Source organism: Bradyrhizobium sp. CCBAU 11386 (assembly GCF_028128955.1).
Taxonomy (GTDB): domain Bacteria; phylum Pseudomonadota; class Alphaproteobacteria; order Rhizobiales; family Xanthobacteraceae; genus Bradyrhizobium.
Genome location: NZ_LBKA01000216.1, coordinates 1 through 48,028 on the forward strand (window position 1 = coordinate 1; position 48,028 = coordinate 48,028).

Below are 48,028 nucleotides of genomic sequence, written 5' to 3' on the forward strand. Positions count from 1 at the left end.
TCCACGCTCCGACGGCATCTACGCGAGCCACCAAGACGAAAACGGCGCTATCAAGCAATGCAACTATTTTAGCGCCTGTGGGCTTTCGCCAGGACGACGATGTGGAGGTATCGAGCGAAGCAGCCGCTAGCCCGTAGCCCGGATTACGCTACGCTCCATCCGGGCTACAACTACACTCCGGCCTCCGTCATCCCCGCCGCCCACAGCGCGAACGCATAGACGATCGCGACTTCGTCGAGACGATCGAAGCGCCCCGAGGCGCCGCCGTGGCCGGCGCCCATGTTGGTGCGCAGCAGCACCGGGCCGCCGCCGCGCATGGTGGCACGCAGGCGCGCGATCCATTTGGCGGGCTCCCAATAGGTGACGCGCGGATCGGTCAATCCGCCCATGGCCAGGATCGCCGGATAGTCCTTCGCCGCAACGTTGTCGTAGGGCGAGTAGGACAGGATGGTGCGAAAATCCTTCTCGCTCTCGATCGGGTTGCCCCATTCCGGCCATTCCGGCGGCGTCAGCGGCAGCGTGTCGTCGAGCATGGTGTTGAGCACGTCCACGAACGGCACTTCGGCGACGATGCCGGCGAACAGCTCGCCGGCGCGGTTCGCCACTGCGCCCATCAGCATGCCGCCGGCCGAGCCGCCATGGCCGACGATGCGCTTTGCGCTGGTGTACTTCGCGTCGATCAGCGCGCGGGCGCTGGCCGAGAAGTCGTCGAAGCTGTTGGTCTTCTTCTCGCGCTTGCCGTCGAGATACCAGCCCCAGCCCTTGTCGGCGCCGCCGCGGATATGGGCGATGGCGTAGACGAAGCCGCGATCGACCAGCGACAGGCGGTTGGCGCTGAACGAAGCCGGCATCGCCATGCCATAGGAGCCGTAGCCGTAGAGCAAGAGCGGCGCCGAGCCGTCGAGCTCGAGCCCGCGGCGATAGAGGATCGAAACCGGCACTTCGGCGCCATCATGTGCCTTCGCCATGATGCGGGTGGTGACGTAGTCGGCCGCGTTGTGCCCGGACGGGATCTCCTGGCGCTTGCGCAGCGTGCGCGTCCGCTTCGCCATATCGTAGTCATAGACCTCCGACGGCGTCGTCATCGACGAATAAGAGAAGCGCAAATTCGTCGTCTCGAATTCGTAGGACCCCATCGTATCGAGCGAATAGGCGGCTTCGTCGAAGGCGATGGCGTGCTCCTCGTCCGAAGCGAGATCGCGGATCACGATCGCCGGCAGCGCATTGGCGCGCTCCAGCCGCACCAGATGGCCGGCATAGAGATCGAGGTCGATGATGTAGATGCCCGGACGATACGGAATCAGGTCGCGCCAGTTCTTGCGCTCGGGCGAGCTAAGCGGCGCGGTGACGATCTTGAAGTCGATGGCGTCATCGGCATTGGTGAGGATGAAGAGCTGATCGCCGCGATCGGCGAGCGAATATTGCACGCCTTCCTCGCGCGCCGCGACCAGCCGCGGCGGCGTATCGGGGCTTTCGAGATCGATCAGCCGTTGCTCGGAGGTCTCGTGATCGCCGCCGGCGATCACGCAGAAGCGGCCGCTGGTGCTCTCATGCAGATGGGTGAACCAGCCGGAATCCTGCTCCTCATAGACGAGGGTATCGTCGGCCTGCTTCGTCCCCAGCCGGTGCCGCCACACCTGCATCGGGCGGTGATTGTCGTCGAGCTTCACATAGAAGAAGCTTTTCGCGTCCTTGCTCCAGACGATACCGCCGTCGGTCTCCTCGACGACGTCGTCAAAATCCTTCCCCGTCGCCCAGTCGCGCACGCGGATCGAAAAATATTCCGAGCCCTTGGTGTCCGCGCTCCAGGCTTGCAGCTTGTGATCGTAAGAATGCCGGCTGCCGCCGAACTTGAAATATTTGTGGTCTTTTGCCAGCGCGTCGCCGTCGAGCACGATATGCTCGTTGCCGCCCTCGCGTGGCATGCGGCCGAACAGCTCGTGCTGCCCGCCCTCGCGAAACCTGCGGAAATAGGCGAACTGGCCATCCGGCGACGGCACGCTGGAATCGTCCTCCTTGATCCGCCCGCGCATCTCGCGCACCAGCGTCTTCTGGAGGGCCGCGGTATGGCCGAGCAGGCTCTCGGTGTAGACGTTCTCTTCATCCAGATATTTGCGGATGTCGGGATCGAGCACCTTGGGGTCGCGCAGCACCTCCTGCCATTTTTCGTCCTTCAGCCAGGCATAGTCGTCGGTCACGTTGATCCCGTGCCGGGTGAAGCTGTGCGGCCGGCGCGGGGCGACGGGGGGCTGGGAAGGTGTCTTGGTCTGGGTCACTCGATCCTCATTGCGTCTCACCGGAACCCATCTCGTCATGCGCGGGCTTGACCCGCGCATCCATCAAAGAGGATTTCTTGAGCGATGGATTGCCGGGGCAAGCCCGGCAATGACGGCCGTAGACGGCGGCGGGTCGCGCATCATATGGCGACGAGCGCATGAATTGCCAGCGGGACTGCGCCAAGGACTGCGCCAAGGCGCCGGGTTGTTGATCGGCCCCTTGTATGCTTTAGGGGCCAAGTCCTTTAGTGGCCATGTCCCCGCCGCCGGTCCAGCCTGATGCTGTTCAATTCCTACCCGTTCATCCTGCTGTTCCTGCCGGCCGTGCTGGCCGGGTACTTCTGGCTCGGGCGGCGCAGCAATCTGACCCCGGTGATCTGGCTGGCGGCCGCCTCGCTCGCCTTCTATGCCATCGGCAATTGGCAGTTTGTCGCGCTGTTGCTGGCGTCGATCGCCTTCAACTACGGCATCGGCTACCTCCTGATCGCGGCGGAGCTCGCGCCAATGCAGCGCCGGGCCGCGCTTGCCCTTGGTGTCGCCGGCGACCTTCTCGTGCTCGGCATCTTCAAATATGCGGGCTTTGCCGCCGACAATCTCAATGCTCTGCTCGGCACGCATGTCGCGGTCCACATCCTGCTGCCGGTCGGCATCTCCTTCTACACCTTCACCCAGATCGCGTTCCTGGTCGATGCCTTTCGCGGCCAGGTCGCGGCCTACGCGCTGCCGCACTATGCGCTGTTCGTGACCTATTTCCCGCATCTGATCGCGGGGCCGATCCTCCACCACAAGGACATGATCCCGCAATTCGAGCGGGAGGAGTCCAAGCATCCGCACGCGCATCTGATCCTGTGCGGAATCATCATCTTCGCCATCGGCCTGTTCAAGAAGACCTGCCTTGCCGACGGCATCCAGCCCCTGGTCGCGCTGGCCTTCGACGCGCGCTCGCCGAGCTTCGACCAGGCCTGGCTCGGTGCGCTCGCCTACACGTTCCAGCTCTATTTCGACTTCTCCGGCTATTCCGACATGGCGATCGGGATATCCCTGATGTTCGGCATCTTTCTGCCCGTCAACTTCAACTCGCCGTACAAGGCTGCGAGCATCGTCGAGTTCTGGCGCCGCTGGCACATGACGCTGTCGCAATTTTTGCGCGACTATCTCTACATTCCGCTCGGCGGCAACCGCCGCGGCCGCGCGCTGCGTTACGTCAATTTGATGATCACGATGCTGCTCGGCGGGCTCTGGCACGGCGCGGCCTGGACGTTCGTGGTGTGGGGCGCGCTGCACGGCGCCTATCTCTGCATCAATCACGCCTTCAACGCGCTGGTGCCGGCCATCCCGTCGCCTCTTGCGCGCCCGGTCCGCATCCTTGGGGCCGTGCTGACCTTCCTGGCCGTCGTCGTCGCCTGGGTGTTCTTCCGCGCCGAGCGGGTCGATTGGGCGTTGCGGATCACCAGTGCCATGACTGATCCCTTGAACATCGTCCTCGGCCGCGAGGAGATCGCGGCCCTGGTGCAGGTCACGTTCTATGCGGTGCTGGTGTGGCTGGCGCCGAACACGCAAGCAATCATGGGCTACGATCACGGCAATCGCAGGGTCGGCGAGAGCTTGCGGGCGGGGCGTATGCGGCCGCTGGTCCTCTATGTTGCGTCGCTCGTGCTCGCGTTCGGGATCTTGGGCATCCAGAGCCACAGCGAATTCATCTATTTCAGGTTCTGATGCAGGGATCATTCGCCAGTCCAAAGCGTCTTATCCTTGCGAGCGTCGCGTGCGTGCTGGGCGCAGCGGCGCTGACTTTTGCCGTCGATCCCCTGCAACTGTTCCGCCCGTCGCGCCTCATCGCGCCGTTCTATTCCGACGACACGCGCGTGCAGAATGCCGGGCTGATCCGCAGCCAGTCGTTCGACACCGCCTTCATCGGCACTTCGCTCGCGATCCATTTCCGCCAGAGCGACATCGACCGCGCGCTCGGCGTCCGTTCGCTCAAGCTGGCGATGACCGGATCCAACTCGCGCCAGCAGGGCTTCGTGCTGGAGCAGGCGATCGATCGCGGCGCCCGGCGCGTGATCTGGGCGATGGACGATTTCAGCTTTGTCGATGCGGCCGGCATCGAGGCCGATCCCTATCTGTCCGTCGATCTCTACCGGAGGACGGCCAAAGGGATCGCGGCCTATCTGTTCAACGCCGCCATGGCGAAGGAATCCCTGTTCGCGCTGCTGCGGTCGATTCCGCCGCTGCGGGAGCCGCTGACCCGTGCGGCGCCGTTTCTCCCCGTCAAGTTCGCGCTGTTCGACGTCGACGACATCTACGCGCTGCCACGGGATTTCGACGTCGCGCGCGCCTACAACGCCGAGAGGACACGCGCCGCCTTCGCCTACATCACCGATCCCGTGCGCAGCAGCTTTCTCGGCGAGGGCTACGGCTATGACGCAATGATCAGGCATTTCGAGCGCGACGCCGCCGACCTGATCACGCGCCATCCGGACGTGACCTTCGACATCTACTTCCCGCCTTATTCGATCCTGCAATTCGTCGCGATGCGCGATGCCTCACCGGCAACGCTGAAGATCGTCACCGATCTCACGGCCCTCATCGCGCAGCGCCTGACGCAGCTTCCCAACGTGCGCCTCCACGATTTCCGCGCGATCAAGGAAGTCACCCACGACCTCAACAATTACGGCGACGTCATCCACCATTCGCCTGTCATCGATGCAATCGTACTGAAGTGGCTGGCGAGCGGGGAATACCGCGTCGATCCGAAGGCGCCGCTGGCGTCGCTGGAGGAGCTGAAGGCCCAGGTCGAGGCGTATCGGGTGCCGCGGCCGTAGCCCGCATGAGCGAAGCGATATGCGGGACCTCGCGCAGATCCCGAGTGTCGCTTCGCTCACCCGGGCTACAAGACTGCAGCTGTGATGCTCAGCAGTAGCCAAAAAACCCCGCTGTCGTGCCGGCCTAGTTGCGCAATTGCGCACGGGGGGCCGGGACCCATAACCCCAGGGAGGAATTTGGCGAAGACTCGTAGTTAAAGAATCTTCTCGTGGTACGCACACCGTGCGTCACTGATAGATCACGCGGTATGGGTCCCGGCCTTCGCCGGGACGACAGTGGCGGCGACTACGCCGCCACCTCTTCGCCGAGATACGAAACCGCAGCTTCCAGCCCGCCCTTGCCATGCGGGATATTCAGCGCATTCAACCCGATCTCGATCACACCTAACGTGCCGAGCAGCATCGGTGCGTTGACATGGCCCATATGGGCGATACGGAAGGCTTGTCCGGAGAGATCGCCGATGCCGGTGCCGAGCACGACGCCGCACTTCTCCTTGCAATAGCGTTGCAGCACTGCAGGATCGTGGCCGTTGCTCATGGTCACCGTGGTCACGGTGTTGGAGCGCTCGCTGGCTTCGGCGACGTTGAAGCCGAGCACCTGGCCTTCCGACCAGGCCGAGACGGCGCGCCGCGCGGCTTCGCCCAGCAGGCTGTGGCGGCGGAAGGCGTTCTCCAGCCCTTCCTCGTGCAACATGTCGATGGCCTGGCGCAGCGCGAACAGCAGATGCACCGGCGCGGTGCCGGCATATTTGCGATAGTTCTCGGTGCCCTCGCGCTCACTCCAGCTCCAATAGGGCGTCGACATGTTCGCCTTCTTGTGCACTTCGAGCGCGCGCGCGTTGGCGGCGACGAAGCCGAGGCCGGGCGGCGTCATCAGGCCCTTCTGCGAGCCGGACATCGCGACGTCGATACCCCATTTGTCCATCTCGAACGGCATGCAGCCGAGCGAGGCCACGGTGTCGACCATGTACAGCGCGGGGTGCCCGCTGGCCTTGATCGCCTTGCCGATCGCCTCGATGTCGTTCTGCACGCCCGAGGCGGTGTCGACCTGGACGACGACGACGGCCTTGATGGTGTGCTCCTTGTCGCGGCGCAGGCGCTCCTCGACCTCGTGCGGCCGCACCGCGCGGCGCCAGTCGCCCTTGAGCACCTCGACCTCGGCACCCATCAGGGCTGCCGCATTGCCCCAGCCGATTGCGAAGCGTCCGCTCTCCAGCACCAGCACCTTGTCGCCGCGCGACAGCACGTTGCTCAGCGCCGCTTCCCAGGCGCCGTGCCCGTTGGCGATGTAGATGTAGGACTTGCCCTTGGTCGCAAACAGCTTCGAGATGTCGCCGAGCAGGCTCTCGGTCAGATCGTGCATCTGCTTGGAGTAGATGTCGATCGCCGGACGATGCATCGCCCGAAGCACCTCGTCAGGCATCGTGGTGGGCCCGGGGATGGCCAGAAACTCCCGGCCCGCGCGAACGGTCATTGCTGTTGGTCCTTGTTGCTTGAGAACAGGCTGGTGGGTCGCTGATTCACACTTTTACGCGCTGCTGCGATGCAAGAAAAGCACGCAAAATGCAGGGCTGGGTTATCGTTTGGTCTCCCGGCAACCGGCGGCTTCCGCCTCCTCGACCGAGCAGAACCAGCGGGTGCCCTTGCTGATCTTCATCTTGATCTGGGTGTACCAGCGGCTGGTCGGCTGGTGATAGATGCACTCGCCGGCGGTGTTGACGTTGCCCTTGATGGTGCAGTCGGGCGAGGGTGCGACCGGCCCCGAGGCCGAGGCAAGCAGCACCGAGTGCGCCCCGTCGGGCGGCTTGGTGGCGCCCAATATCGTCGTCTTCTTGTTGCGCACGCGCCAGTCCCAGGGCGCAATGAAGGCGCCCTGCCACATCCCGGCCTTGGCCTCACGCGCGGCAGCCTCGTCGGCGTCGTAATCGTGCGAAACGCGGGTGTAGGACAGCGCCCAGCCGCTGCGCACCAGCCATTTCTGGATGTCCTCGCCGCCGACGTCGCAGCGCGCCACGGTGCGGCCGCGCCGGTCGATCGCCCGGGTATGGCAGGCCCAGCTCTTGCCCTCGGTGTATTTGGCGAGCTCGTCGCGGGCGGCGACGCCGCAGGTCCAGCGCTCGCCCTTGGTGTTGAGGCAGAGCTGGTCGGACGACGGCGCGTCGATGCCGCCGAGTCGGATCCGGGTGTTGCCGATCACGACGGAATCGCCGTCGCGGACCTTCGCCGTGCCGGTGATGTCGGCGGCCTGCGCCAGCGACGGGGCGAGCAAAGACAGCGCAATCAGGAATTTTCGCAACATGCCGGTCCGCGTGTTCAGGAAAATCGCGATAGACCCCGCAATTGTGGTCGGCTTTTGGCCGCCCGGCCAGCATATGCCTAACGATTGAGCTTTCAACTTCCCGTCATCCGGGAACGAATAGCGAGTGGGGAATGGCGAATAGGGATGCAATGAGCCCCAATCGCTACTCGCCATTCACCATTCGCCTGCGGGCCACCGCCAGCCCCATCAGCACGAACGCCGACGTCACCTCGGGGCCACCGACCAGGATCCGCGTCGGCGTCTTCATCTTGTTCCATTCATAGGCGCGGAACGGGCCGCGGCGGCCGCCTTCGCCGAGGCTCGCGACGATGACGTTCAGCGCCGGTGCGAAGGCGCGCGGGTCGGCGCCGAGATGGCCGAGCGCGATCAAGGCGAGTGCCGCGTCGAACACGTTCATCTCCGCCGCCATCAGCTCGCCCTTGACGTAGGAGAGCACGCGGTGGCGGATGAAATCGAAGTCGCCGTCCGGATCGATCGCCGCCTGCGCCGCCAGCGGCAGCGCCAGGAAGGCGGCATAGCAGCGGCCGAAATAGGCGCTGTAGAGTTCCGGCAGGTAATAGATGTGCGAGCGCGGATTGGCGAAGGCGCCGCTTGACGCCAGCCGCTTCTGGAAGCCGATGATGCGATGCACGGTCGCCAGCCGCGCCGGCGTCTCCAGGACCTTCCAGCGCGCCAGGTTGCGGAAGCTGACCTCGAGAATGTCGAGATTGAGCGTCGGATCGAGATCGTTGCCGTAGGGCCGCTCTCCCTTGAGATTGTCGATCCAGGTCGCGACCCCGCCCTCATAGTCGATGTTGGCGTTGATCGGCACGGTCACGCGCGGTTCGTTGACGCCGGCGCGCACCTGGTAACCGTTGTAGAAATCCAGCAGCGGCTGGTCGATGATCGGATCGGTGCAGCCGGCCTGCGTCGCCGCTGAGATCGAGCAGGCCGTGGTGTCGCAATCCGGCACGTAGACGCCGAAGCCGAGATCCTGCTTGATCTGGGCGAAGAAGCGCGAAAAGCGCGGATGAGGCGCGGGCGCGAGCGCGGTGATGACGTTGAAGCGCGCGCCGTCGGTGCCCTCGACCTCCTCGCGGCTGATGTTGACGCAGAAATCGACCATGTCGGCGATCGCCCGCTCGGCTGCCGTCTTGTCGGCCGGCGAAGCGAGCCCGGTCTCGACGAAGCTCAGCAGCGCCTCGATGAAGAACGCGTCGTAATAGGCCGAGCGGTGGCGGATCTGCATCGGCTCCCACATCGGCTCGGCAATGCCGGTCCAGGGCGGATTGACCACGGCGCGCGCCGGCGAGCGCGCGATGAAGACACGGGCGAGGTTGAACAGCAGCGAGGAGTTCTTGTAGCCGCGTGCGTTCAACCCCGTGAGCGCCATGGCCAGCTCGCGTCCGCGGAAATCAGGGTCGCCGATCAGGTTGAAGGCGGCGTAGGTCGGCAGGAAACCGTTCTTGCGGTACGAGCCGAGCAGATGCTGCGCACAGTCGCGGATCATGCCGTCGATCTGTGAAGCTTGCGGCATGGCGGCGACGAACAGCGCCGGTGGCGGCCGGGGATGGTCGAGCGTGATGCTGTCGACGAGATCGGCCACGGGCTGGCCGATCGCCGCCCAGTCCGGCTCGGCCTCGTCGCGGGCGCGCACCAGCGCCTCGCGCAGGCGGGTCAACTTCCCTTCGTGCCGCAGCTCGGGCAGGCCGGCACGGCGGAGCAGCACCCGCAGCGCGGGATTGCCGAGCGCGGTCTTGTAGAATTTGGCCAGATGCGGATCGCCGCTGGCTGCGCCCGCCAGCACAGGATCGCAGACGTCGTAAAGCGAGGGGCCGTCCTTCCGCGCCGTCAGCGCCCGGCAGGCGGCGCCGGCAAAATAATGAAAGCTCATGAAATACCTGGTCGCGGGGCCCCTGGTCGGGGGCCGGCCGGTGCGTTCCCATCCGCGCACCACCCCCTGCAAGTCTTTGAAAAAGCTACCCGGATTCGCAGGAAATACAAATGTGATAGCGGTCACGGAAAAAACCGGCACGAGGGCTGCATGATCAGGCCCCGGAAGGCTACGGGAACGCAAAAACAGGAGAAATCCAGGCCGGGTAATTAACTAATATCTTCAGCGACTTAGCTCAAATTTTGGGCAATCTATTGCCGGGCACACTATATGCCGTTAAAGGTTTGTTTGGTGCGGCGCCGCAAATTGCGCGCAATTCGGGGGCACTCCCCGGCCAATCCCTCAAACCTAAAGACGCTATCGCGCTACTCAACATGTGTGCGCGCGCTGGGCTGATCTTTGGCACTGACAGGAATGAAGCGAGATGAATGTAAGGCAGCTCGACATTTCCCGACGCACGATTGCGGTGGCCGCAGCCCTCATCGGGACGGTCTCGCTCGTGATCGGTGCCCATGCTGCCCTCAACATGCGCGCGCTCGATGCCGCCAAGGCGGTTACGACCGACCAGGTCACCGGCTCGATCGGCCAGACCTCCCGGCTCGCGCTCGTCATCGGCAATGGACATTATCCCGACGCCAGCGCGCCGCTGACGCAGTCGATCAACGACGCCCGCGCGCTGTCCTCGACCCTGCGCAAGAACGGTTTTGACGTCGACATGGTGGAAGACGCGACCAAGGACGACATGGTCCGCGCCGTCAACCGCCTGAAGTCCCGGATCAAGCGCGACACCGTCGTCATGCTGTTCTTCGGCGGCTTCGGCGTGCAGGCCGGCCGTCAGAGCTACATGCTGCCGGTCGACGCCGTGATCTGGAAGGAAAGCGATGTCCGCCGCCAGGGCGTCTCCATCGACGGTGTGCTCGACATGATGAAGGAGCAGGGCGCCAAGGCCAAGCTCGTCGTCGTCGACGCCTCCCGCCGTAATCCCTACGAGCGCCGCTTCCGTTCCTACAGCCATGGCCTCGCGCCGATCAGCGCGCCCGACAATGCGCTGATCCTCGCCTCCGCTTCGCCCGGCAAGGTCGTCGACGACGGCAAGGGCGAGCACAGCGTGCTGGTCAGCGAGCTCCTCGGCAACCTCACGACGCAGGGCAGCGCCGAAAGCGCCTTCAACAAGACCCGCATCGCCATCTCCCGCGCCTCCGAAGGCGACCAGGTCCCGACCGTCTCCTCCTCGCTGCTCGAAGACGTCCATTTCGGCGAAGCCGGCGGCTAGTTTTCTTAAATTCTGCGAGTTCTCGTGCCCCGGACGCGGCGCATCATGCAATGATGCGACGCTGAGCCGGGGCCCAGTTTTTTTAGCCTATCGCTCGATGGCATGTGGGTCCCGGCTCGGCGCAGCAGCGTTGCACGCTGCAGCGCGTCCGGGACAAGAGTTTCCTCGAAAACCTACTTCGCCGCTTCCGCGGCCATCACCGGGCGCACGGGATCGCCTTCGCGCAACAGTGCGCCGGCGCGGGCGACGACGACATCGCCTTCGTTGAGGCCGTCGCGAACCTCGATATTGCCGCCCGACATCAGACCGATCTCGACGCGCTTGGTCTCGACGCGGTTGCGGCGGATCACCTGCACCACGGTGCCGGCGGACGAATATTGCACGGAGGTCAGCGGCACCGCGACGTTGCAGCTCTGCCCGGTCTTGATCAGCGCGCGCCCGCTTGCATTCAGTAGCAGCCGCTTCTGCGAGGAGATGCCGATATAGACCATGCCCTGCTGGATGTTCGGCTCGACGGTCGGCCCGATGCGGCGCACCTTGCCGTCGATGTCGCCGGCGCCGGCGATCCGCACGGTCGCCTGCTGGTTGACTGCGAGCTTGCGAATATCGGTGGTCGCGACCAGGCCGACGAGATCGTATTCGCTGCGTGCCACGATCGTGAACAGCGCCTCGCCCTTGGCCGAGGCGAGGTTGCCGATCTTCGCGGTCGACGTCGCGATCACGCCCGCCACCGGCGCCGTGACCTGAAGCGTGCCGCCCTCGGGCAGCGCGAGGCGCGCCAGCACCTGGCCGGCGGTGGTGGTCTCGCCGGCTTCCGCGAGCACTTCCGTCACCTTCAGGCCCGGACGTTCGGGCCGCACGGACGTTTCCTCGCGCGCGATGATCGTGCCGGTGGCCTCGACGATGTCGGAGAAGCAGGATTTTGCGACTTTCAGCACCGTGACGGCCGGCCCCTTGGGTGCGTCGTCATCGGCGGCTCCGGCCGGATATTGGCCGAAGACGAGCACTCCGGCGATGGCTGCGGGAAACAGGCTTCGAACAACGGCACGGGGCAAATGGCGCATCGGAAATTCCACGGGGGCTATGCCTCCAATCGATAGCAGATGGCAGCGGCCCGGACTACGGCAGCGTTGTCCCAAAGCGGGATGCCGCGCCGCCCGGGCTGCCGCGGCAAGTCTTTGATTAGTCGCGGGATTGGAGAACAGGTTCGCTCGCCGCCGGGCCGGGCGCCGTGGCCGCACGGCTTGTGGTTCGAGATGGGATGCAACGGTCCATCTGTGAGCTGCCGGTCAGCTTCGGCGATCTCCGAGCAGCTTGCCGGTGGAACGGTCGATCAGATGCAGGCGCGTACAGGCCGGGCAGGGCACGGACACGTGCGTGCGGTCGGCCGGCTCGTCGCCAAGCCGATGCTGTACGTTCATGCCGGTCTGGGGGCACTTGAAGACAATATGACGGTCCATGCCCGTCATATGATGACAAGGCCCGGACTTTGAAATTACGGATGATTACTTAGGTCGGCTACCGTCCCCTAAGGCAGGCTCAGGAACTCCACCCAGTTCGGCTTCTTGCCGGTGGGATAGGATTTCAGCTTGCTGAGCGCGCCGCTGCCCTGGTCGATGGCATAGACCGTCATGCCATCGGACAGCTCGCCGACCGCGGCGAGGTAGCGGCTGGACGGATCGATATTGAAGCCGCGCGGCTGCTTCTCGGTCGGCACGCTGCCGATCGTGGTCAGCTTGCCGCTGGCCGCGTCGACCTTGTAGGCGGTGAGTGTATTGGTCGTGCGCTCGGAGGCGTAGAGGAAGCGCCCGTCCGGGGTGATGTGGATGTCGGCGGCCCAGGGTTTCCCCGAAAACCCTTCCGGCAGTGCGGTGGTGCGCTGGATCTCGTTCCATGCGCCGCTCTTGGCCTCATAGGTGAACGCCGCGACGTCGCCGTTCAGCTCGTGGATGAGATAGACGAACTTGCCGCCCGGGTGGAACACGAAGTGCCGCGGCCCTGATTTTTCCGGCACCTTGTAGGCTGGCGGATCGCTCGGCGTCAGCGTGCCCGCCGTGGCGTCGAACGCGAAGCTCAGCACCTGGTCGGAGCCGAGATTGGTCGCGAACACGAAGCGGTTGTCGGGCGAGGGCAGGATGGCGTGCGCGTTCAACCCGGTCGGGATCACCTGCTTCGGCTCGCCCACGACGCCGTTCGCGGAAAGCGGATTCAGCGCGACCTTGTTACCGCCATAGGAGGCGCTGAACAGGACCTTGCCGCCGCGGTCGGTCGCGATGTTCGCCATGCTGTCGGCGAGCGGACCGGTGCCGATAGGGCTGAGCTGGCCCGTCTTGGGGTCGATCGCAAAGCTCAACGCCTGGAACGGCTGGGAGCGCACGCCGGCAATCAGCACGCGGTGGTCGGGTGTGATCGCGAGCGGCGTCGAGGAGCCCGGCTTCTCGACGCCGGTGAAGGCGGCGGTCTGCACCGGTGTCATCTCGCCGTTCTCGGCCAGCTTGAACACGCTGATGTCGTTGCTGTCGGCATTGCCGACATAGGCGAAGGTCTCGGCCATGCCGGCGCGAACTCCTGAAATGAGGGCAAGGAAGGTGACGGTGGCGGCGATCGCAGCGCGGGGCGTCATGGATGCGACGCAGCGTGTCGGTCTCGGCATGGGCGTTCTCCTCGGGGCGGGTGCGGCATTGTTGTTATGTCGCAGAGGATAGCGGCAGGCGCCTCGCTGCACCAAATTCCAAATGGGATCGATCGATGCCGAAATTGTATCGGTTGCATCGCGCCGAAGGCGGCTATCGCACCGCGGCCGTCAGGTTGCGGAAGTGCAGATGCGGGCCGGCCGGCTGGCCGGGCGGTCCGAGCACGGTCCACACGACGATCGCGAGCAATGCCGAGGTCAGGATGGTCCAGGCGACGAGTCGTTTGCGCATCAGGCCAGAATCCGTCCGTCGAATGTTCGATGCGCCGGGGCGCTGCGAGTCATCGTGCACTGCAAACGGCCGCGCCCCTATGAACTCGTTCACAGCCGGGCAAGCCGCCGCCGCGCCCGCGCAAAGGCTCGCGGGACGAAGACGTCGTGGCAAAGCGCCACACCGGTCAAACCGATCGCAAGGCCGCGCCGACCAATTCCAAATAGCGCTGCGCGTCGCCTGCACATCGCAAGCCGCAGGTGGCCACGTGACCGCTCGGGAACGGCAAGCCCCTGCCGCCGTTACCTCGGTCTCGCGGGCGGAGGACGCCAAAAACGGAGGCTGGCACGTGTTTTGGATTTATTGGGACACCGCCTGGTCGCTCATCATCAGCGGCATCATGTTCACCACCATCGTCACGCATCCCGACGCCGAGTTCGTCGAGATCCATGCCGCCAAGCAGGTGAAATGAGCCGGACCCGCTTCAGACCTTCATCTCGGTAGTTCGTCTTGGGCGGCTCGCCCCCTGTGGGCGGGGGCGCATTTGGTGAACGAATTCTTAGGAGCCGACCGGTATTTTTCTGCATCTTTTCGGCAGAGACCCGGCGCTTCCCATGGCATTGTTCGGCAATCCCTCCATTCGCTCTGTTCTCGGTGCCATCATCGGCGTCCTCGGCCTGTTCCTGGTCGGACAGCTCGTGAGCGGGCTGTTTGGGGCCGTCGCGCGCGACGCCGCTGCGCAGAAGGTCGAACGTTTCGCCAGCACCGACCAGCAGCTGTTTGCGACCCTGCTCGGCTTCCGCCTCGAACGCGGCACTTTCCTGTCGGCACTTGTGGCGGACGCGCCGGCCAATGCCAATGCCGATAACCGCATCGCCACCAACCGGCAGTTGTCGGAAGCCGCCTACAAAAGCGTGCTCGAGCGTCTCGATGGCGTCTCCGATCCGCGCCTCGCCGGTGCGCTAGGCAAGCTCGTCGCGATCCACGACGCGCTCGCGCCGTTGCGGCCCAAGGCCGAGGCCGCCATCCATCAGGCCAAGGCGGAGCGTGATCCAAAGGTCGGCGACGAGTTCCGCAAGGCCGCGCAGGATTATCTCGACGCCATCCTGGCACTGACTGCCGAGCTCGAGAACGCGCTCAAGCTCACCGATCCCGTGGTCGATCATCTGCTCGCCGTGAAGCAGTCGGCCTGGGCCGCGCGCAATTTCGGCGGCTTCGTCGCCATCCGCCTGGAAGCTGCGGCCGCGAGCGGCAAGCCCTGGAGCGCCGCCGACATGGTCGGCGCCGCCGAGGATACCGGCCGCGCCAAGCAGGCCTGGAGCCAGGTGCTCGACGCAGCCGCTCGCCCTGATGCGCCCGCAAGCCTCACCGAAGTGATCGCGCGCTCGAAGCAGGGCGAGGCCGCGGCCATGGCCGAGCGCCAGCAGGGCTTCATCAAGGCGCTGAGCAACAACCAGACCATCGACATCAAGATCGAGGATCTGGCGAAGCTCAACACCGCCCTCCTCAATTCCAGCGTCGAGGCCGGCCAGGCCGCGCTCGCCGAGATGGTCGCCCGTGCCGGGCAGCAGATGACTTCCGCGAAATGGAGCCTGGCGCTCAACGGCGGCATGATGCTGGTCGCACTCGCCATCACATTGTTCGGCTTCATCCTCGTCAATCGCCGCGTCAGCACGCCGATCCGCAAGATGACGCAGGCGATGCGCCGCCTCGCCGAGCGCGATTATGCGATCGAGCTCGCCGGCATCGAGCGCGGCGACGAGATCGGGGAGATGTCGCGCGCGGTGGCCGTGTTCAGGGAGAACATGATCACCGGCGACCGCCTCGCCGAGGAACAGGCCGCCGAGCAGGCAAAGAAGGAGCGGCGGCAGCTCGCCGTCGAACGACTGATCGAACAGTTCGAGAAGACCGTGACGGAATCGCTGCACACGCTGGCCTCCGCCTCCGGCGAGCTGAACGCCACCGCGCAGTCGATGTCGTCAACCGCCGAGCAGGGCTCGTCTAAGGCGGCCTCGGTCGCGAGCCTCTCGGGCGATGCCTCCTCCAATGTGCAGACGGTTGCCGCCGCCACCGAGCAGCTCTCGGCCTCGATCAGCGAGATCAGCCGTCAGGTCGCCGAATCCTCCAGCATTGCCGGTGCCGCTTCGGCCGAAGCCGACCGCACCAATGCCGAGGTGCAGGCGCTGGCCGATGCCGCGCAGCGCATCGGCGACGTCGTCGCGCTGATCACCGGCATTGCCGAGCAGACCAATCTGCTCGCGCTCAATGCCACTATCGAGGCCGCACGCGCCGGCGAAGCCGGCCGCGGCTTTGCGGTGGTGGCATCCGAAGTGAAGAACCTCGCTACGCAGACCGCGAAGGCGACCGAGGAGATCACCGGCCAGGTCGCCGCGATCCAGGGCGCAACCCAGTCCTCGGTGACCGCGATCCGATCGATCGGCTCCACCATCCAGCAGGTCAACGAGATTGCGGCGGCGATCGCGGCGGCCGTCGAGCAGCAGGGCGCCGCGACCCGCGAGATCGCGCGCAACGTGCAGCAGGCCTCGCAAGGCACCAACGAGGTCTCGCGCCACATCTCCGGCGTCTCGCAAGCCGCCGGCCAGACCGGCGCCGCCGCCGGCGAGGTGCTGGATTCCGCCAAGATGCTGGCGCGCCTGTCGGACGATCTCAAGCGCGACGTCGACCGCTTCGTCGGCGATCTCAGGGCGGCGTAGCGCGACTCCGTTCCGCTCGCGCGCCCCCGGATGCTGCGCAGCGCGCCGCCCTTCGCGGCGTGATGCGCTGCTGATCCGGGGCCCATGGCGAGGCGCGAGACTGGGTTGCCGGGCGCAGCGCATCGTTGCACGCTGCGCCCGGGACACGAGAGTTATTGCATCGTCGCAGCGATCTTCTCCGCCGACATCAGGGCCATCTGGCCGTTGATGGACGAGCCGCCGCCCAGCACGCGCGCCTGCTCGTATTTGCGTAACGGAGGGCGGCCTACGGTCGGATTGTTGTGGCTGACGATTTGGGTCGTGACCTTGAGCTCGGTCCAGTGGAAGCGCGGATCGAAATAGGCCGTGCCCGGATAGCTGTCCCTGATCTCGGCCGGCTCGTTGCCGGGTGGTGTGTCCTGTCCGGCTTCGCAGAGCAGGACCTTGTTGGCACTCTTCGCGGAGAGCCGGTGGGCCAGCACGGACCCCGCCGAGCCGCCGCCCACGATAATGTAGTCGTACACGATTGGCGCTTCCTCTTGTTCTTGTACCGAAGAGGTAGCGCGATTTATTTCGAGGTCACGCCACCGCTCTTGTCGGTGGCGCCATGAGGTCAGGAGGGTGGGGCGATGCCGCGGGGCGAGACGGACGGCGGGTTTGCGCCGTCTCGGTCGATGAACCCTATTGCAGCACTTTCGGCATCACGATGACGACGTCAACCTGCTTGTCCAGCACCTGCGATGCGACCGCGGCGATGTAGGACGAGTAGCTGTCCTCGATATCGGATGCGACCTCCTCATTCCCGGCGAAGGCGTAGAGCATCGTGCCCTCGATCTTGTCGAAGCGGATGCCCGCGAAGACCCGATCGAACGTCTCGGCACCGACGATGCCTGCCATGAGCGCCTGGATAGCCTGGTCCTGGACGAGTGTGAGCGTCATCATGCCGATGAGATATGGACCATCTTCCCGGATACAAGATGCGCAGCAGCGATGCCGGCTCGTTCTCGTTGCCCGGTCGGTCTCACGGCGATGTCGTGCCGCTGTTTCAGCCCGCGGGCCTGGCCGTCTGCGGCAGCGGCGGCTTGCGCTCCGGAAGCTTCTTCTTCGGGGGCGCCGGCAGCAAGCCTTCCCTGATCGCCTGCTTGCGAGCGAGCTTGCGGGCGCGGCGAATGGCCTCGGATTTTTCGCGCGTCTTCCGCTCCGACGGCTTCTCGTAGGAGCGCCGCTGCTTCATTTCCCGAAACACGCCCTCGCGCTGCATCTTCTTCTTCAGGACACGAAGCGCCTGGTCGACGTTGTTGTCGCGAACAAGTACCTGCAATTGTGTCTCCTTGTCGGGCTGCGAAATGCGGCAGTCCTGCACGCAGCCTATTGCGCAGGAGCTTCATTGCGATCGTGAGGATGACAGTGACGGCGATCTTCCGCGCCGGCCTCGAACACGCGAGCTGCTTGTCGCCGCGATACAGTTCGGGGGCGACGTGAACACTCCCGGGCCGCCGTGTCAATCGATAAGGCTTCCCTGCGCGTCAATTCGCCGTCTGAAGCCGATCCGGGCTGGCAACGGCGGGGCTGATACGGGGCGGGGGATATGCCCTAAGCCGCCGCCTGCGCCGACAGCAATTGCTTCAGCTTTGCGGCGGGGACGGCCGGGCTGAACAGCCAGCCCTGCATCTGGCTGCATCCGAGCTGCCGCAGCACCTCGCGCTGCGCCTCGGTCTCGACGCCTTCGGCCGTCGTCGCCATCCGGCGGGCGGCGGCCATGTGCACCACGGCCTGCACGATCGGAGATGAGTCCTCGGGCTCGCCGATGTCGCTGATGAAGCTGCGGTCGATCTTGATCTTGTCGAAGGGGAAGCGGTGCAGATAGCTCAGCGACGAATAGCCGGTGCCGAAATCGTCGAGCGCGATGCGCACGCCGAGCTCGCGCAGCTGCTGGAGAATCGTCAGCGCCTCCTCGTCGTCGCGAATGAGCACGGTTTCGGTGACCTCGAGCTCGAGCCGCCCGGGCGCCAGGCCCGACTCGGCAAGCGCGGCGGCGACCTTGAGCGCCAGCGTCTTGGAACGGAACTGCACCGGCGAGACGTTGACGGCGATGTGGATATCGCCGGGCCAGGAGGCCGCCTCCGTGCAGGCCTGCTTGAGCACCCATTCGCCGATCTCGCCGATCAGTCCGGTGTCTTCCGCGACCGGAATGAAGTCGGCGGGCGAGACCATGCCGCGCTCCGGATGGTGCCAGCGCAGCAGCGCCTCGCAGCCGGTGACGACGTTGGCCGCAAGATCGACCAGCGGCGGCTGATAGTGCACCTCGAACTCGCCGCGCGTCAGCGCCTGCCGCAGATCGAGCTCGAGCTGCCGGCGCAGCCGCGCCTTGGCGTCGTATTCGGGCGTGAAGACGCGGAAGGTGCGGCGGCCCTCGGATTTGGCGGCGTACATCGCCAGATCGGCGCGCTTGAGCAGATCGTCGAGATTGTCGCCGTGGTCGGGCGCGATCGCGATGCCGATGCTGGCATCGGTCGGAACCTCCTGGCCCTTGCAGTTCACGGGCGCACGCAACGCGTTGAGGATCGTTTCCGCCAGCGCCGTCAGCTCGGCCTGGTCGCTGGTGCCGGCCTTGACGATGGCGAATTCGTCGCCGCCCAGCCGCGCGACGAGGTCGTTGCCGCTGACGCAGGCGCGCAGGCGGTTCGCGACCTGGCGCAGCAGCTCGTCGCCGACCTCATGTCCGAGCGAATCGTTGACGCCCTTGAACTCGTCGACGTCGATATAGAGGATCGCGAACGGCTTGCCCTCGGCAAGCTCCGCCACGCGGCGTTCCAGATGGCCGCGCATCAGCACGCGATTGGGCAGGTCGGTCAGCGCGTCGTAATGCGCCATATGCGCGATGCGTTCGTCGGCGCGGATGCGCTCGGTGACGTCGTCATGGGTGGCGAGCCAGCCGCCGGCGGCGCCGGGCTGGTTCTTGATCTCGATCAGGCGGCCCTCGGCGGTCTCGACGATCGCGCTCTGGGTCCGTCCGACATTGCCCAAAATGCCGTCGCAATAGGAATCGACGTCGCCGTCGAACGAGCCGGTGTCGTGGCGGTGCTGGATCACGTCGCGGAAATAGGCTCCGGGCTTCACCACGTCGGTCGACAGCCGGTACATCTCGATGTAGCGCCGGTTGCAGACGATCAGCCGCTCGTCCTGGTCGAACATCAGAAGGCCCTGCGTCATCGTGTTCAGCGCGGTGTCGAGCCGCTGCTTCTCCAGCGAGAGCCGGCGAGTCACCTGGCGGAAGATCAGGAACAGCGTCAGTACGAGCAGGCCGATCGACAGCACGGCCACCATGACGAAGAATTTCGTTTGCGTGCGCCAGGTGGCGAGCGTCGCATCCAGCGACCTGGTCGCGACCACGACCAGCGGCTCGCCAGTCAGGAGGCGCGAGGCGACGATACGATCCTTGCCGTCGATCGGGCTTGCGAGCTGCATCGTGACGAAGGTGCGCTCGAACACCGCCATCTGCTCCGGCGTGCCCTTGCGAAAATTCTGCCCGATCATGGCGTCGATATGCGGAATGCGCGCGAGCAGCTGGCCGTTCTGGTGGTGCATCGCGATCGAGGAATCGTCGCCGAGCCCGGTCGAGGCAAAGAAGGATTCGAGCTGGTCGGGCGCGACGCCGCGCGAGACCAGCCCAAGGAATTCGCCGTGCGGGCCGGAGACACGCCGCGCGAACACGATCGCCGGTCCGTTGCCGAGCCGTCCGGGCACGACCTCGATCTCCTCCTGCGCAGCCGGATCGTTCTTGAGGCGGTTGAAGTAGCCGCGGTCGGCGACCGAGATGTCGGCGACCGGCCAGCGCCGCGACGAGTTGATGAGCACGCCGTCGGCGTCGAAGACATTGGCGCCGGCGACGTCGGACCAGCCGCTGGCTTTTGCGCGCAACACCTCGTGCATCGCGAGGGTGCCCATCTCGCTGCGGAAGGCGTCGGCGGAGGCGATGCCGTGGCTTTCGAGTTCGGCGATGATGCTCTTCTGGAGCACCGCGAAATCCTCGAACTCGCGGTCGAAATGGCGGGCCAGCAGGCGGACGGCGCTCTCCAGGCTGTCGCGGCCGCTCTCGATCGCATTCTGCCGGAAGCGGTCGACGGTGAGCGCGGTGCCGACGGCGGTTGCAGCCATCAGCACGAAGCCGCCGACGATCAGCCATGTCAGCGGCGCGCCGCGCCAACGGCGGAGCAACGCGCGCATCCGCGCGGTCCATCGGATCGATGTGCCCATCCAGCCCTCCCGTGGGATGCAAGATGCAGCAAAACCGACAAGACCCCGTTACCAGTAAGGGTTAGGGAAACATGAATCGGAACGGAATCAGAGGGTTGGGTTCCCTCGATCGCCGAGAGCTCCGTAGGCTGGGTTGACGCGATTCCGGTGGATCACCGGCGGATTTCCCACTTCAAGGCTTCCGCATTGGCCTTGGCGAACGTCTTGGGCACGTCGAACTTTCCGGTCTCGAGATCATAGCGGCATCGCCAGCCGCCCAGTCCCTTCATGGCGACGTTCTTGGGATGATTGTCATATTCGCCCGACAGCGAGATCACGAGGTAGCGGTTGTTGGGCCAGTCCATGCCGAGCGAGCGATAGGCCTCTTCCGTACCCTCCATGAGATTGGCCGAGATGTGGAAGTCGAGCTTGGCGAACCTCTTCGTCTCCGGCCGGCCGTAGAAATAGGCCCAGGCGAGATCGCTGAGCGGCTTCTTCGTCGTGCTCGCGAAGGCGCCCTTCTCGACATGGTAGAGATAGAGGTCCTGCTCGCCCGAGCCGGTCTTCTGCATCCGCACCAGCCATTGCGAGTCGCTGGTGAAGCGGAAGCCGGCCCCGAAGCCCTGCTCGGGCTTCAGCTCCGTCATCCGCTCGCCGTTCCTCGCCCAGGCCTGCCATTTGACGTCCCAATCCCCGCCGTCCTTCATGTACTGCTCGATCTTGGTGGCGCCATCGGGCGAGGTGAAGGCGAGGCCGGCATTGTTGGTGAGGATGTAGTCCGGCGGCGGGCCGGAGGCGGCGAGCGCGGGGGAAGCGGCGAGCAGCGCGGCGAGCGCCAGCCATCGGGCCGGGCGGGAAAATGCGTTCACGGAAAAAATCCTCGAAAAATAGGCCGCGATGCGGCCTCGATCATTTGACGCCGACGGGGCCGCGCCGGTTCATCCGCGCTAATCCCTTCGACCGTCTTGCTGCCGTGGCCAAATCGGCGCAACTTGCCGTCATCGGCCGATTTGCCACCAAGGGTCCGCTTTCTGATGATGACCGCTTCCAAGGCTTTCGTTGCATTCTGCCTGCTCGCGGTGGTCGGCACCGTGCTGGTGATCGGCCCCACCGAGCTGCGCCGCCTGTTGCCGGGCGGGACGAACACCGAGATCGCCGTCGCAGCTAGGCCCGAGGCCAAGCCTGAGGCCAAGGCCGCCGCCAAAGCTGAACCTAAAGCCGAGACCAAGGCAGAGCAGGAGTCCGAAGGACCGAAGCTCGCCGCCGGCGCGCCGCCCGCGTCGCCTGCGCCGAAGCCGGCGAGTCCAGTGGCCGAGACGCAAAAGCAGGTCACGGCACTGGCCGATCTCGTGCCGGTCAAGCCGCCGGCGGCTGCGGCCGACGCCGGTCCCCGCTTCGACGTCGCCCGCGTCGACGACCATGGCGAAGCGGCGGTGATCGCGGGCCGGGCCACGCCGGGCGCAACAGTCGAGCTGCTGCGCGACGGCCAGCCGCTCCATTCGGTCGTCGCCGATGCGTCAGGCCAGTTCGTCATGACGCCGCCGCAGCTCCCCGCCGGCAGCTATGAGCTGACACTGCGCGCCAAGGCGCCGGATGGCACCGTCACGCAGTCCGGCCGCACCATGCCGGTGACGATCGCGGAGGCGGTGCCGCCGCCGGCGCGTGTTGCACCGCCCACTCCCAAGCGGGAAACGAAGCGGGCCGAGACGCCGGACGAAAAATCGGATGTCGTGGCATCCTTGCCGTCGGCATCGGACAGGCCCGCGGCGCGGCCCAGGATGATGGGGGCACCGAAACCAAGGGGCATGGCGCGAGCGCCTGCCGCCACGACGGTCGCCTCGGCTTCGCCGGGCGACGCCCTCAGCGGCACACCGGCAGAGGCGGGCGGCAGCCGGGTGATCTCCCGCGGCGACAGCCTGTGGGCGCTCAGCCGGCTCGCCTACGGCGACGGCGCCCGCTACGCGGTGATCTTCAAGGCCAACCGCGACAAGATCCACAACCCGAACCTGATCTATCCCGGCCAGACTTTTGTGCTGCCGCAAAAGGCGGAGTGAGCGCGGCACTTCGCCGACGCGAATGCATCTCCTATAGCCATGATTGTCCTATAGCCATGATTGCGATCGTTCCTCTCCCTCTTCCCGTCCTTACGGGGGCGCGACGAGCTTCGCTCACGCTGAGAAGGTTGGGGTGAGGGGTCATCTCCGCGACGGCATGGACAGTCAGGATTCTCACCGCCGCGACGCTTTGACCCTCGCACTCCCGGAACCTTTGGTTCCCCCGCGCGTCATGTGATGCGAGGTGGTTCGCGCTTGGCGCTGGAGGAGGGGCCAAGGTGGTCAGGTCAGCGGTCATGTCGGGATCACGGATGCGCCTCGCGCTGGCGGGTGCCGCCCTTGCCATTCTGGCCGTACTGCTGCCGAACAGGGCCGAAGCACAGTTCGGATTGCGCGGCGGGCCGCTCGGCGTCGCGCGGTTCGCCGTCGGCCACGTCATCGGCATGACGCGCCTGCGCCATGCCCGCATGGCGGTGCGGGGCGGCCGATACCGCTCCGCCGCGTTGCGCTCCCAGGATCCCCGTGGTGCCGAGAGCCGGCAACCGCCCAATCCCGCCATCCTGCGTGCGGCACTCACGGCGCAAGCGGCGCTGTCGGGCTGGCGTGGCGGCCGCCGACCGCAGGGCTGGTGGCGCCACCCCGACGGCAGCTATGGCTGGGCCGGTCCGGTGTTCTGGCCGCTCGCACATGACGATCTCGCCAATGCCGTCATCCTCGGACACACGACCAGCATCTCGCTCTATGGCTACGGCGACATCTACGCGGCGATCTTCTCGCCCTATGCGGCCAAGGAGCTTGCCGCCTACACCGCGCCGCAAAGCAGGCTTGCGCGCAGGATTCCGTCGGCACAGAACATCTGTGATGTCAGCGATCCCGCCGGCTTCCCTGCGGATCGCATCACGGCCGCCGTGCAGCCGAACGAATTGCAGCGCACCGCGCTCGACGAGCTCAGCGCCGCCTGGCTAGCTGCCCGCGACAGCATTCGCGCGTCCTGCCCGGCACAGGTGCCGGCGAGCGCATCGGAGCGCCTCGGCCTGATGCGCGAGCGCCTCGAGGCCATGATCAAGGCAACGGACGCAATCGCACCGCCGCTTGCCAGATTTGTCGATCTGCTCGACGCGAACCAGAAGAAAAAATTCGATGCGCTGGCCAACGAGGCGCGCGCCGCGCTTGCGTCAAGCCAGCACAAGGATGCGCAGGCAGCAAGCGCCTGCGCGGCGGACAGCGATCCGCGCTATGACACCCAGCTGCAGCGCCAGTATGAGCAGCTCGTGCAGCAGCAATGGCCCGTCGCCGACATCGCGTCCACGCTGCGCCTCGACGACATCGGCCGCGCCCGGCTCGACGTGCTCCAGGACACCACGCTGCGCACCATGGAGACGCTGAGTGCCTGCCCGACCACGGCCGCCACGACACCGCAGGGACGCCTCACGGCCGTGAAGGCGCGGCTGGAGACGATGCTGCAAGCGGTGAAGGGCGTTGCCGACGCGCTCGACGATTTCGAGGCTGACTTGAGCGACGAGCAGAAGGCCGGCTTCGAGGCGATCGGGCCGAAGCGCGGGGCGTGATCACCCGCACGCCCAGTCGAACTTCATATCCCTGAAGTCGAGCTGCGCGTTGCCGCCGCCGAAATTGTAGCCGCCGAAATATTCCTCGAACTCGATGTAGAACGGGCTCATCTCCGGCACCGCCTGGCACGGCCGCATGGTGCCGCCGAGATGGTTGTGGGCGTGGTCCTTGCTCCAATCGTGCAGGCGGAAATTGTCGCGGCCCGGCACGCCGCCGACATAATAGTAATAGGGCTGATAACCGGTCGGCGGGTTCTGGCGTGTGTACTCGTCCTGCGGGCCCTTGCCGGCATTCGGATCGGTCGCGCGCGGCGTCAAGGCGATCGCGCGGGTCTCGGTGAGATCGGCGCGCGGCGGAGCGGCGAACATCTTCTTGGCGTAAGGCGCGGCGGCCTCGAAGAAGGCGCAGGCTCCGCCGACATCGAGCCAGCGCGGCCGGTCGGCCGTCGCCAGCGCAAGCGGCGCCGGCGGCGTCGCGAACGCGCCGTCATATTCAGCCTTGGTCAGCAGCAGCGCGGCATATTCGTAGTCGAGAATGTCGGTCATGCGCGACAGGCGCGGATGCGCCGGCCGCGCCAGCACGGCCTCGCGGATCTCAGGGTCGTCGGGCGCGCCGCCGTCATTGTGATCGGGCGCGGTGGCGAAGAACGACACCGCGACGATGTCCTCGCCATGAACGCGATAATCGTCCGGCAGCAGAAGCGTAAAACCGTGCATCAGCGGATAGCCGGTGACGGGATCGAGCGGCCATTGCTCGGATGCAATGCCCGGCGGCAGCCCATAGACCCAGCCCTGGTCGCGCGCACGCTCAGTGGGCCGGTCCAGCATCTGCAGATCATACGCACGCGAAGGCAAGGCAAACGCCACGATCGTCTCCATCCGAAGTCTGCCTCGCCGTTGAGGCGATGGTTAGTCGCAAGGAGGGGTGATGTGGTTCGTGGGAGCGGTCCGCAAATTGGATGCAGATATCATTCGCAACCGGCGCCTCAATTTCCGCTGTCGTCCCGGGGGAGATTTTGCCTTCCTCACGGATTGAGAAAGAACTCACCCCCGCCTGCGCGCCGCCGACGCATCCACCACGTTCTCCACTTCCTCGCGCCAGCTCAGGATCTCCATCGCCAGCACGGGGTGGTTGAAGCCCTTGAGCTGGAGATCATCGAGCGCGCGCGCCTCGACCCAGGGCTCGACGATGCCGTAGACGCGGCGGCTGACCACGATCTGGTTGGCCTTGGCCTCGCCGCAGAGGCGGGAGGCGAGGTTGGTGACGCTGCCGATCGCGGCATATTCCAGCCGCTGCTCGAAGCCGACCTGGCCGAGCGTGGCATAGCCGAGCGCGATGCCGATGCCGAAGCCGAGGCTGTGGCCGCGGTTGCGCCAGCGCTCGGTCAGCGGGCCGATCGTGTCGCGCATTTCCACCGCCATCTTCACCGCGCGTTTCGTGTGGTCGTCGAACTGGATCGGCGCGTTGAACAGGATCATCACGCCGTCGCCGGCATATTTGTCGAGCGTGCCCTCGAATTTGAAGATCAGCTTTCCGAGGGCTGCGTGATATTCGCGGAGCACGTTCATCGCCTCTTCCGGCTCGGTCGCTTCCGTGAACGCCGTGAAGCCGCGCAGGTCGCAGAACACGACCGTTACCTCGCGGCGCTGGCTGGTGAGCAGCCCCTCGGGGCTGTCGGAGGAGGCGATCAACTGCGCCACCTGCGGTGCCAGGAACCGCTCGAGCTTGCGGATGCGCTCGATCTCGCCGAGCTGGGTCTTGACGCGCTCCTCCAGCGACTTGTTCCAGTCCTTGAGCTGCTCGGTCTGCACGCGCAGCTTGTCCGCCTGGGCGCGCACGGTCTCGTGCGCCGCCTCCAGCGCGTGGCTCTTGTGATCGACCTCGGTGAACAGGCGCGCATTGCGCATCGCCAGCACGGCCTGGTTGGCGAAGGTGCGCATCAGGCCGATGATGCTGCCGGCGAATTCGCCGCCGGCGCGACGCAGCACCACCAGCGAGCCGAGCGTGCCCTGCTGGTCCACCAGCGGCACCACCAGCACCGAGTGGAAGCCGGCCTCGATCGCGACGTCGCGCAGCGGCTGCTCGGCCGCGTGGTCGAGATCGGCAAGCGCGATCGGCTCACAGCTCGCCGCGGCATCGCTCAGGATGTTCTCGCCTTCGTTGATCGTGACGTGGGCGCCGTCGGCCGATTTGTCGATGCCGTTGGATTCGACCAGGTTGAAGCGGCGCGTCTCGGCATCGAAGCCGTAGATCAGCACCGCGTCGGCATGGGTGATCTCGATCGCGCGCGCGGCGATCGTCGGCAGCACTGCGTTGAGATCGAGCGAGGAGGCGACCGCGCGGCCGACCTCTTCCAGAACCTTGAGCTCGTTGATCGACTGCGCGAGATCGCGGGTGCGCTCCTCGACCTTGGTCTCCAGGTTCGAATAGGTCTCCTGGATCTGAACAGCCATGCGGTTGAACTGGCCGGCGAGATCTTCCAGCTCGTCGGAGGTGTGCACGTCGATGCGGTGGCTGAAATCGCCTTCGCCGAGCTTGTGCGCGCCGTCGCGCAGCGCCGTGATCGGAATGATCATGCGGCGGGCGAGCAGCGTGCCGGCGAGGATCGCGACCATCAGGCCCATGCCGATCAAGAGCGCGATGCGCACCAGCTGGTCGCGGATCGGCGTCAGGGCCTGCGTGGTCGGCTGCTCGAACATTACGCTCCAGCCGAGTTTCGGCACGGTGCTCGCGGCCGACAGCACCGAATGGCCGTTGAAGTCGGTGCCCGAGGTGTCGGGCTCGCGGCCGGGCGAAATCACGGCAGCCACCTGCGGCAGCTTCGACAGGTCCTTGCCGACATCGGGGCCTTTCGTGGACGTTGCCAGCACGCGGCCGCGCGGATCGACCACATAGGCAAAGGCCGCCTTACCGACCTGGGCGTCGGACAGCAATTCGGAGAGGAAGCTGAGATCGATCTCGGCCACCGTGACGCCGGCGTTGAAGCCGGAATGCGCCACCGAGATCGACATGAACGGGGCCCGGTCGGAGAACCAGGCCGGCGCGTAGCTGACGCCGCGGGCGACGGTGTCGGTGAAGCGCATGTCGCGGGAGAGATCGGCATTGCCGCCGGTCGTGGTCGACTGGCGCGAGACGCGCAGCACCTCGCGGCCGTCGCCGTTGAGCTGGAACAGCTGGTTGACGACCGCGACCTGGTGCAGGAGCTGCGCGTAGTCGGCGCGGCGCTTCTCGAGGGTGTCCTGGCTCGCCCGCGTCACCCAGCTGATCTGGCGCTCGAGCTCGGAGATCGACTGTTCCATGCGCCGGGCCGCGGCCTGGGCCTTGTCCTCCAGCCCGTCGGTCAGCTGTGTCTTGGTGGCGCGATAGGAGATCCAGGTCTCCATCGCGCCGTTGACGGCGAGGACGAACACGACGAGGCCGACGAGGGAGACGACATATTTGGCGAACAGGCCCTCGCGCAGAAACCGTGTCTTGTCGTTCGCTCCCGCCATCCGGATCCTCTCGCGCCGCCATCGACGCCGGCGCTACGGGCCGTACAGGCCCCGCCGCCCTTCTATCACAATTTGGGCCAAGGGACGTCCCGGGACCGGTGGACCGGCCAGCGTGGTTACCCGCTGCGGACGCCGGGTCGGGCCGAAAGGGTGGTGAATTGTCGCAGTCTCCTCCGTTCGGAGGAAGCAGGGAATGGCGAAGCCGCGGTAAGGGATTGGCGTGGAGTCCAGCCCGTTGGTCCGCCAATCATCGATTAAAGAGCTGCCGCAGCACGTCGTTCATCGGCTGGCTGTCCTGCTGCGCCACCGGCGGCGCGTCCGGGGCCGGGGGGGCCGGCGCGGGCGAGGCCTGCGGTGCCGGTGTGGATGGCGTTGCGGGCAGGCTGCGGCTGCGGCCGGTGCCAGTAGCAGTGCCAGTGCCAGTGCCGGTTGCAGCTCCGCTGGAAAGCCCCTGCTGGATCAGATTGCCGATCGCCTCGCCCAGCGGGCCGCCGAGCAGATTGTTCTGCCCCGGCTGCTGGGTTTGCGGATTGGCGTTGCTGCCTGCATTGCCGCCACCCGGCGCGGTCGTGCCGCCGAGACCGAGGCTGCCCAGGATATTGCCGAGCCCGGCGCCATCAGGCCCGAACAGGCCCTTGCCCATCTCGCGCAGCTTGGCATAGGCGGCGTCCGGATTGTCGAGCATGCCGGCCATGTCAGGGTAGATCCGCGGCTGCGACCAGCTGCCCTGGATCATCACGGGGATGCCGAATCCGACCGGCTCGGAGGCGCGGCCCTGGCCTTCGGTGGTCATCACCAGCTTCGGCTCGACGCGAAAGCCCATCATCTTGGTGTCGAGCGCGATCGTGCCCGCGCCGGTCACGCGCACCAGCGGCCCGATCAGATTGAGATCGGTCGTCACCGCCTGTCCCTTGTCGATGCGGAAGGAGGCCGAGAGCTGCGACAAATCCGTGCTCTGGTCCTGGCTGGGGTTCTGGTTCTCTTGCCAGCCGGACAGCGTGCCCGATGTCAGCGAGCGGATCATCTGCGCGACGTTGATGCCGCGGATGGCGCCGTCCTGGAAATTGACGAAGGCCGTGCCCTGCATGTTCGCCATCAAGGCGCGCTGGCTGGTGCCGGCGCTGCGCAATGCGAGCTTGGCTTGCAGCTTGCCGTCGATCCGGTCGAATTCGGCAAGGCCCTGGAGCAGCGGCAGCGCGCGCACGCCGACGAGGTCGGAATGCATGGCAAAGCTCGGCGCGCCGCTGGTCGCATCCAGGATAACTTCGCCGGAGACCTGGCCGCCATAGGCGCCGAGATTGGCGGTGCCGGCCTTCAGCACCCCGCCGGCGAGCTTTGCATCGAGCGCCAGCGGCGCAAGACGCGCATCGCCGATCACGGCCTCATTCGCGGAGATCCTGATTTGTGCATCGACATAATTGAGGCCGGACACGTCGATCGGTGCATTGCTCCAGGGCTGCCCGGACGCGCCGTCCGGCGATTTCGCCAGCGGAATCGCGAGCCGCTGGAAGTCGAGATCGACCTTGACCAGAGGCTTGCTCGCGATGTCGACCGAGGCCCAGCCGTTGAACGCGCCGTCGCCGAGCGTGCCGTTCACGCCGTTGATCATCACGAGATCGCCGCTCAGCCGCATGTCGGCATGACCGGTGAGCCGGGACTTCAGCACATCAGGCATGTCGATGGCGAAATCCACCGGGATGGTCGGCCGGTCGGCTGGCGGCGCCGGCGTCGTCGCCTTGATGTCGAACTTGGTCGGGTGCTCGCCGACGCGCGCGGTGCCGGTGATGTTGACCTTGCGGTCGCGATCGACGACCGCGTCGGCGTTGATGGCGCTGATGCGCCCCTCGACGCGATCGCGCACGCGCGCGAATGCGACCTCGCCGTCGGTGATCGTGACGCGGTCGATGGTCGCGCCATCCGTGTCGAGCGCGAGCGGCTTCGACGCGGCACTGGGGTTGGGCAGGCGCTCACGCAGCAGCGGCTGGTAGAGCACGGGACGGGTGACGACGAGCTCGCTGATCTTCGGGCGGCCCGACCAGACGCTCGAGAGCGACATGTCGGCCTGCACGCTGTCGACCGTGAGGCGCGTGATGCCGCTGCGGTCCTTCGGATCCTGAAGCGTGAGGTCGTTCAAGGTGACATTCAGCGTCGGCCACAGGCTGATCCTGGTGCTGCCGCCGATCGACAGGCGATAGCCTGTCGCGCTCTCGACCCGCGACGCAATCGTCGAGGTCAGGAAGCCCGATGGGATCCCGACCACGAGCAGAAGCGCGATCACGATGGCGACAGCGGCGACCGCGGCGCCGGCGAATTTCACTGCTCTCATGTCGACTTTCCAATGACGGACGAACGGCGCCGAACCCGGCCGCTCACCCGTCCTATGCGCGTGAGTTTATCCCGGGACGGGAAGCCGCTCCAAGCGGTCAAAAATAGTCAGGGGGTGCTGCAAAGTTATGTGACTTATGACACACTTCCCCGGCGCGGTTTTACGCGATCCTGGACGTTGATGGTTCCAGCCGATTTGCCAGTGAAATTGACACGTAAATTCACAAGGAAGTTGAAATGAGCAAGCAGGCCGAATTTGCGGTCATCCTGAAGATGAACCCGATGTTCGCCGATCTCGGCGCAGACGAGCTCCAGCGGCTGTCCAATCTCTGCCACACCCAGCATCTGGCGAACGGCGAGGTGCTGTTCCAGAAGGGCGATGCCGGGGACGCGCTGTTCGGCGTGCGCCGCGGCCAGGTCCGCATCGAGACCGGCGCCTCCGACGGCAGCCGGCTGACGCTGAATTTCATGGGGTCGGGCGACCTGTTCGGCGAGGTCGCGGTGCTGGACGGCCAGAACCGCACCGCGGACGCGACCGCGGGCGAAGCCAGCGAATTGTTCGTGCTGCGGCGCGAAGACTTCCTCGCCTTCCTCGAGCGCGAGCCGAAGGTCGCGATCAAGATCATCGCGCTGCTGTGCCAGCGCATCCGCTGGCAGAGCGAGCGCATGGAAGAGTCCATGTTGCAGCCGCTGCCGGTTCGGCTGGCACGGCGGCTCTGCGCACTCGCCGCCGATTTCGGCTCGGAGGTGCACATCTCGCAGGAGCAGCTCGGCGTCTTCGTCGGCGCCGCCCGCGAGAGCGTCAACCGCCAGCTTCAGGCCTGGCGCAAGGACGCGATCCTGGATCTCCAGCGCGGCCGTATTTTGCTCAGGAACATGACCAAGCTGACGGCAATCGCGCGGAACGAGTAGGAATTATGTGATCGGGAGCCTGCGTCGGCGGATACGATCCCGGTCGATGGTGATGATACTGCCCCGGATTTTGTCCTCGGTCAGGGCGGATAGAACCTCTGCCAATCTGGTTCGGACGTGCGCTTCTGTCCACTCACCACCCCGGAAAAGAATGAGGCTGGGACTGTCGCTGCCCGCTGTTGCGATCAGGCGAGGATAGTCGAGGTCCGCGGTGATGACAGTGCGTGACTCCTGCCTTGCGCGATCGATGATTTCCGTATCGCTCGCAGCATGAAGCCCTATCGTGGACGCGTGGACGGCATCATGCCCCATCTCTGTCAGCCAGTGCGACAACACCGGCGAGAGCGGCATGTCGATGAGGAATCTCACCTTGCCGGGACGTTGGGATGTAGCTCGACGGCTTCGTCGTCTGCGAGGAAGGCCGCGTAGCGCAAGGCTTCGTCGATGTCTTCGCGTTCGAGGTAGGGGTAGTTGCTCAAAACGGCTTCACGAGTCTCGCCGGCCGCCAGCAAGCCAAGCAGCCGTGCGACAGGAAACCGCAGCCCGCGAATACAGGGTTTGCCGGTACAGACCGCTGGGTCGATCGTGATACGCGAAAAAGTCATAGCAGCAATATAGCGCGGGCGGGCGACCTTTGCCAGAGCGTGCCCCTGAGCCTGATCGCTCAGAATCTACTCCGCCGCGGGGTGCACGATGGTCTTCGGTGTCGGCTGTGCCGGCGAAGCTTCGTGATGACCGGGGCCCTCGGTATCCTCGCTGTGCACGATCAGCCGCTTGCCGAAGCGCCAGATCAGGGCGCCGAGGTCGTCCATCACCATGAACATCGCGGGCACGAACACCAGCGACAGGATGGTCGAGAAGATCAGGCCGCCGATCACCGCGAGCGCCATCGGCGAGCGGAATTCGCCGCCGGCACCGACCGCGAGCGCGCTCGGCATCATGCCGGCGGCCATCGCGATTGTGGTCATCACGATCGGGCGGGCGCGCTTCATGCCGGCGTCGATCATGGCCTCGTCGCGCGGCTTGCCGTCGCGGATCGCCTCGATGGCGAACTCCACCAGCATGATCGCGTTCTTGGTGACGATGCCCATCAGCATCAGGATGCCGATCCAGACCGGCGTGGTGAGCTGCTTGCCGGTGACGAGCAGGGCCGCGATGGCGCCGCCGATCGAGAGCGGCAGCGAGAACAGGATGGTGATCGGCTGGAGGAAGGTGCCGAACAGCAGCACCAGCACGGCATAGACCATCATCAGGCCCGCAGTGATCGCGGTGGCGAAGCCGTCGGACAGCTCGTTCAGGCTTTCGGCGTCGCCGGACGGCGAGACCTTCACGCCCTTCGGCAGGCTCTTCATCACCGGCAGCTCGTTGATCTTCTTGGTGGCATCGCCGAGCGCCGCGGAGCCGACGAGGTCGGCGGCAACGGTGGCCTGGCGGTCCCGGTCGTAGCGGTTGATGCTGGTCGGGCCCTGGTCGAGCTTGACGTCGGCGATGACCGAGAGCGGCACGCCGCCCTTCTCGCCGTGCTCACCGAGCGGCACGCGCAACTGTTCGAGCGTCTTCAGGTTGCCGCGCGCGGCGTCCTCGAGCTGCACCCGGATCGGCACCAGGCGGTCGCCGACGTCGAACTTGGCGAGCGCAGGGCCGACGTCGCCGATGGTGGCGACGCGGATGGTCTGCGACAGGCTTTCGGTGGAGACGCCGAGGCGCGCGGCGAGATCGGCGCGCGGCTCGATGCGCAGCTCGGGCCGCTCCAGCGTGGTTTCCGAGATCACGTTGGAGATGGTCGGGATCCGCTTCATCTGCGTCGCGAGCTCGCTGGCGACGTTGTTGACGATGTTGGCGTCGACGCCGGTCACGACCAGCGAGATCGCGCGCAGGCCGTTTTCGTCGAGGAACCAGAAGCGGATGTCGGGAATGTTCTCCAGCTCCTGGCTGATCGAGAATTCCAGCTCGCGCTGGGTGATGTCGCGATCGCCCTTGGGCGTGTAGTTGATGATCAGGGCGGCGCGACGGACTTCCTGGGTGCCGGGCGGAACGCGCCCGCCGTCGACGAAGATGCTCTTCACCTCGGGCCGCTTGCGCAGCCGCGCGACGATGTCCTCGGTGACCTTTTCGGTGTAGGCGAGCTGGGTGCCCGGCGGCAGCTCGAGGGCCAGCAGCGAGCGCGCGCTGTCCTGCGCCGGCAGGAAGCCCTGCGGCAGCAGCGTGATGCTCCAGATCGAGGCGGCGAAGATGCCGAAGCCGATCAGCACCGTGATGAAATAGTGCTTCACCGACCAGGCCACGATCCGGTGATAGGATCGCAGCACGCGGCCGGGCGGCGGCTCCTCGTGATGGCCATGTTTGAGGAAGTAGGCGGCCAGCACCGGCGTGACGAAGCGCGCCGCGAGCAGCGAGAAGAACACCTGCACCGAGACGGTGATGCCGAACTGCTTGAAGAACTGTCCGGCGATGCCCGACATGAAGCTCGCGGGGGCGAAGATCGCGATGATGGTGAGCGAGATCGCGATCACGGCGAGGCCGATCTCGTCGGCGGCTTCCAGCGCGGCACGATAGGGCGACTTGCCCATGTTCATGTGCCGCACGATGTTCTCGATCTCGACGATGGCGTCGTCCACCAGAATACCCGTCGACAGCGTGATGGCGAGGAAGCTGACGAGATTGAGCGAGAAGCCGAGGAGGTCCATCGCCCAGAATGCCGGGAAGATCGACAGCGGCAGCGAGATCGCGGCGATGATGGTGGCGCGCAGATCGCGCAGGAACAGCAGCACGATGACGACGGCGAGGATGGCGCCCTCGAACAGGGTCGAGATCGCCGCTTCGTAATTGCCGTTGGTGTATTCGACCGAGGTGTCGATCAGCTTGAGATCGACGTCGGGATAGGCGGCCTTGAGCGCGTCGATGCGCTTCTGCACGGCGTCGGCGACCTTCACGTCGCTGGCGCCCTTGGAGCGCTTGATGCCGAGCGCGACCACCGGCTCGCCGTTGAAGCGGGCGAAGGTGCGGCGGTCGGCGATGGTGTCGGTGACGGTGCCGAGATCGTCGAGCCGGACCTCGCCGCCGCCGAACAGCGGGACCATGGTGCCGGCGAGGTCGCTCAGCGTCTTGGCACCGGCCAGTGTCCGGATCGCCTGGTCGTTCTTGCCGATCTCGGCGCGGCCGCCGGCGACGTCGACATTGGTGCCGCGCAGGCTCTGGCTGACATTGACGGCGGTCAGGCCCATCGCCTGCAAGCGGTCGGGATCGAGCGAGACCAGGATCTCGCGCTCGACACCGCCGATGCGCTCGACCTGGGCGACGCCGCGCACGCCCTGGAGCGCGCGCTTGACCACGTCGTCGACGAAGTAGGACAGCTGCTCCGGCGTCTTGCCGGGCGAGATCGCGGCATAGGTGACGATCGGCAGGCCGATCACGTCGACGCGCTGGATCAGCGGCTCGGTGACGTTCTGCGGCAGGTTGGAGCGCACGCGCGTCACCGCGTCCTTGACGTCGTTGAGCGCGCGGTCGGTGTTGGTCTCCAGTGCGAACTGGATGGTGGTCAACGACAGGCCGTCGGTGATCGAGGAGGTGATGTGCCTGACACCCTCGACGCCGGAGACCGCGTCTTCAATGGTCTTGGTGACCTGGGATTCGAGCTCGGCGGGCGCGGCACCGAACTGCGACACCGCGACCGAGATCACGGGAATGTCGGCCGAGGGCAGCCGCGTCACCGCGAGCTTGGTGAAGGAGGTCCAGCCGAGGATCAGAAGGATGATCGAAAAGACGACCGACGGCAGCGGATTCCGGATCGACCATGCCGAGATATTGAGAGCCATCAGCGTACCCGCGTGCGATCGAGTTCATCGGCGAACATGGTCTTGATCTGGTCGCCGTCATGCAGTGAAGAGCCGGCGTCGGCCACGACGATTTCGCCGACGTCGAGCCCATCCAGGATTTCCGTCGCGGTGTCGGACGACAGCCCGACCCGCACCCTGCGCGTCTCGATCGTGTTGCCCTTGACGACCTGCACGGTGAGATGGTCGATCGCGGTCTTGGGCACCGCAACGCCGCAGCTTCGCTTGGCGTCGATCGAGGCGCGCGCAAACACGCCGACCTTCAGCGAGGGATTGTTGGTGACGCTGATGCGGACGCGGCCGAGCTGGGTGGCGCGGTCGATTTCGGGCGCAACCAGCCGCACCCGGCCGATCAAATCGGGCGCGTCGTCGCGGCTGATGCGCACGGTTGCGCCGGAGCTGAGCTTGGGCATGTGCACGGCCGGCACCTGAGCGTCGAGCTCGATCTCGTTGTTGACGGCGATGCGGAACATCGGGCCTGCCTGCGGCGAGGCCGGTGCGCCGACGATGGTGCGAACTTCCGTGACGAGGCCTGGCGCAGGCGCCTTCAGCGAGATCGGGCCTTGCGGGCCGGGCCGCTGCGGCTGGCCCGGGATCTGCGGCGGTGCCGTCAGGCGCGCCAGCTCCTGGTTGTCGGTAACCATGGTGCCTTCGGTGACGAAGAGGTCGGTGACCCTGGAGCCTTCCTGGTCGGCGACGACCACGGCCTCGCGGCGCGGCACGAAGAAGCCGGTCACACGGACGAGGTCGGAGAAGCAGGCATTGGTCGACTTCGTCACGATGACGAGCGCCTCGCCCGGCGTTTCCTTGGCCACGGGGCGATGCCGATGCTCGAACAGATAATAGCCGATGCCGAGCGCGACGATGAACGCCACGGTTCCGGCAGGCTTGAGATAGTCGGAGACGTTCATCGCCGGATTGTCCTGGCCTGGCTCACGGCCATCCGCACGAGGCCTGCTGAGAGCGTTTCCCTGAAACAAAGCGGCGTCCCGCAAGGCTGCGGGACGCGCTTTGGAAGCGAGACTTTACACCACATCACGAACGGTCATTTCAAAGGATTGCGTCGTGCTTACTTCGATGCGGTGGTCTTGTTTTCCATGTTGACGACCTGCACGCGGCGGTTGACCTCGGCCATCGGCTGGCTCGGGTCCTTCAGCTTGCTCTTGCCGTAGCCGACGGTGACGAGGTCGGTCGCGGAGATGCTGTACTTCTCGACGAGGTAGCGCTTGATCGAATCCGCGCGGCGCTCCGACAGGTCCTGGTTGTAGGCCTCGCCGCCGGCGGCGTCGGTGTGGCCGGCGACCACGAAGGTCGATCCCTTCAGGTCGGGGCTGGTCAGCGCGCGACCGAGCGCCTGCACCGCAGACAGCGACTTGGTGCTGATATTGGCGGAGTTGTAGTCGAACGTGATCTCGAGATCGATGTTCGGCTTGTCCTTGGCGACTGATGCGATTTCCTCGCGCTCGGTCGACGACAGCGAGCGCGTCGAGCGGCCGCGCACGGACTGGATCAGCTTGGTCTCGGACGCGCTCGGCGCGGGGTCGGCCTGCGGCGCGATCGAGAGGCCGCGGGTCAGCGGCTTCTTCTGCGGCGGCGCCAGTGCGCGGACGATCTCGTCCTCGGTGACGTTCTTGCTGTTGCCGTCGTCGCCGGCGAATGCGGGTGAGGCCGGCAGCGACAGCGCCGCGCCAATGGCCATGATGGACAGGATTGCGGTAAGTCCTTTTGCAGCCGATCTCATTGCCAGTCCCTCCTGCGCAGCTGACCTGCGTGGTTCCATAATTCCTGCAATAGGCCCCCCGGGAAAGGCTGCCTGCGGCATCCGTCCTTTAGTCTGTCTTGGGCGGCCGAGGGTTCGAGGCGTCTGCCGCCTCAACTCAAAAAAATACTAGCGTACTCCGTAGCTTGCGAATTCCTGAACGATGTTCGGATCCATCGCCTTGGCATTGGCAATGTCCAGCGCTCCTTCCTGGGCGGAGCCGTTGCGCTGCTTGGCGAGGCCCCGTCCGTACAGCGAGGAGGTGAGGCGCGGATTGATCCGCAGGGCCGCATCGAAATCGGCGATGGCGTTCTTCACCGCTCCCGATTTCAGATTGACCAGCCCCCGGCTGTCCAGCGCATCGACGAAATTCGGCCGCAGCCGCAGCGCTTCGTTGCAATCTTTCAGCGCGGCCTGGAGATCGCCGACCACGGTGCGGGTCCAGCAGCGGTTGTTCAGCGCCTCGACGTCCTTCGAGTTGATCCGGAGCGTGTCGTCGAAATCCTTGATGGCGAGGTTGTAGGCGCCCTTGCTGGCATAGACCTGGCCGCGCCGGTACAGCGCGTTCACGTCATCAGGATTGGCCGCGATCTTGGCCGTCAGGCCCTTGATGGTGGGGTCCTCCGCCAGAGCGGCCGCGCTAGGCCCGGCGTCCGCGTTCGGCGCAGGAGCGGGATCGGCCGGTTTCGCCGGCGGTGGCGGTGGGGGCAAGGCGGCCTCGACCTGCGGCTTCGGTGATGGGGCCGGTACTGGCGGGGGCGCGGGAGCGGGAGCGGGAGCCGGTGCGGCTGCCGTGTCGGCCGGCTTCGGCGGCGGAGGCGGTGATGGCGGCGCGGGTGGTGCCGGCGGCGGGTTATTGGCGACGACGGCTGGCGGAGCGGGGGGCGCGGGCGGCGGCGTCGTTGTCGGGCGCGATCCGCCGGCTCCCGGGATGAACGAGAAATCTTCGGCCAATGAAGAGGATATCCACGGCACCTGCTCGCCGCGCGAGGCGCGGGTGACGCCCATCTTGGTGCGGTTCAGCGTCTCCTCGGCCATCAGGTCGGGGACGCGGATTTCCTTCAGCAGTTCCTGGACGAACAGGCTGTGCTCGCCGCCGGCATCCGAGACCACCGAGGCCAGCGCCGCCGAATACATCACCAGCGTGCCGTTCGGCGCGATGACCGGGGTCAGGCCGGCCGAGAAGCTGCGGAACCGGCGCTCGAACGGGTTGCGCCGGGAGGCATCGACCAGCGCGATCTTGACGCCGGCGCCGCGGGTGTTGAGCTCGCCGAGGACGGCTTCCAGGCTGAAACCGTCGCGGCGCACGTCGGATTCGGTCCAGATTTGCGCGTCGACCGGCAGCATGTAGCTCTGGCGCGCCGACTGGATGCCGAAACCGCTGAAGAATATCAGCGCCACCGAGCCCGGCTTGATCTTGCCGTAGAGCTTGTCGAAGGCGCGGCGCATGCCGTCGCCGGTCAGGTTCTCGCCGATTTCGACCGAAAAGCCGTCGCGCTTGAGCTCGTCGGCGATGTCGCGGGCGTCGTTGAGCGGCTCCTTCAGCGGGGCGTCCGCATCCGGATATTTGGCGTTGCCGATGACCAGCGCATAACGGTCGCCGGCCGCAAGCGACGGAGCGGTCGGGACGAGCGAAACGAGCAAGGGAAGAAGGAAAAGGAAGCGAATTTTCATAATCAGCGCGGTCCAGCCAAAAAGGCGCCGTTCCAGCTTGCGCCGCGGCGACCTTAACTTACGCAATGGGCATTATCAAACCGGGGAGAGGGGGCGTCAACCGCTTGGAGATTCGGCATTATCGCGACGATTGACCGCAACGCGTGGGCGCGCCGCGCGGGGAATAAGCGGGCCATCATGGTTGGGCTCGACGCGATCTGGTTCGGCATTGCAGCGGCCATGTCAGGACACCCATGATAGGGAGCCATGTTAGGGGAGTCATGTTTACGGGAGTCTTGGCGCCGAAAATGTGATTGGTCTCACATTGGAGCGGGCCGCCGCGCATCACGCGGGGCGTTTGACCTTTCCGGCGGACAATGGCTTGGTGCGCTCGTACCTCCCCGAGGGTCCACACAGAAAAAAGAAAAGCCAAAAGAAAAATCATGGGAAACGCCTACGAAATCTACGCACTGCGCTATGCGACGATGTCGCCGCGCACCCCGCACATGAACTTCCTGGCGCCGGATCCGCATGACAGTGCGGCGCAGGACCTCGATTATTTTGTCTGGCTGATCCGAGGGCAGGGCCGCGACATCCTGGTCGACACCGGCTTCAATGCCGAGGAGGCGAGTGCGCGGGCGCGCAAGCTGACGCTCAATCCAGTCGATGCGCTGGAGCGCTTCGGTCTCGCAGCGTCGAGTATTCGCGACATCATCGTGACGCATCTGCATTACGACCATGCCGGCAATCTCGACCGCTTCCCGAACGCGCGCTTCCATCTCCAGGAGCGCGAGATGGCTTACGCGACCGGCCGCTGCATGTGCAGCGGCCTGCTGCGACATCCATTCTCGGTCGAACACGTCACGCAGATGGTGCGCCATGTCTATGGCGAGCGTGTCACGTTCTATTCGGGCGATGGCGAGGTCGCGCCTGGCGTCACCGTGCACCGTGTCGGCGGCCATTCCGACGGCTTGCAGGTGGTCAAGGTCGAGACCGCGCGCGGGCCGGTGGTGCTGGCGTCCGACGCCGCGCATTACTACGCCAATCTCCAGCGCCGCAGCCCGTTTCCGATCGTCTACAATGTCGGTGACATGGCGCAGGGCTGGGAGACGATCGAGCGTCTCGCCGGCCACCCCGACAGGTTCATTCCCGGCCACGATCCGATCGTGACGGAGATCTATCCGCGCGCGAGCGACAAGGTGGACGTCTGGGCGCTGCACCTGCCGCCGTCAAAGTCGTTTGCGAAATAGCGACTGAGGCCTGCCCCATGCTCGTCGTCCCGGACAAGCGCGCCCAAAGCGCGCGTAGATCCGGGACCCATAACCCCAGGGAAGAGTTTGGCGCGACATTGCAACCGCGAGTCTTCGTGATCACGGCGTCCTGTGGTGATGGGTCCCGGATCTGCGCCTCGCTTCGCTCTGCTTGTCCGGGACGACGATTGAGTTTGGACGGCGCCGCGCTTCGCGCCTCCTCACCATGAGGGGCGGCTAATACGCCTGCTTGGCGTCGGCCTCTTCGCTGGTCTGGATCAGGTCGAGGCTCTGCTCGATCTTGCCGAGTAGCGCCGAGAGCTGCTTGCGCTCCTGCGCCGAGAGGCAGGCGAGGATTTCGTCCTCCCGCCGCAGCAATTGCGGGAACAGCTCTTCGTAGAGCACGCGACCCTTCTTGGTCAGTTGCAGGCGGAATTCGCGGCGGTCGGCTTCATTCTCGACCCGCTCGATCAGCGCTTCATGCAACAGCATGGTGACGGCGCGGCTGATGGTGGATTTGTGCGTGCGGGTGCATTGCGAGATGTATTGCGCGCTACAGGCATCGTTGCGGAAGCCGAGCGTCGCGATCACGCGCCAGGCCGGAATGTCGAGGCCGTGACGCTCCTGATATTCGACCGCGAGCGCGGAACTCACCTCCGCCGCAAGCCGGTTGAGGCGGAACGGCACGAACTTGAACAGATCGAGCCGTGTTTTTGGCCGCGGCGACGCCTCGCCCGCCTCTTGTCTCTTCAGCGCCGCATCGCTGGATGTTCTCGCCAAGGCTTGCGCTCCGAATTCCAGTTGACGGCCGGCCGGCTCCGGTCCAAAATAGTTGCACGTGAGACTATCTAGCAGATCAGCCCTCTCCTGACCAGAGCCGAGGTTAGCGCATGGCGCAGGTCGATACGCATCAGCCCAAGACCTTTCAAGCCAAGGACTTTCAAGCGAAGACCCAATTCGGCTATCGCCGCCACCCCGATCAGGATCGTCCCGGCCAAAGCCCGGCCGAGCATCCGGTCGTGGTTGTCGGCGCGGGCCCGGTCGGGCTGTCGCTCGCGATCGACCTCGCGCAGCGCGGCCAGAGCGTCGTCCTGCTGGATGATGCCGACCGCATCGGCGAAGGCTCGCGCGCGATCTGCTTCTCGAAACGTTCGCTGGAATATTGGGACCGGCTCGGCGTCGGCGACCGCATGGTCGAGAAGGGCGTGGTGTGGAGCGTCGGCCGCATCTTCCATGGCGAGTCCCAGCTCTACCAGTTCAACCTGTTGCCGGAAGACGGTCACAAGCGGCCGGCTTTCATCAATCTCCAGCAATATTACGCCGAGGCCTATCTGGTCGATCGCATCAGCGATCTGCCTGAGGTCGACCTGCGCTGGCGCAACAAGGTGACGGCGCTCGAGCAGCGCAACGATTCCGTCGCGCTGACGATCGAGACGCCGGAGGGCGCCTACCGCCTGCACGCGCAATATGTCGTCGCCTGCGACGGCGCACGGTCGTCGCTGCGGCAGATGGTTGGCGCCGAGTTCGCCGGCCAGGTTTTCGAGGACCAGTTCCTGATCGCCGACGTCAAGATGACGGCGGAATTTCCGACCGAGCGCTGGTTCTGGTTCGATCCGCCGTTTCATGCCGGCCGTTCGGCGCTGCTGCACCGGCAGCCCGACGACGTCTGGCGCATCGACCTCCAGCTCAATCGCTACGCCGATCCCGCCGTCGAGAAGAAGCCGGAAAACGTGCGGCCGCGGATCGCGCGCATGCTGGGCCACGACAAGTTCGAGTTCGAGTGGATCTCGCTCTACAAATTCCAGTGCCGGCGGATGGACCGCTTCATCCATGGCCGCGTGATCTTTGCCGGCGATTCCGCGCACCAGGTCTCGCCCTTCGGTGCGCGCGGTGCCAATTCGGGACTCGAGGACGCGGAAAACCTGTCCTGGAAGCTCGATCGCGTGCTGCGGAGCAGATCGCCCGCGAGCCTGCTCGAGAGCTACCATGTCGAGCGCAGCCTGGCGGCGGACGAGAACATCCGCGAATCCACCCGCTCGACCGATTTCATGGCGCCGAACTCGCATCAGGAGGCGCGGCTGCGCAAGGCGGTGCTGTCGCTCGCCAAGGAGACCGAGTTCGGCAAGCGCATGGTCAATGGCGGGCGGCTCTCGGTGCCGTGCAACTATGATACGTCGCTGTCGTCGCCCGATGCGGATGCGTGGTGCGGCGGCCCGTCGCCCGGTTGTTCCATGCCCGATGCGCCCGTCTCGTCGCGTGCGGGCGAGCAGACCTATCTGACGGACGCATTCCGCAAGGGTGGAACGGACTTCACCTTGCTGTCGTTCAGCAATGGCACGCAGATCGGCGCGCCCGAAGGCGTGAAGGATATCCGCATCGGCGGCGAGGGCGGACTTGCCGATCCCTCGGGCCTCGTCGCAAAGCGCTACGACGCCGAGGCGGGGACTGCCTATCTGCTCAGGCCCGATGGCTACGTTGCCGCGCGCTTCCGCCATCCGACGCATGAGGCGATTGTGGCGGCGTTGTCGCGGGCTCAAGGGCTGAATTGAAAGGCGTGAATTGAGGTTTGGTATGCCGCTGTCCACCAGTTCCAACTTCGCGCGGCCTGACGATGCCTTTCGCGCCATCGTCGAAGCGCATCGCGGCTTCACCGAGGAGCAGAGCGCCGATTTTGACGCGGCGCTGGTGCTGATCCTCGCCAACCATATCGGTGACATCGACGTGTTGCGCGAGGCGATCGGGCTCGCGAAGCGCCGCATGATCGACGGCCAGCAGCAACAACAGCAACAACAATAACCCTGTGACCTGAGGATGAATTTGATGGCGAAGAACTTCGCATCCACCGGCGATCTCGCGGAGAAGAAGATCACCTTCTCCGAGATCGGCCCCGATCTCTATGCCTTCACCGCCGAGGGCGATCCGAACACGGCCGTGATCGTCGGCGACGACGGCTGCCTGGTGTTCGACGCGCAGGCAACGCCGGCGATGGCGCGCAAGGTCATCGAGCGGGTCCGCACCGTCACCGACAAGCCGATCAAATATGTCGTGCTGTCGCACTATCACGCCGTGCGCGTGCTGGGGGCCTCCGCCTACAAGGCGCAAGGCATCGTCGCCTCGCAGGAGACCTATCGTCTGATCGAGGAACGCGGCAAGCAGGATTGGGATTCCGAATACGGCCGCTTCCCGCGCCTGTTCCAGGATGCGCAGAGCATTCCCGGCCTGACCTGGCCGACGCTGACCTTCGAGGGCGAGATGTCGATCTATCTCGGCAAGCGCGAGGTTCGCCTGATGCAGCTCGGCGCCGGCCACACCTCGGGCGACATCGTCGCCTGGGTGCCGGATGCGGAAGTGATGTTCTCCGGCGATCTCATCGAATATCACTCCGCCTGCTATTGCGGCGACGCGCATTTGCGCGAATGGCCGCTGACCCTGAACGAGATCCGCAACTTCAATCCCAAGGCGATCGCGCCGGGGCGCGGCGATGCGCTGAAGGGCACAGCCACGGTGCGCGAAGCCATCGCGATGACGCGCGACTTCGTCACCTCGCTCTATGGCGCAGCCGAAATCTCGGTCGCCAGGGGGCGCACGCTGAAGGAATCGATGGCCGCGACGCGCGAGGTGATGGATCCGAAATTTTCGAGCTTCGCCATCTACGAGCACTGCCTGCCGTTCAACGTGTCGCGCGCCTATGACGAAGCGTCGGGGATCGACGATCCCGTGATCTGGACCGACAAGCGCGACCAGGAGATGTGGGCCGCTTTGCAAGGAGGAGGATAGTCATGAACATCAATACCTCGCCCGATCAGATCATCCGCAGCTCGGCCCAGGTGACGCCGGGCTACATGTCCGGCTTCGGCAACAGCTTTGAGACCGAGGCACTGCCGGGCGCGCTGCCGATCGGGCGCAACTCGCCGCAGCGCTGCGCCTATGGCCTCTATGCCGAGCAGCTCTCGGGCTCGCCCTTCACCGCGCCGCGCGGCAGCAATGAGCGCTCCTGGCTCTACCGCATCCGCCCCTCGGTGAAGCATTCCGGGCGCTTCGAGAAGGTCGATGCCGGCCTGTGGCGCTCGGCACCGTGCCATGAATACGACCTGCCCATCGCTCAGATGCGCTGGGACCCGACGCCGGTGCCGAAGGAGGAGGTCACCTTCGTTCAGGGCGTGCAGACCATGACGACGGCCGGCGATGTGAACACGCAGGCCGGCATGGCCGCGCATGTCTATCTCATCACCAAGTCGATGGTGGACCAGCATTTCTACAATGCCGACGGCGAGCTGATGTTCGTGCTCCAGCAGGGCAACCTGCGCCTCGTCACCGAGTTCGGCCGCATCGACGCCGAGCCTGGCGAGATCGTGGTGATCCCGCGCGGTGTCAAATTCCGCGTCGAGATTCCGAACGGGCCGGCGCGCGGTTATCTCTGCGAGAATTACGGCGGCGCCTTCACGCTGCCGGAGCGCGGCCCGATCGGCGCCAACTGCCTCGCCAATGCGCGCGACTTCCTCACGCCGGTCGCGTATTACGAGGACAAGGACACGCCGACCGAGCTCTATGTGAAATGGGGCGGCGCACTGTTCAAGACGCAGCTCGCCCATTCGCCGATCGATGTCGTCGCCTGGCACGGCAACTACGCGCCGTACAAATACGATCTGCGCACGTTCTCTCCCATCGGCGCGATCGGCTTCGACCATCCGGATCCCTCGATCTTCACGGTGCTGACCTCGCCGTCGGAGACCGCGGGCACCGCGAACATCGATTTCGTGATCTTCCCGGAGCGCTGGATGGTCGCCGACAACACCTTCCGCCCGCCCTGGTACCACATGAACATCATGAGCGAGTTCATGGGCCTGATCTACGGCGTCTACGACGCCAAGCCGCAGGGCTTCGTCCCCGGCGGCATGAGCCTGCACAATTGCATGCTGCCGCACGGGCCGGACCGCGACGCGTTCGAGCACGCCAGCAACGGCGAATTGAAACCGGTGAAGCTGACCGGCACCATGGCCTTCATGTTCGAGACCCGCTACCCGCAGCGCGTCACCGCACATGCCGCGAACGCCTCGACGCTTCAGGACGATTACGCGGATTGCTGGAAGGGCCTGGAGAAGCGGTTCGATCCGAACAGGGCGTAACCTTGCCTACCACCCCTTCCGTCATGCCCGGGCTTGTCCCGGGCATCCACGTGTTGAAACGCAGAAGAAAGTTCGTGGATGGCCGGGACAAGCCCGGCCATGACGGTCTCAATTTCGGAGAGTTATGTGCCCCACCCCAACGACCCCAGCCTTCGCTCCTTCATCGAGGTCGATCCCGCCTCCGACTTCCCGATCCAGAACCTGCCCTATGGCGTGTTCTCGACCGCGGCCAACCCGACGCCGCGGGTCGGCGTCGCGATCGGCAATTACGTGCTCGATCTCTGGGAGCTCGAGCAGGACTCGCGTCTCGATGTCGGCGCGCTCGGCGTGTTCTCCGGGCCCTCGCTCAATCCGTTCATGGCGCTGGGGCCGAAGGTCTGGGCAAAGACGCGGGCGCGGATCAGCGAGCTCTTGCGGGCGGATCATCCGGAGCTGCGCGACAATGAGGAGCTGCGCAAGCAGGCCCTGGTGCCGATGCGCGATGCCAGACTGCACATGCCGTTCGCAGTCTCCGGCTATACCGATTTCTATTCGTCCAGGGAGCACGCCACCAATGTCGGCGTGATGTTCCGCGGCAAGGACAATGCGCTCCAGCCGAACTGGCTGCATATGCCGATCGCCTATAACGGCCGCGCGTCCACCGTCGTGGTCTCCGGCACCAACGTGAAGCGCCCGCGCGGGCAGTTGAAGCCGCCGAATGTCGACGTGCCGAGCTTTGCGCCGTGCAAGCGGCTCGATTTCGAGCTGGAGATGGGCGTGGTGGTCGGCCAGCCCTCGCCGATGGGCGGCATGCTGAGCGAGCAACAGGCCGAGGAGATGATCTTCGGCTTCGTGCTGCTCAACGACTGGAGCGCGCGCGACATCCAGCAATGGGAGTACGTGCCGCTGGGGCCGTTCCTGGCCAAGGCGTTTGCGACCTCGATCAGCCCGTGGGTGGTGACACGGGAGGCGCTGGAGCCGTTCCGCCTGAAGGGGCCGGAGCAGGAGCCGGTGCCGCTCGATTATCTCAAGCAGGCCAAACCGCAGAATTACAGCATCGAGCTCGATGTCTCGTTGCGGCCCGGCGGCGCGAACGCGCCAACGAGCATCAGCCGCACCAATTTCAAGTACATGTACTGGTCCTCCGTGCAGCAGATCATGCACCACGCCTCCTCAGGCTGCGCCATGAATGTCGGCGATCTTCTCGGCAGCGGCACCATCTCCGGCCCGGAGAAGAACCAGCGCGGCAGCCTCTTGGAAATCAGCTGGAACGGCACCGAGCCGGTCGAATTGCCCGGCGGCGTCAAGCGCTCGTTCCTGGAGGACGGCGACAGCCTCGTCATGCGCGGCTGGTGCCAGGGCAACGGCTATCGCGTCGGCTTTGGCGAGGTCGAGGGAACGATTCTGCCGGCGGAGTGAACTCATCGTCGCCACAAACTCCGTCATTGCGAGCGCAGCGAAGCAATCCAGAGTCTTTCCGCGGAGGGATTCTGGATTGCTTCGTCGCGAAGGGCTCCTCGCAATGACGTGGAGAGAGTCTACCGCCTCTCCGGCGGCACGTCGCGTATCCGCGCGCAATGCGCCGCGACGTCCTCCGCACTGTATTTCAGATGCACCCGCTTGTCCGACGGCGCCTGCCTGGTCGTGCACACGCCCGGCCGCCATTCCTGCGTGGGGCGGATCGGGCGCGGGGCAAAGCCGCCGCCGCAGTTCGGGCAGACGTTGGAGAGCTTGGTCTCGACGCAGTCCGCACAGAACGTGCATTCGTAGGAGCAGATCCGCGCATCCGTTGCATCAGGCGGGAGGTCGCGGTCGCAATATTCGCAGTTCGGTCGAAGCTGGAGGGCCATGGTCGAATCTCCGGATCGGCTGGATCATCGCAGACGGTGCGTGACGCGCGAATGCCGTAGTTCCCTCGATTTCAGCCAGGCTTCAGCTCCCTCAGCGGCAGCCGCGTGCTCTCCTTCAGCCTGTCGAGCACGATCGAGGAGCGCACATGCGCCACGCTCTGGTGCGGCATCAAGACGTCGTTGACGAGGTTGGAGAGGCCCTTCAGGTCGCGCAGCACGGCTTTCAGCACGTAATCGGCATCGCCCGTCAGCGAGTAGGCCTCCTGGATCTCGTCGATGCGATTGACCAGCGCGCGGAAGCGCTTGGAATTGTCCGGCGAGTGGGTCGCGAGCCCCACCTGGATGAAGGCGATCACGCCGAAGCCGAGCGCCTCGCTGGAGAGATCGGCGTGATAGCCCGATATCACCTTCTCCTCCTCCAGCCGCATTCGCCGGCGCGAGCATTGCGAGGCCGAGAGGCCCGCGAGCTCGGCAAGCTCCTGGTTGGTGAGGCGGCCATCGTCCTGGAGCGCGCCGAGAATCTTGAGGTCGAAGGCGTCCACCGAAATCATGCGCGCTTTATCCATTTGATGCACGGATCGTGCATATGATAGTCAAAGAGCGTTCCGTTTGCACGCCCCTTGCGCGTCCCATGAAGGATAGTTCCTCCCAGCAGCCATTTGGGAGAGCAGCATGGGTCCGTTTCCGCACGATGCACCGCCGGCCACGATCAGCGCCGACAATCCGATGGGCACCGACGGGTTCGAGTTCGTCGAATATGCGCATCCCGATCCGGGCGAGCTGCACGCGCTGTTCAAGCTGATGGGCTATGCGCCCGTCGCGCGCCACAAGACCAAGGCCATCACGGTCTATCGCCAGGGCGACATCAACTATCTCGTCAACGAGGAGCCCGGCACCCACGGCTACGATTTCGTCGCCGCGCACGGTCCCTGTGCGCCGTCGATGGCGTTTCGCGTCGTCGATGCGAAGGCGGCCTATGACCGCGCGATCGCGCTCGGCGCGGAGCCGGCGGATGTGTCATCGGCGCAGAAGACGCTCGACGTACCAGGGATCAAGGGCATCGGCGGCAGCCTGCTGTATTTCGTCGACCGCTACGGCGCCAAGGGCTCGGCCTATGATGACGAGTTCGAGTGGCTTGGCGCGCGCGATCCCCAGCCCGTCGGAGCCGGCCTGTTCTATCTCGACCACCTCACCCACAACGTCCATCGCGGCCGCATGGATGTCTGGGCCGGCTTCTACGAAAAGCTGTTCAACTTCCGCCAGATCCGTTTCTTCGATATCGAGGGACGCGCGTCGGGCCTGTTCTCGCGCGCGCTGACCAGCCCCGACGGCAAGATCCGGATTCCGATCAACGAGGATGCCGGCGAGTCCGGCCAGATCGAGGAATATCTGCAGACCTATCGCGGCGAAGGCATCCAGCACATCGCCTGCGGCTGCCGCGACATCTACCGCACCATCGAAGGTCTGCGCGAAGCCGGCCTGCCCTTCATGCCGTCGCCGCCAACCACCTATTTCGAGCGGATCGATGCCCGCCTGCCCGGGCATGGCGAGGACATCGCGCGGCTCCGGACCAACGGCATCCTGATCGACGGCGAAGGCGTCGTCGACGGCGGCCAGACCAAGGTGCTGCTCCAGATCTTCTCGGCCAACGCGATCGGCCCGATCTTCTTCGAGTTCATCCAGCGCAAGGGCGACGACGGCTTCGGCGAGGGCAACTTCAAGGCCCTGTTCGAGTCGATCGAGGAGGACCAGATCCGGCGCGGGGTGCTGAAGGTGGACGACGCGGCGTAGGCTTTCGCTGTTGCCTGCATTGCCGCCTCATAACAGG

At 65.6% G+C, this 48,028-nt stretch carries 39 protein-coding genes and 1 pseudogene; 15 read left to right on the top strand and 25 right to left on the bottom strand.

Features of this window, described 5'->3' with window-relative positions; genetic code table 11:
• Positions 1 to 170 precede the first annotated feature (170 nt).
• Positions 171 to 2,276, bottom strand: a complete 2,106-nt coding sequence (locus tag XI09_RS17765) for a S9 family peptidase (protein WP_271567975.1) — start codon at positions 2,274 to 2,276, stop codon at positions 171 to 173.
• A 279-nt stretch (positions 2,277 to 2,555) separates the two neighbouring features.
• Between XI09_RS17765 and XI09_RS17770 the strand changes: the two genes are divergently transcribed.
• Both XI09_RS17770 and XI09_RS17775 read left to right on the top strand, forming a co-directional pair.
• Entirely contained in the window at positions 2,556 to 3,992 is a 1,437-nt protein-coding gene (locus tag XI09_RS17770) for an MBOAT family O-acyltransferase (protein ID WP_271567976.1), read from the top strand.
• Positions 3,992 to 5,101 carry a hypothetical protein gene (locus XI09_RS17775; protein ID WP_271567977.1) on the top strand — a complete coding sequence of 370 codons (1,110 nt, stop codon included), beginning with the start codon at positions 3,992 to 3,994 and terminating at the stop codon, positions 5,099 to 5,101. Before XI09_RS17770 ends, XI09_RS17775 begins: the two co-directional genes overlap by 1 nt.
• Positions 5,102 to 5,387: 286 nt before the next feature.
• On the opposite strand, the gene XI09_RS17780 is transcribed toward XI09_RS17775, so the two are convergent.
• From XI09_RS17780 to XI09_RS17790, 3 genes are all read right to left on the bottom strand, one after another.
• Entirely contained in the window at positions 5,388 to 6,575 is a 1,188-nt protein-coding gene (locus XI09_RS17780; RefSeq protein WP_271567978.1) for a pyridoxal-phosphate-dependent aminotransferase family protein, read from the bottom strand.
• Between the two features lie 102 nt (positions 6,576 to 6,677).
• Positions 6,678 to 7,400, bottom strand: a complete 723-nt coding sequence (locus XI09_RS17785) for a thermonuclease family protein (RefSeq protein ID WP_271567979.1) — start codon at positions 7,398 to 7,400, stop codon at positions 6,678 to 6,680.
• Positions 7,401 to 7,563: 163 nt separating this feature from the next.
• Positions 7,564 to 9,294 carry a hypothetical protein gene (locus XI09_RS17790; protein ID WP_271567980.1) on the bottom strand — a complete coding sequence of 577 codons (1,731 nt, stop codon included), beginning with the start codon at positions 9,292 to 9,294 and terminating at the stop codon, positions 7,564 to 7,566.
• A gap of 424 nt (positions 9,295 to 9,718) precedes the next feature.
• On the opposite strand from XI09_RS17790, the gene XI09_RS17795 reads away from it, so the two are divergent.
• A complete protein-coding gene (locus XI09_RS17795; protein WP_271567981.1) occupies positions 9,719 to 10,567 on the top strand; it encodes a caspase family protein in 849 nt (282 codons plus the stop codon).
• 173 nt (positions 10,568 to 10,740) lie between these two features.
• Here XI09_RS17795 and XI09_RS17800 read toward each other — a convergent pair whose 3' ends face one another.
• From XI09_RS17800 to XI09_RS17815, 4 genes are all read right to left on the bottom strand, one after another.
• Complete coding sequence (locus XI09_RS17800) at positions 10,741 to 11,631, bottom strand: efflux RND transporter periplasmic adaptor subunit (protein WP_271567982.1); 891 nt, start codon at positions 11,629 to 11,631, stop codon at positions 10,741 to 10,743.
• 225 nt (positions 11,632 to 11,856) lie between these two features.
• A complete protein-coding gene (locus XI09_RS17805; RefSeq protein ID WP_271568013.1) occupies positions 11,857 to 11,988 on the bottom strand; it encodes a hypothetical protein in 132 nt (43 codons plus the stop codon).
• Positions 11,989 to 12,095: 107 nt separating this feature from the next.
• Positions 12,096 to 13,220: a lactonase family protein gene (locus XI09_RS17810; protein ID WP_271567983.1), complete on the bottom strand. Its 1,125-nt coding sequence runs from the start codon at positions 13,218 to 13,220 to the stop codon at positions 12,096 to 12,098.
• Positions 13,221 to 13,353: 133 nt separating this feature from the next.
• Positions 13,354 to 13,491: a hypothetical protein gene (locus tag XI09_RS17815; RefSeq protein ID WP_271567984.1), complete on the bottom strand. Its 138-nt coding sequence runs from the start codon at positions 13,489 to 13,491 to the stop codon at positions 13,354 to 13,356.
• Between the two features lie 328 nt (positions 13,492 to 13,819).
• Between XI09_RS17815 and XI09_RS17820 the strand changes: the two genes are divergently transcribed.
• Entirely contained in the window at positions 13,820 to 13,942 is a 123-nt protein-coding gene (locus tag XI09_RS17820) for a hypothetical protein (protein WP_271567985.1), read from the top strand.
• Between the two features lie 142 nt (positions 13,943 to 14,084).
• The gene (locus tag XI09_RS17825; RefSeq protein WP_271567986.1) at positions 14,085 to 16,184 is read left to right on the top strand and encodes a methyl-accepting chemotaxis protein; all 2,100 of its coding nucleotides are present in this window, start codon (positions 14,085 to 14,087) and stop codon (positions 16,182 to 16,184) included.
• Between the two features lie 191 nt (positions 16,185 to 16,375).
• Here the strand turns inward: XI09_RS17825 and XI09_RS17830 are convergent.
• From XI09_RS17830 to XI09_RS17850, 5 genes and pseudogenes are all read right to left on the bottom strand, one after another.
• Positions 16,376 to 16,687: pseudogene (locus XI09_RS17830) on the bottom strand (lycopene cyclase family protein); the annotation flags it as partial.
• Between the two features lie 157 nt (positions 16,688 to 16,844).
• The gene (locus XI09_RS17835) at positions 16,845 to 17,105 is read right to left on the bottom strand and encodes a hypothetical protein (RefSeq protein WP_271567988.1); all 261 of its coding nucleotides are present in this window, start codon (positions 17,103 to 17,105) and stop codon (positions 16,845 to 16,847) included.
• Positions 17,106 to 17,208: 103 nt separating this feature from the next.
• The gene (gene rpsU, locus XI09_RS17840; RefSeq protein ID WP_271567989.1) at positions 17,209 to 17,484 is read right to left on the bottom strand and encodes a 30S ribosomal protein S21; all 276 of its coding nucleotides are present in this window, start codon (positions 17,482 to 17,484) and stop codon (positions 17,209 to 17,211) included.
• A 272-nt stretch (positions 17,485 to 17,756) separates the two neighbouring features.
• Positions 17,757 to 20,420, bottom strand: a complete 2,664-nt coding sequence (locus XI09_RS17845) for a bifunctional diguanylate cyclase/phosphodiesterase (protein ID WP_271567990.1) — start codon at positions 20,418 to 20,420, stop codon at positions 17,757 to 17,759.
• 152 nt (positions 20,421 to 20,572) lie between these two features.
• Entirely contained in the window at positions 20,573 to 21,268 is a 696-nt protein-coding gene (locus XI09_RS17850; protein WP_271567991.1) for a hypothetical protein, read from the bottom strand.
• 165 nt (positions 21,269 to 21,433) lie between these two features.
• Between XI09_RS17850 and XI09_RS17855 the strand changes: the two genes are divergently transcribed.
• Both XI09_RS17855 and XI09_RS17860 read left to right on the top strand, forming a co-directional pair.
• Positions 21,434 to 22,453 carry a LysM peptidoglycan-binding domain-containing protein gene (locus tag XI09_RS17855; protein ID WP_271567992.1) on the top strand — a complete coding sequence of 340 codons (1,020 nt, stop codon included), beginning with the start codon at positions 21,434 to 21,436 and terminating at the stop codon, positions 22,451 to 22,453.
• 296 nt (positions 22,454 to 22,749) lie between these two features.
• Positions 22,750 to 24,021: a Spy/CpxP family protein refolding chaperone gene (locus XI09_RS17860; protein WP_271567993.1), complete on the top strand. Its 1,272-nt coding sequence runs from the start codon at positions 22,750 to 22,752 to the stop codon at positions 24,019 to 24,021.
• On the opposite strand, the gene XI09_RS17865 is transcribed toward XI09_RS17860, so the two are convergent.
• The 3 genes from XI09_RS17865 to XI09_RS17875 all read right to left on the bottom strand — a co-directional run bounded on the left by XI09_RS17865 (position 24,022) and on the right by XI09_RS17875 (position 29,839).
• Positions 24,022 to 24,888: a hypothetical protein gene (locus XI09_RS17865; protein WP_271567994.1), complete on the bottom strand. Its 867-nt coding sequence runs from the start codon at positions 24,886 to 24,888 to the stop codon at positions 24,022 to 24,024. It lies immediately after the preceding gene.
• A gap of 177 nt (positions 24,889 to 25,065) precedes the next feature.
• Positions 25,066 to 27,513 (bottom strand): adenylate/guanylate cyclase domain-containing protein, encoded by a 2,448-nt coding sequence (locus XI09_RS17870; RefSeq protein WP_271567995.1) that lies wholly within the window; start codon positions 27,511 to 27,513, stop codon positions 25,066 to 25,068.
• A gap of 247 nt (positions 27,514 to 27,760) precedes the next feature.
• Positions 27,761 to 29,839, bottom strand: a complete 2,079-nt coding sequence (locus XI09_RS17875; RefSeq protein WP_271567996.1) for an AsmA family protein — start codon at positions 29,837 to 29,839, stop codon at positions 27,761 to 27,763.
• A gap of 236 nt (positions 29,840 to 30,075) precedes the next feature.
• Here XI09_RS17875 and XI09_RS17880 point away from each other — a divergent pair, with 236 nt between their 5' ends.
• Positions 30,076 to 30,750 (top strand): Crp/Fnr family transcriptional regulator, encoded by a 675-nt coding sequence (locus XI09_RS17880; protein WP_271567997.1) that lies wholly within the window; start codon positions 30,076 to 30,078, stop codon positions 30,748 to 30,750.
• A 3-nt stretch (positions 30,751 to 30,753) separates the two neighbouring features.
• On the opposite strand, the gene XI09_RS17885 is transcribed toward XI09_RS17880, so the two are convergent.
• The 6 genes from XI09_RS17885 to XI09_RS17910 form a co-directional block, all read right to left on the bottom strand.
• Positions 30,754 to 31,119 (bottom strand): DUF5615 family PIN-like protein, encoded by a 366-nt coding sequence (locus XI09_RS17885; protein WP_271567998.1) that lies wholly within the window; start codon positions 31,117 to 31,119, stop codon positions 30,754 to 30,756.
• On the bottom strand, positions 31,116 to 31,355 hold the full coding sequence (locus XI09_RS17890; RefSeq protein ID WP_271567999.1) for a DUF433 domain-containing protein: 240 nt from the start codon (positions 31,353 to 31,355) through the stop codon (positions 31,116 to 31,118). Before XI09_RS17890 ends, XI09_RS17885 begins: the two co-directional genes overlap by 4 nt.
• A gap of 66 nt (positions 31,356 to 31,421) precedes the next feature.
• Positions 31,422 to 34,565, bottom strand: coding sequence for an efflux RND transporter permease subunit (locus XI09_RS17895; protein WP_271568000.1), 3,144 nt, complete (start codon positions 34,563 to 34,565; stop codon positions 31,422 to 31,424).
• Positions 34,565 to 35,494, bottom strand: a complete 930-nt coding sequence (locus XI09_RS17900; RefSeq protein WP_271568001.1) for an efflux RND transporter periplasmic adaptor subunit — start codon at positions 35,492 to 35,494, stop codon at positions 34,565 to 34,567. Before XI09_RS17900 ends, XI09_RS17895 begins: the two co-directional genes overlap by 1 nt.
• A 158-nt stretch (positions 35,495 to 35,652) precedes the next feature.
• Positions 35,653 to 36,324, bottom strand: a complete 672-nt coding sequence (locus tag XI09_RS17905; RefSeq protein WP_271568002.1) for an OmpA family protein — start codon at positions 36,322 to 36,324, stop codon at positions 35,653 to 35,655.
• A 147-nt stretch (positions 36,325 to 36,471) separates the two neighbouring features.
• A complete protein-coding gene (locus XI09_RS17910) occupies positions 36,472 to 38,016 on the bottom strand; it encodes a caspase family protein (protein WP_271568003.1) in 1,545 nt (514 codons plus the stop codon).
• 422 nt (positions 38,017 to 38,438) lie between these two features.
• On the opposite strand from XI09_RS17910, the gene XI09_RS17915 reads away from it, so the two are divergent.
• A complete protein-coding gene (locus tag XI09_RS17915) occupies positions 38,439 to 39,245 on the top strand; it encodes an N-acyl homoserine lactonase family protein (protein WP_271568004.1) in 807 nt (268 codons plus the stop codon).
• A 237-nt stretch (positions 39,246 to 39,482) separates the two neighbouring features.
• Here the strand turns inward: XI09_RS17915 and XI09_RS17920 are convergent, their stop codons facing one another.
• A complete protein-coding gene (locus tag XI09_RS17920; RefSeq protein WP_271568005.1) occupies positions 39,483 to 40,025 on the bottom strand; it encodes a MarR family winged helix-turn-helix transcriptional regulator in 543 nt (180 codons plus the stop codon).
• A 110-nt stretch (positions 40,026 to 40,135) separates the two neighbouring features.
• On the opposite strand from XI09_RS17920, the gene XI09_RS17925 reads away from it, so the two are divergent.
• The 5 genes from XI09_RS17925 (at position 40,136) to fahA (ending at position 45,769) form a co-directional block, all read left to right on the top strand.
• The gene (locus XI09_RS17925) at positions 40,136 to 41,794 is read left to right on the top strand and encodes an FAD-dependent oxidoreductase (protein ID WP_271568006.1); all 1,659 of its coding nucleotides are present in this window, start codon (positions 40,136 to 40,138) and stop codon (positions 41,792 to 41,794) included.
• A gap of 22 nt (positions 41,795 to 41,816) precedes the next feature.
• Positions 41,817 to 42,041: a DUF2783 domain-containing protein gene (locus XI09_RS17930; protein ID WP_092192079.1), complete on the top strand. Its 225-nt coding sequence runs from the start codon at positions 41,817 to 41,819 to the stop codon at positions 42,039 to 42,041.
• A gap of 24 nt (positions 42,042 to 42,065) precedes the next feature.
• On the top strand, positions 42,066 to 43,022 hold the full coding sequence (locus XI09_RS17935; RefSeq protein ID WP_271568007.1) for an MBL fold metallo-hydrolase: 957 nt from the start codon (positions 42,066 to 42,068) through the stop codon (positions 43,020 to 43,022).
• A gap of 2 nt (positions 43,023 to 43,024) precedes the next feature.
• On the top strand, positions 43,025 to 44,371 hold the full coding sequence (gene hmgA, locus XI09_RS17940; RefSeq protein WP_271568008.1) for a homogentisate 1,2-dioxygenase: 1,347 nt from the start codon (positions 43,025 to 43,027) through the stop codon (positions 44,369 to 44,371).
• A 126-nt stretch (positions 44,372 to 44,497) separates the two neighbouring features.
• Positions 44,498 to 45,769 (top strand): fumarylacetoacetase, encoded by a 1,272-nt coding sequence (fahA, locus tag XI09_RS17945; protein WP_271568012.1) that lies wholly within the window; start codon positions 44,498 to 44,500, stop codon positions 45,767 to 45,769.
• 119 nt (positions 45,770 to 45,888) lie between these two features.
• Here fahA and XI09_RS17950 read toward each other — a convergent pair whose 3' ends face one another.
• Positions 45,889 to 46,200, bottom strand: coding sequence for a DUF1272 domain-containing protein (locus XI09_RS17950; protein WP_271568009.1), 312 nt, complete (start codon positions 46,198 to 46,200; stop codon positions 45,889 to 45,891).
• Between the two features lie 71 nt (positions 46,201 to 46,271).
• On the bottom strand, positions 46,272 to 46,751 hold the full coding sequence (locus XI09_RS17955) for an Lrp/AsnC family transcriptional regulator (protein ID WP_271568010.1): 480 nt from the start codon (positions 46,749 to 46,751) through the stop codon (positions 46,272 to 46,274).
• 121 nt (positions 46,752 to 46,872) lie between these two features.
• Here XI09_RS17955 and hppD point away from each other — a divergent pair, with 121 nt between their 5' ends.
• A complete protein-coding gene (hppD, locus tag XI09_RS17960) occupies positions 46,873 to 47,991 on the top strand; it encodes a 4-hydroxyphenylpyruvate dioxygenase (protein WP_271568011.1) in 1,119 nt (372 codons plus the stop codon).
• Positions 47,992 to 48,028: the final 37 nt, after the last annotated feature.

Coding starts and splice junctions, on each gene's coding strand:
- XI09_RS17770 (WP_271567976.1), top strand. CDS start 2,556: ATGCTGTTCAATTCCTACCCGTTCATCCTGCTGTTCCTGCCGGCCGTG.
- XI09_RS17775 (WP_271567977.1), top strand. CDS start 3,992: ATGCAGGGATCATTCGCCAGTCCAAAGCGTCTTATCCTTGCGAGCGTC.
- XI09_RS17780 (WP_271567978.1), bottom strand. CDS start 6,575: ATGACCGTTCGCGCGGGCCGGGAGTTTCTGGCCATCCCCGGGCCCACC.
- XI09_RS17785 (WP_271567979.1), bottom strand. CDS start 7,400: ATGTTGCGAAAATTCCTGATTGCGCTGTCTTTGCTCGCCCCGTCGCTG.
- XI09_RS17790 (WP_271567980.1), bottom strand. CDS start 9,294: ATGAGCTTTCATTATTTTGCCGGCGCCGCCTGCCGGGCGCTGACGGCG.
- XI09_RS17795 (WP_271567981.1), top strand. CDS start 9,719: ATGAATGTAAGGCAGCTCGACATTTCCCGACGCACGATTGCGGTGGCC.
- XI09_RS17800 (WP_271567982.1), bottom strand. CDS start 11,631: ATGCGCCATTTGCCCCGTGCCGTTGTTCGAAGCCTGTTTCCCGCAGCC.
- XI09_RS17805 (WP_271568013.1), bottom strand. CDS start 11,988: ATGAACGTACAGCATCGGCTTGGCGACGAGCCGGCCGACCGCACGCAC.
- XI09_RS17810 (WP_271567983.1), bottom strand. CDS start 13,220: ATGCCGAGACCGACACGCTGCGTCGCATCCATGACGCCCCGCGCTGCG.
- XI09_RS17815 (WP_271567984.1), bottom strand. CDS start 13,491: ATGCGCAAACGACTCGTCGCCTGGACCATCCTGACCTCGGCATTGCTC.
- XI09_RS17825 (WP_271567986.1), top strand. CDS start 14,085: ATGGCATTGTTCGGCAATCCCTCCATTCGCTCTGTTCTCGGTGCCATC.
- XI09_RS17835 (WP_271567988.1), bottom strand. CDS start 17,105: ATGATGACGCTCACACTCGTCCAGGACCAGGCTATCCAGGCGCTCATG.
- XI09_RS17845 (WP_271567990.1), bottom strand. CDS start 20,420: ATGGGCACATCGATCCGATGGACCGCGCGGATGCGCGCGTTGCTCCGC.
- XI09_RS17855 (WP_271567992.1), top strand. CDS start 21,434: ATGATGACCGCTTCCAAGGCTTTCGTTGCATTCTGCCTGCTCGCGGTG.
- XI09_RS17860 (WP_271567993.1), top strand. CDS start 22,750: ATGTCGGGATCACGGATGCGCCTCGCGCTGGCGGGTGCCGCCCTTGCC.
- XI09_RS17870 (WP_271567995.1), bottom strand. CDS start 27,513: ATGGCGGGAGCGAACGACAAGACACGGTTTCTGCGCGAGGGCCTGTTC.
- XI09_RS17875 (WP_271567996.1), bottom strand. CDS start 29,839: ATGAGAGCAGTGAAATTCGCCGGCGCCGCGGTCGCCGCTGTCGCCATC.
- XI09_RS17880 (WP_271567997.1), top strand. CDS start 30,076: ATGAGCAAGCAGGCCGAATTTGCGGTCATCCTGAAGATGAACCCGATG.
- XI09_RS17890 (WP_271567999.1), bottom strand. CDS start 31,355: ATGACTTTTTCGCGTATCACGATCGACCCAGCGGTCTGTACCGGCAAA.
- XI09_RS17895 (WP_271568000.1), bottom strand. CDS start 34,565: ATGGCTCTCAATATCTCGGCATGGTCGATCCGGAATCCGCTGCCGTCG.
- XI09_RS17900 (WP_271568001.1), bottom strand. CDS start 35,494: ATGAACGTCTCCGACTATCTCAAGCCTGCCGGAACCGTGGCGTTCATC.
- XI09_RS17905 (WP_271568002.1), bottom strand. CDS start 36,324: ATGAGATCGGCTGCAAAAGGACTTACCGCAATCCTGTCCATCATGGCC.
- XI09_RS17910 (WP_271568003.1), bottom strand. CDS start 38,016: ATGAAAATTCGCTTCCTTTTCCTTCTTCCCTTGCTCGTTTCGCTCGTC.
- XI09_RS17915 (WP_271568004.1), top strand. CDS start 38,439: ATGGGAAACGCCTACGAAATCTACGCACTGCGCTATGCGACGATGTCG.
- XI09_RS17925 (WP_271568006.1), top strand. CDS start 40,136: ATGGCGCAGGTCGATACGCATCAGCCCAAGACCTTTCAAGCCAAGGAC.
- XI09_RS17930 (WP_092192079.1), top strand. CDS start 41,817: ATGCCGCTGTCCACCAGTTCCAACTTCGCGCGGCCTGACGATGCCTTT.
- XI09_RS17935 (WP_271568007.1), top strand. CDS start 42,066: ATGGCGAAGAACTTCGCATCCACCGGCGATCTCGCGGAGAAGAAGATC.
- hmgA (WP_271568008.1), top strand. CDS start 43,025: ATGAACATCAATACCTCGCCCGATCAGATCATCCGCAGCTCGGCCCAG.
- XI09_RS17950 (WP_271568009.1), bottom strand. CDS start 46,200: ATGGCCCTCCAGCTTCGACCGAACTGCGAATATTGCGACCGCGACCTC.
- XI09_RS17955 (WP_271568010.1), bottom strand. CDS start 46,751: ATGATTTCGGTGGACGCCTTCGACCTCAAGATTCTCGGCGCGCTCCAG.
- hppD (WP_271568011.1), top strand. CDS start 46,873: ATGGGTCCGTTTCCGCACGATGCACCGCCGGCCACGATCAGCGCCGAC.